The 40,635-nt window shown below is 58.1% G+C and carries 39 protein-coding genes and 2 tRNA genes (1 of these 41 only partly in view); 19 read left to right on the top strand and 22 right to left on the bottom strand.

What is annotated here, in order from left to right; genetic code table 11:
* Positions 1 to 5,800 (top strand): type I secretion C-terminal target domain-containing protein (locus G5168_RS04705; protein WP_421251894.1); only part of this gene is annotated, 5,800 nt, incomplete at its 5' end.
* Between the two features lie 70 nt (positions 5,801 to 5,870).
* Here G5168_RS04705 and G5168_RS04700 read toward each other — a convergent pair.
* Positions 5,871 to 6,365, bottom strand: coding sequence for a hypothetical protein (locus tag G5168_RS04700; RefSeq protein ID WP_216952967.1), 495 nt, complete (start codon positions 6,363 to 6,365; stop codon positions 5,871 to 5,873).
* Positions 6,366 to 6,550: 185 nt separating this feature from the next.
* On the opposite strand from G5168_RS04700, the gene G5168_RS04695 reads away from it, so the two are divergent.
* Positions 6,551 to 8,503 carry a sensor domain-containing protein gene (locus G5168_RS04695; protein WP_410489652.1) on the top strand — a complete coding sequence of 651 codons (1,953 nt, stop codon included), beginning with the start codon at positions 6,551 to 6,553 and terminating at the stop codon, positions 8,501 to 8,503.
* 56 nt (positions 8,504 to 8,559) lie between these two features.
* Here the strand turns inward: G5168_RS04695 and rraB are convergent, their stop codons facing one another.
* On the bottom strand, positions 8,560 to 8,895 hold the full coding sequence (gene rraB, locus G5168_RS04690; RefSeq protein WP_216954308.1) for a ribonuclease E inhibitor RraB: 336 nt from the start codon (positions 8,893 to 8,895) through the stop codon (positions 8,560 to 8,562).
* A gap of 265 nt (positions 8,896 to 9,160) precedes the next feature.
* Here rraB and G5168_RS04685 point away from each other — a divergent pair.
* From G5168_RS04685 to G5168_RS04670, 4 genes are all read left to right on the top strand, one after another.
* Positions 9,161 to 9,236, top strand: a tRNA-Phe gene (locus tag G5168_RS04685).
* 4 nt (positions 9,237 to 9,240) lie between these two features.
* A tRNA-Asn gene (locus G5168_RS04680) sits at positions 9,241 to 9,316 on the top strand.
* 426 nt (positions 9,317 to 9,742) lie between these two features.
* A complete protein-coding gene (locus G5168_RS04675; RefSeq protein ID WP_421251893.1) occupies positions 9,743 to 11,017 on the top strand; it encodes an alpha/beta hydrolase in 1,275 nt (424 codons plus the stop codon).
* A 350-nt stretch (positions 11,018 to 11,367) separates the two neighbouring features.
* Positions 11,368 to 12,093 carry a carbonic anhydrase gene (locus G5168_RS04670; protein ID WP_421208853.1) on the top strand — a complete coding sequence of 242 codons (726 nt, stop codon included), beginning with the start codon at positions 11,368 to 11,370 and terminating at the stop codon, positions 12,091 to 12,093.
* A gap of 86 nt (positions 12,094 to 12,179) precedes the next feature.
* On the opposite strand, the gene G5168_RS04665 is transcribed toward G5168_RS04670, so the two are convergent.
* Together G5168_RS04665 and G5168_RS04660 are read right to left on the bottom strand one after the other, a co-directional pair.
* On the bottom strand, positions 12,180 to 13,088 hold the full coding sequence (locus G5168_RS04665; RefSeq protein ID WP_421208849.1) for a pseudouridine-5'-phosphate glycosidase: 909 nt from the start codon (positions 13,086 to 13,088) through the stop codon (positions 12,180 to 12,182).
* Positions 13,082 to 14,173: a PfkB family carbohydrate kinase gene (locus tag G5168_RS04660; RefSeq protein WP_421208848.1), complete on the bottom strand. Its 1,092-nt coding sequence runs from the start codon at positions 14,171 to 14,173 to the stop codon at positions 13,082 to 13,084. Before G5168_RS04660 ends, G5168_RS04665 begins: the two co-directional genes overlap by 7 nt.
* A gap of 204 nt (positions 14,174 to 14,377) precedes the next feature.
* On the opposite strand from G5168_RS04660, the gene G5168_RS04655 reads away from it, so the two are divergent.
* On the top strand, positions 14,378 to 14,830 hold the full coding sequence (locus G5168_RS04655) for an RNA methyltransferase (RefSeq protein ID WP_216954310.1): 453 nt from the start codon (positions 14,378 to 14,380) through the stop codon (positions 14,828 to 14,830).
* Between the two features lie 18 nt (positions 14,831 to 14,848).
* On the opposite strand, the gene G5168_RS04650 is transcribed toward G5168_RS04655, so the two are convergent.
* The gene (locus tag G5168_RS04650) at positions 14,849 to 15,598 is read right to left on the bottom strand and encodes a substrate-binding periplasmic protein (protein WP_216961110.1); all 750 of its coding nucleotides are present in this window, start codon (positions 15,596 to 15,598) and stop codon (positions 14,849 to 14,851) included.
* Between the two features lie 193 nt (positions 15,599 to 15,791).
* On the opposite strand from G5168_RS04650, the gene G5168_RS04645 reads away from it, so the two are divergent.
* Positions 15,792 to 16,223, top strand: coding sequence for a universal stress protein (locus tag G5168_RS04645; RefSeq protein ID WP_216952973.1), 432 nt, complete (start codon positions 15,792 to 15,794; stop codon positions 16,221 to 16,223).
* Between the two features lie 76 nt (positions 16,224 to 16,299).
* Here the strand turns inward: G5168_RS04645 and G5168_RS04640 are convergent, their stop codons facing one another.
* The 4 genes from G5168_RS04640 to crp form a co-directional block, all read right to left on the bottom strand.
* Positions 16,300 to 16,929, bottom strand: a complete 630-nt coding sequence (locus G5168_RS04640) for a murein L,D-transpeptidase catalytic domain family protein (protein WP_216952974.1) — start codon at positions 16,927 to 16,929, stop codon at positions 16,300 to 16,302.
* A gap of 176 nt (positions 16,930 to 17,105) precedes the next feature.
* The gene (locus G5168_RS04635; protein ID WP_227342031.1) at positions 17,106 to 18,212 is read right to left on the bottom strand and encodes a porin; all 1,107 of its coding nucleotides are present in this window, start codon (positions 18,210 to 18,212) and stop codon (positions 17,106 to 17,108) included.
* A 343-nt stretch (positions 18,213 to 18,555) separates the two neighbouring features.
* Positions 18,556 to 19,356, bottom strand: a complete 801-nt coding sequence (locus tag G5168_RS04630; RefSeq protein ID WP_421230649.1) for a putative RNA methyltransferase — start codon at positions 19,354 to 19,356, stop codon at positions 18,556 to 18,558.
* 125 nt (positions 19,357 to 19,481) lie between these two features.
* A complete protein-coding gene (gene crp / locus G5168_RS04625; protein ID WP_005335304.1) occupies positions 19,482 to 20,120 on the bottom strand; it encodes a cAMP-activated global transcriptional regulator CRP in 639 nt (212 codons plus the stop codon).
* A gap of 300 nt (positions 20,121 to 20,420) precedes the next feature.
* Here crp and G5168_RS04620 point away from each other — a divergent pair, with 300 nt between their 5' ends.
* Both G5168_RS04620 and G5168_RS04615 read left to right on the top strand, forming a co-directional pair.
* A complete protein-coding gene (locus tag G5168_RS04620) occupies positions 20,421 to 20,825 on the top strand; it encodes an OsmC family protein (protein WP_421230648.1) in 405 nt (134 codons plus the stop codon).
* Positions 20,826 to 20,918: 93 nt separating this feature from the next.
* Positions 20,919 to 21,215: an MliC family protein gene (locus G5168_RS04615; protein WP_040067985.1), complete on the top strand. Its 297-nt coding sequence runs from the start codon at positions 20,919 to 20,921 to the stop codon at positions 21,213 to 21,215.
* Between the two features lie 141 nt (positions 21,216 to 21,356).
* Here G5168_RS04615 and G5168_RS04610 read toward each other — a convergent pair whose 3' ends face one another.
* From G5168_RS04610 to G5168_RS04600, 3 genes are read right to left on the bottom strand one after another with little or no spacing between them, the layout of a single operon-like run.
* Complete coding sequence (locus G5168_RS04610; protein WP_421172146.1) at positions 21,357 to 21,890, bottom strand: DUF4136 domain-containing protein; 534 nt, start codon at positions 21,888 to 21,890, stop codon at positions 21,357 to 21,359.
* 15 nt (positions 21,891 to 21,905) lie between these two features.
* On the bottom strand, positions 21,906 to 22,775 hold the full coding sequence (locus G5168_RS04605) for a phosphoribulokinase (protein ID WP_157162054.1): 870 nt from the start codon (positions 22,773 to 22,775) through the stop codon (positions 21,906 to 21,908).
* A 52-nt stretch (positions 22,776 to 22,827) separates the two neighbouring features.
* Positions 22,828 to 23,052, bottom strand: a complete 225-nt coding sequence (locus G5168_RS04600) for a YheU family protein (protein WP_216952980.1) — start codon at positions 23,050 to 23,052, stop codon at positions 22,828 to 22,830.
* A gap of 145 nt (positions 23,053 to 23,197) precedes the next feature.
* On the opposite strand from G5168_RS04600, the gene G5168_RS04595 reads away from it, so the two are divergent.
* Positions 23,198 to 24,301 carry a membrane-associated sensor domain-containing protein gene (locus G5168_RS04595; RefSeq protein ID WP_421230647.1) on the top strand — a complete coding sequence of 368 codons (1,104 nt, stop codon included), beginning with the start codon at positions 23,198 to 23,200 and terminating at the stop codon, positions 24,299 to 24,301.
* Here the strand turns inward: G5168_RS04595 and G5168_RS04590 are convergent.
* From G5168_RS04590 to G5168_RS04580, 3 genes are all read right to left on the bottom strand, one after another.
* Positions 24,280 to 25,266 carry a hydrolase gene (locus G5168_RS04590; RefSeq protein WP_421230646.1) on the bottom strand — a complete coding sequence of 329 codons (987 nt, stop codon included), beginning with the start codon at positions 25,264 to 25,266 and terminating at the stop codon, positions 24,280 to 24,282. The genes G5168_RS04595 and G5168_RS04590 overlap by 22 nt on opposite strands.
* Before the next feature lie 64 nt (positions 25,267 to 25,330).
* Entirely contained in the window at positions 25,331 to 26,230 is a 900-nt protein-coding gene (locus G5168_RS04585) for a chemotaxis protein (RefSeq protein ID WP_216952983.1), read from the bottom strand.
* A gap of 153 nt (positions 26,231 to 26,383) precedes the next feature.
* Complete coding sequence (locus G5168_RS04580; RefSeq protein WP_421251892.1) at positions 26,384 to 27,043, bottom strand: hypothetical protein; 660 nt, start codon at positions 27,041 to 27,043, stop codon at positions 26,384 to 26,386.
* 39 nt (positions 27,044 to 27,082) lie between these two features.
* Here G5168_RS04580 and G5168_RS04575 point away from each other — a divergent pair, with 39 nt between their 5' ends.
* Together G5168_RS04575 and slyD are read left to right on the top strand one after the other, a co-directional pair.
* Entirely contained in the window at positions 27,083 to 27,286 is a 204-nt protein-coding gene (locus G5168_RS04575) for a YheV family putative zinc ribbon protein (protein WP_005335287.1), read from the top strand.
* 143 nt (positions 27,287 to 27,429) lie between these two features.
* Complete coding sequence (gene slyD, locus G5168_RS04570) at positions 27,430 to 28,101, top strand: peptidylprolyl isomerase (RefSeq protein WP_421251891.1); 672 nt, start codon at positions 27,430 to 27,432, stop codon at positions 28,099 to 28,101.
* 100 nt (positions 28,102 to 28,201) lie between these two features.
* On the opposite strand, the gene G5168_RS04565 is transcribed toward slyD, so the two are convergent.
* Together G5168_RS04565 and G5168_RS04560 are read right to left on the bottom strand one after the other, a co-directional pair.
* Complete coding sequence (locus G5168_RS04565) at positions 28,202 to 28,417, bottom strand: SlyX family protein (protein ID WP_005335285.1); 216 nt, start codon at positions 28,415 to 28,417, stop codon at positions 28,202 to 28,204.
* A gap of 14 nt (positions 28,418 to 28,431) precedes the next feature.
* Positions 28,432 to 29,400, bottom strand: a complete 969-nt coding sequence (locus G5168_RS04560) for a hypothetical protein (RefSeq protein WP_421251890.1) — start codon at positions 29,398 to 29,400, stop codon at positions 28,432 to 28,434.
* A 118-nt stretch (positions 29,401 to 29,518) separates the two neighbouring features.
* Between G5168_RS04560 and fkpA the strand changes: the two genes are divergently transcribed.
* A complete protein-coding gene (gene fkpA / locus G5168_RS04555) occupies positions 29,519 to 30,322 on the top strand; it encodes an FKBP-type peptidyl-prolyl cis-trans isomerase (protein WP_005335283.1) in 804 nt (267 codons plus the stop codon).
* 151 nt (positions 30,323 to 30,473) lie between these two features.
* Positions 30,474 to 31,880, top strand: a complete 1,407-nt coding sequence (locus G5168_RS04550; protein ID WP_005348258.1) for a sigma-54-dependent transcriptional regulator — start codon at positions 30,474 to 30,476, stop codon at positions 31,878 to 31,880.
* Between the two features lie 55 nt (positions 31,881 to 31,935).
* Here the strand turns inward: G5168_RS04550 and G5168_RS04545 are convergent, their stop codons facing one another.
* The 3 genes from G5168_RS04545 to G5168_RS04535 form a co-directional block, all read right to left on the bottom strand.
* Positions 31,936 to 32,805: a hypothetical protein gene (locus G5168_RS04545; protein WP_421251889.1), complete on the bottom strand. Its 870-nt coding sequence runs from the start codon at positions 32,803 to 32,805 to the stop codon at positions 31,936 to 31,938.
* Positions 32,806 to 32,916: 111 nt separating this feature from the next.
* The gene (locus G5168_RS04540; RefSeq protein ID WP_107684268.1) at positions 32,917 to 33,252 is read right to left on the bottom strand and encodes a hypothetical protein; all 336 of its coding nucleotides are present in this window, start codon (positions 33,250 to 33,252) and stop codon (positions 32,917 to 32,919) included.
* 143 nt (positions 33,253 to 33,395) lie between these two features.
* The gene (locus G5168_RS04535) at positions 33,396 to 33,740 is read right to left on the bottom strand and encodes a DUF2956 domain-containing protein (protein WP_206877835.1); all 345 of its coding nucleotides are present in this window, start codon (positions 33,738 to 33,740) and stop codon (positions 33,396 to 33,398) included.
* Between the two features lie 268 nt (positions 33,741 to 34,008).
* Between G5168_RS04535 and ushA the strand changes: the two genes are divergently transcribed.
* Positions 34,009 to 35,733 (top strand): bifunctional UDP-sugar hydrolase/5'-nucleotidase UshA, encoded by a 1,725-nt coding sequence (gene ushA, locus G5168_RS04530; protein WP_421172143.1) that lies wholly within the window; start codon positions 34,009 to 34,011, stop codon positions 35,731 to 35,733.
* A gap of 214 nt (positions 35,734 to 35,947) precedes the next feature.
* On the opposite strand, the gene G5168_RS04525 is transcribed toward ushA, so the two are convergent.
* The gene (locus G5168_RS04525; protein WP_005335275.1) at positions 35,948 to 36,808 is read right to left on the bottom strand and encodes a Tim44 domain-containing protein; all 861 of its coding nucleotides are present in this window, start codon (positions 36,806 to 36,808) and stop codon (positions 35,948 to 35,950) included.
* Positions 36,809 to 37,171: 363 nt separating this feature from the next.
* Here G5168_RS04525 and dnaB point away from each other — a divergent pair, with 363 nt between their 5' ends.
* The 3 genes from dnaB (at position 37,172) to G5168_RS04510 (ending at position 40,258) form a co-directional block, all read left to right on the top strand.
* The gene (dnaB, locus tag G5168_RS04520; RefSeq protein WP_026035132.1) at positions 37,172 to 38,566 is read left to right on the top strand and encodes a replicative DNA helicase; all 1,395 of its coding nucleotides are present in this window, start codon (positions 37,172 to 37,174) and stop codon (positions 38,564 to 38,566) included.
* A 199-nt stretch (positions 38,567 to 38,765) separates the two neighbouring features.
* Positions 38,766 to 39,839, top strand: coding sequence for an alanine racemase (gene alr, locus G5168_RS04515; RefSeq protein ID WP_421251888.1), 1,074 nt, complete (start codon positions 38,766 to 38,768; stop codon positions 39,837 to 39,839).
* Positions 39,839 to 40,258: a secondary thiamine-phosphate synthase enzyme YjbQ gene (locus G5168_RS04510; protein WP_042052785.1), complete on the top strand. Its 420-nt coding sequence runs from the start codon at positions 39,839 to 39,841 to the stop codon at positions 40,256 to 40,258. Before alr ends, G5168_RS04510 begins: the two co-directional genes overlap by 1 nt.
* A 119-nt stretch (positions 40,259 to 40,377) precedes the next feature.
* On the opposite strand, the gene pepE is transcribed toward G5168_RS04510, so the two are convergent.
* Positions 40,378 to 40,635: the 3' end of a dipeptidase PepE gene (gene pepE, locus G5168_RS04505; protein WP_421208842.1), read on the bottom strand. 480 nt of this gene lie beyond the right edge of the window; 258 of the gene's 738 nt are visible here — the last part of the coding sequence; its start codon lies off the right edge, out of view — the gene reads right to left on this strand; its stop codon occupies positions 40,378 to 40,380.

Here is a 40,635-nt window from a genome sequence, read left to right as displayed (position 1 = left end):
TGCGATCCTGGACAGCGACAACGCTGACCTGCCGAGCATCGACCTGGCGGCGATTGGCGATGGCAACCTGTCGGTGGATGAAGCCAAGGCGGTCGAGCTCAAGGGCACGACCAGCAACGTGGAAGATGGCCAGAAGGTCACCCTGACCGTGACCGACGTGAACGGCAAGTCGGTGACCTTCGAGGCGACCGTGAGCGGCGGCAAGTTCAGCACCACCGTAGACCTGGGCGCCAGTGGCCTGGCGGATGGCAAGTTCACCGTGAAGGCGGACGTGACCGACCAGGCGGGCAACCCGGCGAGCGACAAGGAAGAGGCGATCCTGGACAGCGTAGCTTCCTCAGCACCGACCGTGACCATCGTTGATGACACCAATAATGACCAAATGCTGACCAAGGCCGAGATTGGCAATGATCAGATCCAGGTACGTGCCGGGATCAATCACGCAGACCTGGTTGCGGGCGGCAAGGTGACGCTGACTATCAACAATGGCGGGGTGAACAGCACTGTCCAATTGACGCTCAAGGCCGATGGCACCCTGCTGGCAAGCAATGGCAAGAGCTACGGCTATCAGAACGGCACCATCAGCTGGACGGAAACGACCCCGGCCAACGGCAAGTCGCTGACGGTGACGGCGACCCAGACCGACAAGGCGGGCAACGTCTCACAGCCGGGCAGCGACAACGCGCAGATCCTGAATGAAGCGCCGGAGACGGCGAACAAGCAGGCAAACGGCCAGGAAGATGCAGCCAGCATCGCCATTCCGACCCTCAGTGGCAGCGACATTGATGGCAACGTGGTGAGTTTCACCATCAAGAGCCTGCCTGCCAACGGCATCCTCTATCTGAACGGGGTTGCGGTGACAGTGGATCAGAGCATTGCGGTAGCGGACGCCGGCAACCTCACCTTCACACCGAATACGAACTGGAACGGCAACACCAGCTTCAACTATGCGGCGGTAGACAACGACGGCGCCGTGGATGCGAGTCCCGCAACCGTGACCATCAAGGTGGATGCGGTCAACGATCTGCCGACGCTGACCATCTCCAACGGGGTTGTCGTCTCTGAAGAGGGGTTGGCAAACGGCATTGCCGACACGGTCGGCAATCCGGATACCACCAATGCCATCAAGGCGTCCGGTACCCTCTCGGTGGGCGACATCGACAGCAGCACACTCAACATTTCCTTGAATGGACCGGCCGGGCTGACGTCCGGTGGGGCAAAGGTCCAGTGGAGCTGGGATGCGGGCAGCAAGACGCTGGTTGGCTACACAGGGGTGATTGGCGGCGCCGATTACAAGGCTGTGGTCGAGGTCAAGCTGACGGCACCCAATGCCAGTGGAAAGGGTGAGTGGACCTATGACGTGACCCTCAAAGGTCCCCTCGACCACGGGGATACGACCTCGGAAGACAAGTTGTCGTTCCAGCTGGATGTGGAGGTCTCCGATGGCAGCGGCGTCACCAAGGACAAGCTGGATGTCAGTGTTGAGGACGACTCCCCCATTGCTGACAACAGCGATGCCGTTTCCGTGGTGAAGACCGATATTCCGAACGTGCTGACCGGGCTCTTTGACCTGACCAAGTACAGTGGCAACCAGAGCACTCTGAACATGGCGGGCTTTACTATCAGCGCCCTGGGCTTCAAGTCGGCAACAGACTCCTCACTGGTAACGGCGGTGGTCAACGGTTCCAGCTCGGGGCTGGGGGTGGCCAGCGGAGCTGCGCCTTACCACAACCTCGCCAACGAGATTGACTTCCGTCACTTTGCCGACGGATCGTCCGCCTCCGAGCAGCTGATCGTCAGGCTGGATGCGGGCAAGGTTGCCTACGGCGCCAACATCAAGTTCAGCAAGATGTTTGGCGGCGAGCTGGAGAGCGGGGTCGTGGAGTTCTATCGCGGTGGTGTACTGATCAGTACCCTGGTATTCAACTCCAACGCATCGGGTGGGGAGTTCAACCAGAACTTCCAGGTGCAGCAGGGTGGCTTTGATACCATGGTGATCAAGGCGACCAACAACGGCAGCACCAATACCTCCGACAACAGCGACTTCACCGTACAGAGCATCGAGTTCCTCGGTTCCAACACGGCGCAGGCAATTGCCTATGGTTCTGGCACCGTGACCCCGCAGTGGGGGGCGGATGGCAAGGGCTCCATCGGGCTGGTAATGGACCCGGCAACCTTCGAAAATGGTCTGCGAACGGCTTCCGGTTCTGCCATCGCCATCACCGCCAGCGGCGCTAATACCCTGGTCGGGAAGGATGCGGACGGCAACCTCATCTTCAAGCTGGAGTTTACGCCGGCCACAGGCAAGTGGGAGTTCTTCCAGTATCAGCGCATGTCCAAACCTCTGGGTGATGGCGACATCGACTTCCAGGTCCGGGTGGTGGATGGTGACGGCGACGCCAGCATTGGCTCCTTTGCAACCAAGCCTCTCTTCACGCCGCTGGTTCAGGGAGTCTCCAGCGAGAGCGTAACCGAAGGGGGCAATCTGCTGCACAAAGTCACCCTGTCAGATGCGACCCAGGAAGCGACTGAATACGATTTCGCCATTCGTGGTTCGGGTAACAACTCCGCCTCCAACCAGGATTGGGGCAATGCCCAGTTCAGCAATGGTGTGACCTATAACAGCACTACCGGCAAGATCACGGTACCAGCCGGCGTGTCGGACTTCACTGTGACCATCCCGACGGTGAACGATCGCTTGGTCGAAACGAACGAGACCCTCTCGGTGACCATCGGTGGGCAGAGCGGGACCGGCACCATAGTGGACAACGATCGGGCGCCGGTGACCACGGGTGGCTACAGTGCCGGCAAGGAGGACGCGCCACTGGTGCTGAAGTGGGCCCAGTTTGGTGCCAGCGATGATCAGGCCGCTTCTGACCTGAGCGTGCAGATCAACACCCTGCCGCTGAGCGGCAAGCTGGAATACCTGAACGCTGCTGGCCAGTGGATTGCAGTGAAGGTGGGGGATCTTGTCTCCTACGCCGATATCGACAGCGGCCATCTGCGCTTTGTGCCTAGTCTCAATGAATCCAGCAGCAATGCCCTCAATGGTGGCGGTACGACGACGGGCAACCAGCAAGGGGACTACGCCACTCTGGGTTACCAGATCAGCGATGGTGCCAACCTGAGTAACTCAGGCAAGCTGGTGATCGATATCACGGCGGTCGCGGACAAGCCGGTGGTCGACATCAGCCTGACCGGCAACGGCGTCCCGCTTTATACCCAGTACCCGTCGTCCGGCATCTCCACCGGGGCGTTCCAGAGCGGCAACTTCAACAAGGGCAACTTTGGCATCACCAATAGTCTGACCGACAGCACCACCAGTCAGGATCAAGTGGTGGGCGGCAACGGCAATGACTATATCGTCAGCGTGAAGGGCGGCGGCGATTACTTCGTCGGCGGTGCTGGCAATGACGTGCTGGTCGGTGGCAACTCCACCTCAGGTGACACCCTCGACGGCGGTACCGGCAACGATATCCTGGTGGCCGGATTGGGTGGCGACACCCTGTTTGGCGGCGCCGGTACCGACCTGGCCGTACTGATGGGTTCGCGTGCCAACTATGTCATCGAGCGCAGAAGTGACGGCGGTTTCAACTTCCTGGTGAAGGAGAACGGCGTCACCATCAGTAAGTCGCTCTACGACATCGAGTTGGTGCAGTTTGATGACGGCATTTACCAGTTCAACCAGACCGACGGCACCCTGACGGCGGTACAGCCGAGTGTGGTGGATTACCCGCTCGAGATCACTGCTTCCCTGACCGACCGTGATGGTAGCGAGCAGTTCGACAGCCTGGTGCTGACCGGCATGCCGATGGGGTCGACCCTCTATCAGGGCTCCACCGTGCTAGGTACCGTGGGGGCCGATGGCACGCTGACGCTGACCGGTCTGTGGAACCAGAGCGCGTTGGACGTCAAACTGACCGGTCTGACCCTGCGGGTGCCGGGCAGCAGTGCCGGCCAGTTCGACCTCAAGGTAGAAGCCATTGCCAAGGAAGTGGCGACCGATCAGACCAGCAGTGCATCGGATCAGGATTCGATCCGCATGAGCTACTTCCTTTCCACCGAAGGGGAGCCGGGCGATCAGAACCGCACCTATGGCAACGAGCACAATATCGTGGTCGGGGATCTGGATGGCAGCGTGGTACTGCCGGGCCAGAACTACAACATCGCCTTTATGGTCGACAGCTCGGGCAGTATCGGCACCAGCGCCATGAACACCATCAAGAGCCAGTTGGCACAGATCTTCGCCAGCCTCAAAGCGAGCGCAGGTAGCGAAGGGGCTGGTACAGTCAACATCATGCTGGTTGACTTTGATGCTCTGTCGAATGCCAGTATTAGTGTGAACCTGAAAGACAGCAATGCCTTGAATCAGCTGCAGGCTGTAATCGATTCCATGAGTAGCGGAGGGGGGACCAACTATGAAGATGTGTTCAAGACGGTTGCCAACTGGTTCAGTAGTTCTACGGCTCAAAGTAACAGTAATGCCAAGAATCTGTCCTATTTCATTACCGATGGTCAGCCAACTTATTACCTCGGTAACGAAGGCTCCAACCCGAGGGTATTGAATTTCTCAGGTAGCAGCTATGACGTCTATCTCAACAGTCTGCTTGGTGGCACCTATATTCCGGGTCGGGTATATAGCTCCAATGGCTACACCATCATCGACAGCGCTGGCCGAGTGTATGCCGATGGTAGATACAGCAACCCGATCGGTTTTATGCGTCCGGATGGTAGGGGGGGATATACCTACTCAACACTGGATGGTGATGGCGGCACTACCTCCAGCTCAACTATCAATAACTCGGTAGCAGGTTTTGGGCTGCTTACTGGGATGGGGGTTACGGTAGAAGCGATCGGACTGGGGGCCAACATCTCCTACAACGATCTCAAGTCCTATGACTCTGACGGCGTCATCATGACCGGCGTCAACGCCAGCGATTTGGCCAACGCCATCTTGGGCACCTCGGTGAATAACCTGCCGGGCAGTGACCGGATCGACGGCGGTGCTGGCGACGACATCCTGTTCGGGGATGCCATCCACTTCGCCGGTATCAATGGTGAAGGCTACGCGGCCATCAAGCAGTATGTGGCCGGCAAGCTGGGCGCAGGCTCGGTGACCGATGCCCAGGTCCATGACTACATCACGGACCATGCCAGCGAGTTCGATCAGTCCTCCAGCAATGACAAGGCGGACGTGCTGATTGGCGGGGATGGCAACGACATCCTGTTCGGTCAGGGTGGCGATGACTTCCTGTTCGGTGGTGCCGGCAACGACATCCTGTTCGGTGGTGCCGGCAACGACACCCTGTATGGCGAGAGCGGCAACGATACCCTGTACGGTGGCAGCGGCAACGATACCCTGTTTGGTGGTATTGGCGACGATAACCTGATCGGTGGTCTGGGCAATGACATCCTGGTTGGTGGGCTTGGCAATGACATTCTCAAGGGGGATAGCGGTGCCGATACCTTCACCTGGCTGCAGGGCGATACCGCCGCAGGCAGCGTTGCCAAGGATTACGTGGTCGACTTCTCCAAGGCGGAAGGTGACAAGCTGGATCTGAGCGACCTGTTGGATCACGACGGTTCTCGTAACCAGAACGATCTGAAGAGCCTGCTGTCGGTGTTCCAGGACAATGAAGGGGTACATCTACAGGTCAAGGAGAGCAGTACTGCGTCGGTGACTCAGGAAATAGTGCTGATGAACCATACTTTCGATAGTCTGACGGGGGGGGCAGGTACTACTGCCAACCAAGTGATCGATTACATGTTGACCAACAACATGCTCGATATCGACAAGTAAGCCCAACTCGGGACAGTAAAAAAGCGGCAGAGCAATCTGCCGCTTTTTTTATCTTGGCAGGGAGGCGAAATTAGTTGCCGAGTGTGGCAAACAGGCTCTGCTCAAGGGTGCCGCGGGAGACGCAGACCGGCTTGATGGACGGGGCTGATACGCGCTCGCCTGAGGATTCCACAAAGAACAGCTCGGTGTTGCCTTTGACGTTGACGGTGGCCACGCTGCTGTTGCCGCTCTGGGTGATGATCAGGTTGATCTGCAGGTCAGGGTTGCCCAGTGCTACTTTGGAACCCATGGTGCCGCAGTCCAGCCACTCAAGTCCGTCGGCCGACTGGTTGACATTGGCGGTCATCAGGCCGGCACCGCGCTGACTGTTTTCGATGGTGAGGCCGTGGTCGGTGAACCACTTTTCGGCGCGAGCCCACACCAGATCCACCGGGATCGCCATCTCCTGGGTATTGTTGGTCGCCTTGGCGACCGGCGGGTTGTAGCGATATTCCTCACCACCGTTATTGTCGCCAGCACAACCTGCCAGCAGCAGCGCCAATGCGCACCCCATCATCTTTTTCATCTTGCTTCTCTCGTCCATTTATCAGGCCATTGGCCAACCGGTGCCTATTATCACCTGAGCGACAACCTCTGTCAGCATGCGTGCTGCATCGGTGTAAACGGAGGGGTTACCGGGGGTGCTTTACAAAATTGGTTTGCTATCATAGATTTGCTCGAAATTCCTCCATAAGCGCCCCTGTGACCAACATGCTTACCCCGGATCTGCTTCAGCAGATCATCGACCAGTTGCCAATGAGTATCTTCTGTCGTGATAGGCATGGTCGCTACCTGTTTGCCAATCGTGAATTTGCCATTGAGGCCAAGCTGGGTTCACCCGCCGAGGTGGTCGGCAAGAGTGATGCAGAGATGCCATGGGGCGATGTATTTCGTACCGAGGACGCGCAGTTGCTGACGGGGGGCGTTCCCTTGCTTCATCAACAGTTGCACTGTAATCGGGGCGGTGAGACCTGCTGGATGGAGGTGCACAAGATCCCGCTTTACACGGCTCAGGGTGAGCCATATGCCGTATTCGGAATGGTCAACGAGATTGCCCAGCGCAAGCACCTGGAACAGACGGTCAAAAAACAGCAGGTGTTGCAGCGTTTTCTGCTCGATGCCATCCCTGACCTGATCCGTTTCGATGATCACAACGGTGTGTTGCTGGAGTGCAACCAGGCGTTTCTCGACTTTATTGGTCAGGGGGCGGATGAGGTGCTGGGTCAGCAGCTGCCGTTCCGGCTGGCGGCACCCCAAGGGATGGGCCACGGCGAATGTTGTCTGCTGGATGCCAGAGGGCAGGGACGGCATATGGAGATCACCCGGGTCGATGTCCCCGATGGGGATGGTCACTCCCTCGGGATCCTGACGCTGGGGCGCGATATCACTGGCTTGCGCACCACTCAGGCACAGTTGCAGCAGGAGCAGCACTACGACAGCCTCACCGGGCTGCTCAAACTCTCCCGTTTCTTGCAGACCAGCCGCCATTTGGGGGGCCGCAGCGCCACACTGGTGCTGGTCGATCTGCACCACTTTCGTGAGGTTAACGATCGCTTCGGGATCCGGATTGCTGATCGCCTGCTGAGCCAGGTGGCCAAGCGACTACAGCAATTGGTTCCGCCGCGAACCTTGCTCTGCCGGGTGGCTGCCGATGACTTCTGTCTGTTACTCCCCGATTTCAACGAGCCGTTGCAGGAGTGGAACCAGCATCTGCAGCAGCAGTTGATGGAGTACTATCAGGTGGAAGAGCATCGTATCCAGATCCCGGTGTTTCTGGGGCTGGCTCAGGGGCGGGCAAGCGATGCCGAGCGGTTGCTCAGCCATGCTGAAGCGGCGCTGGCGCAGGGCAAGCGGCAGCAGCAGTACTGCACTCTGTTTGATCCGGCGCTGCACGCCCGGCTCAAGCGGCGTCAACTGATCGCCGCCCAGTTACCGCTCGCCATCAAGTCATCCCAGCTGGTTGCCGTCTACCAACCCATTATCAGCAGCACAACCCATCAGCTTTGTGGTGCAGAATTGCTTTGCCGCTGGCCGCATCCTGAACTTGGCATGATCTCGCCGGAAGAATTTATTCCACTGGCCGAAGAGATGGGGATCATCGGCCAACTTGGTCAACTGATGCTGGAGTTGGGGTGTGCTCAGTTGGCCCAGTGGCAAACCGATCAGCCGGATATGGTACTCTCCATCAACCTTTCGCCGTTGCAGTTTCGTGATCCGGCGCTCTGCAAGCAGGTGCAGGGCTGCATTGCCCGTCATGGTCTGAATGCAGGCCAGCTGGAGCTGGAGATCACTGAAGGAGTCTTGATGGAGAATGCCGATGAGATCGAGACCAACCTGGATAACCTGATCGCCGCCGGTTTTCAACTGGCCATCGATGATTTCGGTACTGGGTATTGCTCGCTGGCCTATCTGCCAAGGCTCAAGGTCGCCACGCTCAAGCTGGATCGCAGCTTCACCCAGGGGTTGGTCAGCAACAGTGCCACCACCGCCATCGTGAGATCGGTCATCGGACTTGGCCATGAGCTGGGGATCTGCATTACTGCAGAAGGGGTGGAAACCGTCGAGCAACAGTTGTGGCTGACCCAGGCGGGGTGTGATCGGCTACAGGGTTATCTGTTCAGCCCCCCGTTGCCGCCCGAGCAGTTTGCCGCCAGTTATTTGTGACAGTCTGCAATAACAGAGAGGCCACCCGCAGGTGGCCTCTCTGTTTGTGGCAGGGATCAATCCTGAAAGTAGGTGCCCCAGCCATCGTAGTCCACCCCGTATTTTTCCAGGATGGGCAGCATCTTTTCGATATCGGCAACGATGGCTTCGACATCCAGCTTGCACTCGATGGTGGCATCGAAGCAGAAGATGGTGGCGCCGTCATCCAGTTCCATCTCTTCGGCATCGGTCACTTCAAAACCGGCCTTGAACAGGTCAACCGCTGCTTTTTCCAGACGGTCGAAATCCTGGCAGGCGAAGTGGTGCTCGATGTCGTAATCCGCATCGGGATTGCTGCCATCGGCCAGCAGTTCGTTGACGATCTCGGTGGTCTCTTCACGCCACTCTTGCATATTCAGACTCATGTTGCCTCCAGGCGGTATCATTGCGGCAAAGCATACTCGCAGAGTGGATTCGGCTCAATGTGGCAAAGCTATAGAGGCCGTGATTTCCCGCGGTTTGGTGATCATTCATATATGAGGCGGGTCACGGTTAGGCAGATTTCTGCTCCGAAACGGCTAATAACCGTTCATTGCGTTCAGTTGTTGAGCGAACGTGCTTTTTATCGTGCCATCATGGTTGACACTCTGCGCTGGAAAGGGTTTAATGCGCGCCGTTGCCCAGATAGCTCAGTCGGTAGAGCAGGGGATTGAAAATCCCCGTGTCGGCGGTTCGATTCCGTCTCTGGGCACCACAATTCCTCCTTAGTTCAGTCGGTAGAACGGCGGACTGTTAATCCGTATGTCACTGGTTCAAGTCCAGTAGGAGGAGCCAAATTCGAAAAGCCCGCTCAATCGAGCGGGCTTTTTCATTTCTAGTTGCTGTTGCATGCTGCCAAAAAGAGCGTCGCGCCACAGGTGGCACTGAACAGCAGCATTCCGGTCTGCAACATGCTGCCAGGGCATGGCTTCTTCTCTCTTTTTCTGGCCCTGATCCACTTCGGTTTCATCACATTCCCTTATCCATTTTGTCGGCCTGAATGGCTGCACTCCTGTGCAGGCGAGCCATCTTTGTTGAATGGCGCCATGGCGTCAATCTCCCCCGCAAAACAATTAATTCAGCACCGTTGAAGAGCGGCTTGTCTGGTGATGTTTCGACCTTTAAGCCATTGTTAACATTTTGGAAAACCGGAGTGACCCTGTGGCTGGGCGAGGATATGATGGGGTCAATGATGTTCCCATCCTGACGGAGAGACCCCAGATGAACAGCCCCTTGAGCTATGTACTGGACGGCATTCATTGCGAGCCGCACTTTTTTACCGTTCCCCTCGATCATGATGAGCCGGATGGTGACAGCATTACCCTGTTTGCCCGCACCCTCTGCTGCAAAGACAAACTCGATGACAAGCTCCCTTGGCTGCTGTTTCTGCAAGGGGGGCCGGGATTCGGGGCGCCGCGCCCGACGGCTAACAGTGGTTGGCTCAAGCGGGCGTTGCAGGAGTTCAGAGTGCTGCTGCTGGATCAGCGTGGCACCGGGATGTCGAGCCCCATCCATGGGCATATTCTGGCCAAAATGACACCGACCGAGCAGGCGGAGTATCTCAGCCATTTTCGCGCCGACAGCATAGTGCAAGATGCTGAGTTCATCCGGCAGGAGCTCAGCCCCAAGCATCGCTGGAGCCTGCTGGGGCAAAGTTTTGGCGGTTTTTGCTGCCTGACCTATCTCTCGCTCTTCCCCGATAGCCTGCGGGAGGTCTATATCACCGGCGGTATCGCGCCGATCAGCCGCAGTGCCGAGGAGGTTTACCGTGCCACCTACCAGAGGGTGGCTGACAAGAACCGTGCCTTCTTCGCCCGCTTCCCCCACGCTCAGGGGATTGCCAACCGGCTGGCCAACCATCTGCACCATCACGATGTGCGGCTGCCCAACGGCCAGCGCCTGACGGTGGAGCAGTTCCAGCAGCAAGGGCTGGATCTCGGCGCTACGGGTGCTTTCGAGGAGCTTTATTACCTGCTGGAGGAGGCCTTTATCGGTGACAAGCTGAGCCCGGCCTTTCTCTATCAGGTGCAGAGCATGCAGCCATTCAATACCAACCCGCTGTTTGCCATTCTGCACGAGGCTATCTACGCCGAAGGGGAGGCGACTCGCTGGGCGGCGGATCGGGTCAGAGGGGAGTTTCCTGCGGTGAACTGGGCGCCTGGCAAGGATTTCGCCTTCACCGGCGAGATGGTTTACCCCTGGTTGTTCGAGCAGTTCCGCGAGTTGCTGCCCCTGAAAGAGGCGGCCCATCTGCTGGCCAACAAGGCGGACTGGGGGGCGCTCTATAATCCGGCCCAACTGGCCCGCAACCAGGTGCCGGTAGCATGCGCCGTTTATGCCGAGGATATGTATGTGGAGTTTGATTACAGTCGTGAGACCCTGCGTGGGCTTGGCAACAGTCGCGCCTGGATCACCAATGAGTATGAGCACAACGGTTTGCGTGCCGATGGTGAAGCGATTCTTGATCGTCTGATCGCCCTGAATCGCGACCGTTAATTGCCGTTATCGGCAACCATCGCGGGAGCCCGTACTCCCGCGATGGTTGTGATGGATGGTTGTTATGAAAGCGTGACACCCTGAACCTTGTCCCGCACCTGCCAGTGGAGGAGTGGATAGCCGACTGATTAATTTCCCCCTCTTTCACTGTCTCTGCCGATCCCTCACCATATACTTGCCAAACGACTCTGTATTGAGCCGCGGTCAAACCGATTGACCAGCCCGTGCTCATTACCATTAGAAAGTCGCTCCGATGCTCTGTATCCCGCGTATCAGATATGCCATCTCTGCATGCCCCGCTATCCGGGGGAGGGGATGGTCGTGCTTTTCAATCAAGATAAGGATGTATGATGAGAAAGTCTCTGTTGGCCTGCTCCCTGTTGCTGTGCCCTGTCGTGTTTGCTGCCACCCCCCATTGGGAATATAGCGGTGAGGTGGGGCCTGCCCACTGGGCCAAGCTGACCCCTGAGTTTGGCCAGTGTGCGGGTAGCAATCAGTCGCCGGTTGACCTGAACGGATTGGTCGAGGCCAAACTGGCCCCGCTGGTACTCCACTATCAGGCGGGTGGCAACACAGTGGTCAACAATGGTCATACCGTGCAGGTCGGTTATGCCCCGGGCAGCATTTTGCAACTCGATGGCACCAGGTTTGAGCTCAAGCAGTTCCACTTCCACGCCCCGAGTGAAAACCTCATCGAGGGCAAATCCTATCCGCTGGAAGGGCATCTGGTGCACGTCAGTGACAAGGAAGAGATCGCCGTGGTGGCGGTGATGTTCGAGGCTGGCAAGGCCAATCCTGCGCTGGCGGCAGCTTGGAGTGCATTACCTGCCAAGGTGGGGGAGATCCAGGCCCTCAAGGCGCCGCTCTCTGCTGAGCAACTGCTGCCGGAAAGCCATGACTACTATCGCTTCAGCGGTTCCCTTACTACGCCCCCCTGCTCGGAAGGAGTGCGCTGGCTGGTGATGAAGCAGCCGGTTGAGGTCAGTCAGACCCAGATCGACGCATTCAAGGCGGTGATGCACCACCCCAACAACCGGCCGGTGCAGCCACTCAATGGGCGCGTGGTACTGCAATAACACAGCGTTGCAATAGCGCTGCAGATAGCAAAAACAACAAGAGGGCCGCGAGGCCCTCTTTTACATGGCGAGGTATCGGCGTGCGATCACAGGCTGGCAGCGATCCGGGCACCGAGGGCAGCGTTGTTCAGTACCAGCTGGATGTTGGCCGCCAGCGAGTTGCCGCCAGTCAGCTCGCAGACGCGAGCCAGCAGGAAGGGGGTTGAGGCCTTGCCCTTGATCCCCTGCTCATCGGCTTCACGCAGCGCTTGGGCAATGGCTGCGTCGATATCGGCTTTTGGCATGGCGTGTGCGCTCGGGATGGGGTTGGCCACCACGGCGCCGCCCGCCAGTCCCAGCTCCCACTTGAGGCGCAACGCCTCGGCGATGGCTGCCGGGGTATCGAGGCGATAATCGACCTTGAAGCCGCTCTCGCGGGTGTAGAAGGCGGGCAGCTCCTCGGTTTGATAGCCGATCACCGGTACCCCCTGGGTCTCCAGATACTCCAGGGTCAGCCCGATATCGAGGATCGACTTGGCACCGGCACAGACTACGGCTACCGGCGTTTGTGCCAGCTCCTGCAGATCGGCCGAGATATCGAAGGTCTCCTGCGCGCCGCGATGTACCCCGCCGATCCCGCCGGTGGCAAAGACCCGGATCCCCGCCATGGCGGCGATGATCATGGTCGAGGCGACCGTGGTGGCCCCCATCCCCTTGCGTGCCAGCACGAACGGAATGTCGCGGCGGCTGCACTTGGTAACCGCATGGCCAGCCCGACCGAGGGCCTCCAGCGCACCGGCATCCAGTCCCACCTTGAGGCGGCCATCGAGGATGGCGATGGTGGCTGGAATGGATCCGTTATCGCGCACCACCTGCTCCACCTGACGGGCCGTCTCCACGTTCTGCGGATAGGGCATGCCGTGGGAGATGATGGTGGATTCGAGGGCAACCACCGGTTTGCCAGCAGCTAGCGCGGCAGCCACTTCCGGTTGGATATCGAGGTAAGCGTTCAGCATGAGTACTCCTCCAGTATGCGGTCAACGGCGGTCTTGCTCAGACCGGAAAAAACGGTATCGGAACAATTGACGGTGAGGGCGGCGCAGCCCAAGGCAAAGCGGGTGGTTTGGGCAATGTCGAGCTCTTGCAGCCAGGCGTGGGCGAGGCCAGCCATAAAGGCATCCCCGCCGCCGGTGACGTTGAGCACCGGACTACCCAGCACAGGCAGGTGGCCCTGTTGCTCGCCATCGCTGTAAAAGATCCCCTGTTCACCCAGACTGAGGAACAGTCGCTTGACCCCGGCGAGGTGGAACCAGGCGGCCACCATGGGCCAGGTTTCGGGCCCGGCGATGGTCATGCCGCACAACTGCTCGGCTTCACTGCGATTGGGTTTGAGGGTGTGGATCTTGCCGAGCCAGGGGCGGATCTTCTCCACCTTGGCCACCGAAACGGTATCGACAAAGATGGCGTGCTCTCCCTGCCGCTCGAACAGCCAGTCGAGGGTGTGGATGGCCAGATTGGTGTCGAGCACCCAAAGCCGGGCACCGCCGAGAAAGCCACCGAGCGGGGTCAGGCGGGCAGGGGTGAGCTGCTCTATGATGGCCATGTCGTTGATGGCGCAGCTCATTTCGCCGCTGCCATCATGCAGGCTGAGGTAGCAAGAGGTAGTGTGGCCATCGAGCACCAGGGTCTGGCGTACATCGACGCCGGCTCGTTGACTCACCTCTAGCAGATGGTGACCATACTGGTCGTTGCCGACGGCAGTCAGCAACCGGGTATCGCTCCCTAATCGCGCCAGATTCTCGGCGATATTGCGGCCGACACCACCGGCTGAAGTGCGCACTTTGCCCGGGTTGGAGTCACCGAGCAGCAGGTTGTCGTGGCTGGTGCCACAAATATCCATATTGGCACCGCCGATCACCACTACGTAGGGGCCTTCTCGCAGTACATAACCTCTGCCTTGCACATATCCCTGCCGGATCAGGCTGGAGATGTGGCTGGCCAGCGCGGAGCGGCTGATGCCGAGGCGATCGGCCAGATCCTGCTGGGCAATCATGGGATCCTGACGCAGCAGGGCTAGGATCTCTTGTTCACGCTCAGTCATAGACAAACATCCATTTACAAACGTTTGTCCATTATTGCTGGGAAACGTTTGCTGGCTATCGGCTTGTACAAAATTTGTCGGCTTGCGCACAAAAAATCGACATTCAAAGCTGGGTTGGCAAGCGGTTTAGCTGGGGAGGGGACTTTTAACGGGTCGGTGGCCCTGCAACGGCTTATAATGGCCGTCGCAAGATGAGGAGAGATGATGGAAAAGAGTGCATTCTGCTGCGTGGGGTTGGTCAATCCCAAGTCCCCGGAAAATGTCGGTTCCGTGATGCGGGCTGCGGGTTGTTACGGGGTGGACGAGGTCTACTACACCGGCAACCGCTTCGAGCTGGCGCGCCGCTTTGCCACTGATACCAAGCAGATGGTGGAGAAGATCCCGCTGCTCGGGGTGGATGATCTGATGGCGTTTATCCCGCAGGGATGCGTGCCCGTGGTGGTCGATCTGATCGACGGCGCTACACCGCTCCCCGACTATGTCCATCCGGAACGCGCTTTTTATATCTTCGGGCCGGAGGATGGTACGCTCGATCCTGCCCTCTATGGCGCGGTGAAAGATGTGGTTTATGTGCCGACCAGTGGCTGTATGAATCTGGCGGCCTCGGTCAATGTGATCCTCTACGACCGCTTGGCCAAGGGAATGAGGGGAGAGTAATTAGCGCAACGTTATCATTCAGTCTGCAGGACTGGCAGCCACTTTCTGTTCCAGTTCTTCGATAAAACCCTGATAGTAGTCATAGAGCTGATAGTGCTTATAGATCTCTGCCAGACCCCCGCTGCGGATCAACTCAACCATTCCCTTATCCCAGAGCTGTAACATCCGGTTGCCTTGCTGGGTATCGGCAAAAATGGGATAGGTCGGGATCCAGCGCAGGAAGACGCGATGCAGCTCGGGAGGGATAGCCTCATCCACATAGAGCACGCCGGCAGTGAGGTAAAAGCGATATCGCTCTTTACCAAGCAGTTGCAGGGCCAGCTCATCGCTGTCAATTTCATGCCACTGCATGGTGACCGCAATGTACTTGTCGAATGCCCAGCCCCGCCGCCATATCACGGTTTGCCCTTCCAGACTTTTCTCCCCTTGCCACTGGGGTTGCCATTTCTTGAGCATGAACACGGTCAGGTCATCCGCTGATGCCGGATAGCGAGATTGCTGGACGCCGGATACTTCATCGCGATATACCCCCATGGCGATATCTCCCCCTTTTTTTGCAATGACAGCGAGAGCGCGCTTATAGGGCACAATATGGGGGGTTACCTGATAGCCGTGAGGCTGGTAGATGGCTCGCACCAGATCTAGATAGAGGCCTTTGCCATCCTTTTGACAAAAACCGGGCCAATCATCGCAATAAACGTCAATAGACTCTGCCCGGCAATTCGCCGCAGTGAACAGACAACAGAGCAACAGACAGATGCGTAGCATGGTCAGAGCTGGCCTCGCTGGGGCAGAGGAAAAAACACTGATACCCTACTTTATACCATGGCATTGATGGCGACGGCGTACAGAAAAAATCCCTGATGTTCATTTTGCGACAGGGTCGAGAGTTATTTTCAATCTGATGGTTATGATGAACTCAAGATTCAATAGTACCCCAATCAGTAGAGGAGACTGCATTATGCCATCGATCAAAACTCTGCTTTGTCCTGTCGATTTTTCCCAAATGTCCCGGGCGGTACTCGACTATGCCGTATTCATGGCGCAGAGCCATGAGGCCCAGCTCAAGCTGATCCATGTCGTAGACCAACTGCACGGCTTTGACAGTTACAAAATTCTTCATATGACAGCCGTTGAGATCACTCACGAAATGGAGCGTCAGGCCAGAGCCCAACTCAAAGAGCTGATTGCCACCCTGCCTATTCCGGCAACGTTTGATATTCGCTTTGGCAGGGCAGCGGATGAAATCATTATCCAGGCCAAGGAAGACGAGGTTGAACTGATCGTTATGGGGAGTCACGGCCGCTCCGGCATCAGCCATCTGCTGGTAGGCAGCGTTGCCGAATCCGTGGTGCGTCATGCTCCGTGCCCGGTCCTGGTGGTGCGCCAATAACTCGTCCCGTTTAGTGTGAGAGCGTGACAAACAAGGCCAGCGATTGCTGGCCTTGTGTTTTATGGTGTTGTGCCCGTTAGCCGTGGGCGTAGATGACACTGCCCCCTTTTATGGTATCTATGATGGCCCTGGCTTGTTCCTTTGGCAGGGCGGGACAGCCCCAGCTGCGGCCCAGTTTGTCATATTTGCGCAGATGGTTTGGGCTGGCATAGGCGGCGCCATGCACCACGATGGCACGTTTGCGGGCATTGCAGTTTTTGCCGGGGCTGAGCCCATCCAGCCGCAGGGAGTAGCCATGCTTGCCCAAGTAGGTTTCTGCGGTACGATAGACGCCGAGGGAGCTTTGTCGGGAGTTGAGCTGGTTGGAAAAGCGCTCTGCGGCTAGTTCACCTGAGTTGCGGCCATGGCTTACCCAGGTGTGATAAAGCAGTTTGTGACGTTTCATGTCGATGACGAACAGCCTGCGCTGAGTCGAAGGCTTGCTGTAATCAATGATGGTCAGGATGGATTTTTGCTTGCTGCGTACGCTTTGATAGCTGACAAGGGCTTTTTGAAAGGTTTGTCTGTCGAGTTTGCCGGCCAGCCCAAGCTGCTGATAGAGGTTGCGCTCACTACTGGCGGCGCTATTCCCGCTCCAGCCGATGCTCACCAGCAACAGTAACACTGGCCACAGTGGCCCCCACCGTTTTCCGAGTAACTCTGTCATCCCTGCTCCCCTCTTTGCGCATCCTTGCTTGTCCAACGGGCTGAAATTACAGCTATCCGCTCGATAGTTATATGCAAGGTGCTGAAAACGCGCAATAAAAAACCGGCCGCAGAGCGGCCGGAAGAAATTCAAACAGTAGACATTGGTTTCACAGGGTATAACCGACAGTCAACCTTTTAGAAGTTGTACTGCAGGGCGACAGCAACAACGTCGTCGGTGTTCTTGCCCAGAGAGTTGGTGGACTTGCCATCAACAGAGTCAAGCAGGTTCAGCTTGTAGTCAACGTAGGCGTTGAAGTTCTCGGTAAAGTTGTACCAGGCACCGATGGATACGTACTCGGTGTAGGTGTCGTCAATGCCGTGGGCAGTATCTTTGACGTCAGTGCGCAGGTAAGCCAGAGAAGGCTTGAATTTGCCGATGGTGTACTGGGCAACGGCTTCGTAACCATCCATCTTCTCGGCGTAGCCGTTGTTGACGAACAGGTGGTTCTCACCGTGGGAATAGGTTGCCGCCAGATAGAGGTCGCCTGCAGCATATTTGGCACCGAAGCCCATCAGCTTGGCATCTTTCTCGCCGCCAAAGGCTGCGTAGCGGGCCTGTTCGGCAGTTTTGCCAGCCTGGTTGTATGCAGCGCCTAGGCTCAGACCCATATCGAAGTCATAGTTGGCAGAGAAGGCAAAGCCCTCTTTGGAACCAGTGCTGTTCCAGCTCTCACCGTTGTAGAGGTTACCGTTGAAGGACTCGGCAATGGCGCTGCGGCCAGCATTTTGCGGGGTATTGTTACCAGTGAACTGGGCACCCAGAGTCAGACCTTCGTAGTTGAAGATGTACTGAGCCAGACCGTTGGTACGGCCGGTACCGAATACTTCGGTATCTTTGCCCAGGCCATCACCACCCCATTCGGGCAGTACGTCGGTATAGTTGTTTACGGCCTTGGTGAACAGACCATCCTGACGGCCATAACTGAAGGCACCGAAGCGATCGTGCTGGATGCCGGCATAGGCGTAACGCAGTTCATCGTTGTCAGAACCGGAGGTCGGCAGGTTGTATTCGGCAAAGCCGAATGCCTTCATCTCGGGAGCGATCTTGGTCTCGCCAGCAACGTGCAGACGGAAGTAGCTCTGATCTCCTTCGGCGCTGTTGTTGTCAGTGCCGTAGTAGGCACCCTGGGCACGGCCACCGATATCCAGCTTGGTGTCGTTCTGGTTGTAAACGGTAGCAGCGTGGGCGCCACTGGCCAGCAGCAAGCTGGAGATGGCCATAGTCAGTGCAGACTTTTTCATATCCTTATTTCCTCTGATGTAAACACTTCCGAACCTGTGGTCGGTTCTATGGAAATCGGAAAGGGTCCGATAGCCACACGGTAGGCGCTTGAACCTTGACTGGGCCTGAATCTGTCGTTGTTTAATTTGGTGCTGAAGGGCGCTGTTGATACTGGATATGACGTTTTTTGACAGGTTAAAAAGAGATTAAATTCAATGAATTATTCTCTATTGGCTGTTTTGACATTAAAACTGGCCTGACCAATAAGGTCGATGACTCAAGTTGTGAGGCGTATCACGAAGGGGGAGAAGAGTGGCGGGAGGAAAATGGGACAGGAGCACTTGCCGTGCTCCTGTCTGGCGGTCAGCTTGCTTTTTGCCACAGTGTCATCAGCAAATCCTGTTCCAGCTGTGCCGGGCCTTGCTGGATAAAGGCATGGCGCTGTTCGCCGTTGGCGCGCCAGCCGAGACGGCTTGTCTCCAGAATAAAGGCGCGCATGGTCTGATCCATAGAGATAGGGAACTGGCAGCGCTCCTGGCTTACCAGTCGGAGACCGGCAAGCGAGGGCCAGCTTAAAGGGTGTTCCATACTCACCGGATTGAGGCTGACCCGCAGTTGCCACTGATGACGCGGGCCTGGCTGCAGATAGAGCAGATAGCCACCGGGGGCCAGCCAGCTGACCAGCTGTTCGGTCTTGACCTTGAGATCGTTGACCAGCAGCACCTGAGCAGAGCCCGGTTGCAACGGCGCGCGAGCGGGATCGGCAATGACAAACTGGCCGTCCGGCTGCGCTTTTTTGGCGGCAAAAATGGTGTTCTTGGCGATATCAACCCCAGCAAACTGCCAGCCGGGCAGGCGCTCTGCCAGCGCGCGGCAGTAGTAGCCTTCACCACATCCCAGATGAACCAGCTCTTGCGGGGCAAGGGGAGAGAGCAGGGCGGCCATGGCCTCGACCAGCGGCAGTTGGTTGCCGGCTTCCAGGAAATGGTGCTTGGCGCGCATCAGGGCGCGGCTGTCGCTGTCTTTGGGGTTTTTCTTGCCGGGGATGAGGTCCAGATAACCTTCCGGTGCCGGATCGAAGTGATGCTTGTTGTCGCAATAGCGCCCCTGGGAGGCTTCATGAAGATGGAGCGGACTGCGGCAGCGGGGACATTGAAGATGCATAGTAACTCTCTGGGCGAATGCCGGAACAGTGAAGGGCGTTCGGGATTATAGGGGAGAGGATCGAAAAAGGCTGCCGTAGCAGCCTTTTTTATCCCAAGGCCTCAGTTAGGCCTGTTGATGGGGCATCAGCGAGTACCAAATACCACAATGGTCTTGCCGTGAGCGGAGATGAGCTCCTGCTCTTCCAGCATCTTGAGGATGCGGCCCACGGTTTCACGGGAACAGCCGACGATCTGGCCGATCTCCTGACGGGTTATCTTGATCTGCATGCCATCCGGGTGGGTCATGGCATCTGGCTGCTTGGCCAGGTTGAGCAGAGTCTGGGCGATCCGGCCGGTCACATCCAGGAAGGCGAGGTTACCCACTTTCTGGCTGGTGTGCTGCAGGCGCTTGGCCATCTGGCCAGAGAGACGCATCAGAATGTCCGGGTTGACCTGGATCAGCTGGCGGAACTTCTTGTAAGAGATCTCTGCCACTTCGCAAGAGCCTTTGGCGCGAACCCAGGCGGAACGCTCGGGATTCTCGTTCTCCTCGAACATCCCCATCTCGCCCAGGAAGTCACCCTGGTTCAGATAGGAGAGGATCATCTCTTTGCCCTCATCGTCCTTGATCAAGACGGCCACAGTGCCCTTGACGATGTAGTAGAGGGTCTCCGCTTTTTCACCCGCATGGATCAGGGTGCTCTTCGCGGGATACTTATGAATGTGGCAGTGCGACAAGAACCATTCCAGGGTGGGATCGCTTTGCGGTTTGCCAATAACCATGAGAATTCCTCTGTAGTGTCTTTTTATGGACTTGTGCGTCCGGGCAAGCTGCCAATCTTGCCATTCCTTGTATTAGTCGCAGTAGGATAAGAGCCTTTGTCTGTGCTGACAAGGCTTTGCGCCCTTTTGCAAGAGCCCTTTGGGTAATGCCTGCTGCGCTGCTTCGGCCATTCTAGGGAAGATAGAGGTCGGAGATGTTGATTTTGATCTATTTCCATCCCAACTCCCCCTGTTCGGCAGAGATAAGCGACTGGGTTATGCTAGGGATCCATCATCACGATTAACAGGAGAGAGTGCGAGATGAAAGCCAAGGTCAGCTGGGTGGAAGGGATGAAGTTTGTGGGTGAGAGTGAATCCGGTCACAAGGTGATCCTGGATGGAGCCAACCCCGGTGAGGGGGCCAGCCCGATGGAGATGATCCTGCTGGCGGTCGGTGGCTGCAGCTCTATTGATGTGGTCTCCATCCTAGAAAAAGCGCGCCAGTCGGTGACCGCTTGTCATGTCGAGGTCAGTGGCGAACGGGTTGATAGCGTGCCCCGGGTTTTCGAGAAGATTAATCTGCACTTCGTGGTGACAGGCAAGGGATTGGCGGAGAAGCAGGTGGCCAGAGCGGTCGAGCTGTCGATGGAAAAATATTGTTCTGTTTCCCTGATGTTGGAAAAAGCGGTACAAATTACCCATAGTTATCAAATTGTTGAAGCTTGATAACGATAGTTTCGTTGGTACCCTGGCATAAGGCCGTTACGTAAGGCCACTGCACAAGGCCATGACATAAAGCCATTACATAAGGAAAGTGCAATGAAAAAATTGATCGCTCTGCTTCCCCTTTTGGGCCTGGCGGCGTGCAGCAGCCCGCAACCTACTCAGTATCAATACAGCCAATACCAGTGTGGTGAAGAGATGCTGGCCGTTACCTATGATGCCCAGGCTGACATGGTGCAGTTCCCCTATGCCGGGGTTTACCACAAGCTGGCGCGCGTTGAGTCTGAATCTGGCGCCAAATATTCCGACAGCGTCACCACTTTCTGGAATCAGGACAAACAAGCCCTCCTCACCCAGAAAGGGGTCACACTGCTGACCTGTACGCTTAAATAAGTGACCACAGATAGCTGAAGGTGTGCAGCTTTGTGCCCCGGTCTGGCCTAGGCCGGATTGGGTCAAGAGGTTGAGACCACAAAAAACGGCTTGCCGGGAGGCAAGCCGTTTTTCTATCCATCTGTTATCACTAAACAAGCACTAGTTGGTGGGGACGCGATTGAGCAGCTCGGCCGCGAGCTGCTGGCTAAGCGCCTGACGCTGGTTGTCTGCAATGCTCACGTCGCTGGTCAGCTGGATGATGCTGCTCCAGACCGCTTTCTGGGTTTTGCGATCGAGCAGCACTATGGCCAGCGACCCTTTGCGCTGGTTGGCCGAGGCATATACCCCGGGGGTCATGCCAAGACGTGCGAAAATCTCGCCGTCACTCATATCCTTGCCGCCCGCGACGCCGATGGCGACCCACAGATCCGCCTCGTCGAGCGGCGCACTCTGCCACCCCTTGCCATTGAGCTCCCGGCTTACCGCCTGCTGCATCGGCTCCAGCCACCCTTCCGCCAGCTCACCGGCGAATTGATACTGCTCGGCCAGGGCGTAGCGCGGGGTTGCGCCATAGGTCCAGTTGCCAATCGGACGAACCAGCATGGTGCCGGACTCCAGCGTGGGGGCCGTCGGCCCGCTGCTGCAGCCGCCAAGCAGGGCGGCCAATACCACAGAGATAAACGCTAACCGCATTGTGAACTCCTTGGCTTAAGTGATCTTGCCGGTTTCAAGTAGTTGCTGGATGAGTGGCTTAAGGATCAACTCCATGGCAAACCCCATCTTGCCACCCGGCACGACGATGGTATTCATTCGTGACATGAATGAGCCGTCGATCATCGACAACAGATAGGGAAAATCGACCTGTTTTATGCCGCGAAACCGGATCACCAGCATACTCTCGTCCAGACTCGGGATCACCTTGGCACTGAAGGGATTGGAGGTGTCCACTGTCGGCACCCGTTGGAAGTTGATATGGGTGCGCGAGAACTGCGGGGTGATGAAGTTGATGTAATCATCCATGGAGCGGACTATGGAGTCGGTTACGGCCTCACGGGAGTGGCCGCGCTCCGAGGTATCGCGGATCAGCTTCTGGATCCACTCCAGGTTGACGATGGGCACCACGCCGATGAGAAAGTCCACGTGGCGGGCTACGTTGTGATCCTCAGTGACCACACCACCGTGCAGCCCTTCATAAAACAGCAGGTCAGTGTCGCTCGGCAGATGCTGCCAGGGGGTGAAGGTGCCGGGCATCTGGTTGAAGGGGACCGCCTCGTCAAAGCTGTGCAGATAGCGGCGATACTGGCCGGTGCCATCCTGGCCATAGCCCTGAAAAAAGCTCTCCAGCAAGCCGAAGTCATTGGCCTCGGGGCCAAAATAGCTGATGTGGCGTCCTTGTTCACGCGCCTTGCGGATTGCCACATCCATCTCGGGGCGGGTGTAGCGGTGAAAACTGTCACCTTCCACCACGGCTGCCTGATAACCCAATTGGTGGAACATGGATCGAAAGGCGATGGTGGAGGTAGAGGTACCGGCACCGGACGATCCGGTGACGGCGATAATGGGATGCTTGGCCGACATAGAATGCTCTCTTCCTTGGGAGTTTCGTTATACGGGCGTGAACCCGAGATGGTCAAGACGGCTCGTTGAAACGATCGCGTGGCACAATATTGACCGATTCATGCAACTCGCTATAGACGATCACGGCGATGCCTTGCTGTAATTGAGTCCTTACCATAGCGACTTTGGCTTCAAGCGAAACATCATGTTCGCCATATTCGGTGCCTTCTTGCAGCACAAACTGTTCGATCAGGTTGGTCAGGGTATCGGCATCCAACGCTTGCCAGGGGATTATCATGAAGGGATCTCGATGCAAAAGGGTATAACCGTCAGCTATTGTTGTGCGCAATAAAATGAGTGCAACCTCTTTTTACGCGTTTCGTGGAGTGTGAGACATGTTGTCTGAAGAGCAACGCCGGGCCCCCTCAACGATATCGGCTCACATGGATCTTGCTCGTCGCCAGGCCATCAGTCGCGGCATGGTCTGGTTCTGGTTGCTGAACTGGCTGGTTGTGCTGTTTCTGGCGATACGCTACCAGGTCTACAGCCAGGCAGGCCTGGCCAGTGACGGTACTCTGCCATGGCGCTTTCAGAGTGAGCTGGGCTTTGTCATGGTCGTGCTGCTGCTGCTGCCGGTTGCAGCCCTGCTCTGCAATCATCTGCAGGATCGAGTCTGGCTATGGTGCGCATTGGTCGTAATGCTGGTCTGGGGGGTCGTCTGGACGCTGCATATCTTCACCATTGGTGAAGTTGAGCTGCGAGGAGGGGCAAGTTATGCCAACGGGATCATGCGCCTCAATTTACTGGCTGCGCTGATCGCGTTTTATCCCGACCGACGCGTGTTGTATGCCTATCTCAGTGTACCGTTGCTATTTGGCGTTGCGCGTTTGTGGTGGCTGGAGGTGGATTTTCCGCAGCTTTATCTGCTTGAGGTGGTATGTACCATAATGGCGCTGGAGGTTGGTCGCCGGATGCTGCATCGCTGGTTTGAATTGGCCGTGATGCGTGAGCATGACAATCTGGCCCTGTTGCGGCGCCTCGATGCACTGGCCAAGCAGGATCCACTGACTGGTCTTGCCAATCGGCGCCACTTCAGTCAGGAGCTCGAACGCTGCAAAGCCCATAGTCAGTCGAGCGGCGCCCCGCTTGCCCTTATCCTCATCGATGTGGACTACTTCAAACGCTTTAACGATCACTATGGCCATCAGGCGGGAGATGTCTGCCTGCGGGAAGTGGCGCAGTTGATGATGCGTGTGGTGCGCAGTGAGGCGGAGCTGGCTGCCCGTTACGGCGGTGAGGAGTTTGTGTTGCTGCTACCCGATGCCGATAGTCAGGGCGCAGCTAAGGTAGCGCAGCGGTTGCAGGATGGGCTGGCCGAATTGCAGCTTGAGCATCTGGCATCCGATGTTGCCAGTCGGGTGACCATCAGTCAGGGGATCGCGACACTGGAAGGCGGGGAGAGTGGTGAGCAGCTACTGGCGCGGGCCGACCAGGCCCTCTACATGGCCAAGGCTGGGGGTCGCAATCAGTTCTGCACCGCACCCTGAGTCTGTTCGGCAATCCAGCGACTGATCCGTTCATCCAGCCAAAACCGTGGCCGCCAGGGCGTGCCGTGCAGAAAGCCGACATGGCCGCCACGCTGGCTCAGCTCATAGCGCACCGTGGGCGAGAGTTGCTCCGGCCGGGGAATGACCGAGTGTGACATAAAGGGATCGTCGGCGGCGTGCAGGATCAGGGTAGGGATGGGGATTTGAGCCAGCAGCGTTAGTCCCGAGCAGCTCTGGTAGTAGTGGGTTGCGCTGTGAAAGCCGTGCAGCGGCGCGGTAACCAGCTCGTCAAAATCGCGCAGGGTGGCAATCTGCTCCACTTGTCGAGGTTGCCAGCGTTCACTCGCTTTCTGCTGCTGGCTGATCTTGTTGAGCAGGTTGCGGCGCATGGTGCGCAGCAGATAGTTCTGATAGACCTTCGAGAAGCCCTGATTGACCCGCTCGGCGCAACTCTCCAGCTGCAGCGGGGCCGAGACCACCACCGCCGCTTTCAATGCCGCAGGACAACCCCGCGCCAGCAGATTGACCAGCATATTGCCACCCAGTGAAAAGCCGATGGCGATCAGCGGTTTGCCCGGGAAGCGCTGGCTCAGCTCGGCAATCAGCTCCTGCGCATCACCGATGGCGCCGGAGTGATAGGCCTGCAGGTGGCGATTTGGCTCGCCACTGCAACCGCGAAAGTGCATCAGCACAGCCTCTCTGCCTTCTTGCTGCAGGTGGGCGAACAATCCCTTGGCATAGTGGGAGTGAATGCTCCCCTCCAGCCCGTGAAAGACCACCACCAGTGGTCGCGAATCTGTCGTGATCTCGCCGCTCCAGGCGAGATCGACAAAATCCCCGTCAGTCAGTTCGAAGCGCTCGGCCACAAATCGGGCCGGAGTCCGGCGCAGCCATTTGGGCAATATGGTCTGCAGATGAGGATTGCGGGCCCACCAGGGGGCGTGGAAGTGGCTTTCGGTCAGCATGGCGTCGTCGGTCTGGGTCGAAGATAGAGGGGCGAGAGGTGTTCAGCTCCCGCCAGTCATTGGCTTATTTCAGCAGGCGATCGTGATGTTCGGCACCGCGCAACATGGCCTGGATCAGCTCGTTGGCCTCGAACTTGGTCAGCGCCTCATGGGCGCCCACCTGATGGGCCCGCTCCACACTGATCTCGCTGGAGAGGGAGGTGTGCAGGATGATGTAGGCCCCCGCCAGTTTGCTGTCGCTCTGTACCTCGAAGGCCAGCTCGTAGCCATCGAGCCCAGGCATCTCGATATCGCTCACCAGAATATCGATGGGGGTCTGCTGGCTGGCACGTTGTTGCATCAGGGTCAGTGCGTCCTTGCCATTGGTACAGACCTCATAAGGGATATTGATGTAATCGAGGGCTGCCATCAGCTGGCGACGGGCGACCGAGGAGTCATCAACCAGCAGGATCCGCATCGGCTTGATCCGCTCCCGCTGCACATCGGTCAGCACCGGATAGAGGTGGCTCGGATCGTCCGGATAGACCCGGGAGAGGATCAGCTCCACATCCAGCAGCTGGATCAGCTGGTCATTGACCCGGGTGACACCAGTCACAAACACATTGTGGCCGAGGGCGGCGGGAGGTGACTCGATATCGCGCCAGTTGCACTCGGTGATCTTGTCGATGCCTCGCACCAGAAAGCCCACCAGGGTGCGGCGGCAATCGGTGATGATGATAAAGCAGTGGGGCATCTCCTCCTTGCTGATGGGGCGATAGCCCACCGCCATCGCCATGTCGATCACCGGAATGGTGGAGCCGCGCATATTGGCGGCCCCCAACACGGTCGGGTGCGAGTGGGGCATTGCCGTCAGCTGGGTGTAGGGCACTATCTCCTTCACCTTGAGGGTACCGATGGCAAAGGATTGTTTGGCTGAAAGGTGAAACAGCAACATGCCCTGGGATTGATTGGCTTTGCTCGTCATGGCAGATGTCCTGTTGGTCGAAACGTTGGCAGTCACTTCAGGCCTCTAGCATAAAGGATTACGGGGGGAATGGCCCTTCCTTGTTAACGACCATCTGGCAAAAAACTGGACTCATTCAGCCAATTTAGTTCGCGCATTCACACCTGCGTCCGGTTATTGATCGCCATCCTCGCCAACGCCCCACTGCTGGCAGGCCGCTTGCAATGCGGTCTCATCGGCATAACCCAGCTTGCTGGCCACCTGCGCGGGTTTGCTGCCGCCCTTGAGCAATCTGAGCGCCTGCAGCAGTTGCCACTGTTGTTGCAATTCACTCCCTTCCACCGGCGCATCGGCTTGTTGTGCCCACTGTTGCAGAGACTCAGGCTGGCCATTGGCCAGCGCTTGCCAGCAGGCTTGCAGCTCACCGTGACCCTGCTGGCTGATGGCGCACTGTTGCAGCTCATCCAGGATCACCTGCAGTCGCTGACCGTAGGCGCCTTGCCACTCTTTCGGACGTTGCCACCGGGCCAGCGAGTCGAGCAGGGCATCGAGCTGCGGGGTGGTCTGCAGCCAGCCTGCCTGCTGCGGCTGAGCCACGCGCAAAGAGACGCTCAGCTGATCGTACTCGCAACCGCTGAGGGGGCTGAAGGCCGCGAGAGCATCGGCGCAGAGCCAGAAGCTGCTGCCTGCCGGCAGCAACAGCTCATGTTGGCCCAGTCTCAGCAGCGCGGCGCCCCGGGTGATCCGCAACAGCTGCCCGACCGGAGTTCGTTTGCGGTTGCCGGCGTGCAGGCCCTGGCAGGAAAAATGGTGATACTCGATGGCGTGATGCATGTAAAAACCCTGATATGATGCTGCCTGGAGGTAACAAATATGGAAACCAGACGTAAAAAACGCTTCATTGCCGGTGCGGTCTGCCCGGCGTGCGGCAAGTTGGACAACATGATGCTGTATCTGGAGCATGGAGTCGAGAAGGTGACCTGCGTCGCCTGTGGCGATACCCAGGTACAAACGCCTGCCGAGGTCGACAAGCAGACTCGCGAGGCGGAAGAGGTGATCGGGGTGTTTCGCCCCTGATAAGGGAACGGCGGCTGGAATGAGGGTCTCCTCGCTAACGCTGTTGCCGTTTTTTTCGTCACTCAGTGGCGCCGCACGGCATATGCGCGGCCCGCTTTTTAGGGTATTCTGAGCCCGTTTTTTTCTATCCGCAGGATCCTGACATGAAAGTAGCTCCTCTGAGCGTGGTTACGCTGGAATACACAGTCACCGACGAGCACGGTGAAGTCATCGACAGCACTGTCGGCAAAGAGCCGCTGGTCTATCTGCACGGCACCCGTTATCTGGTCTCTGGCTTGGAAGCCGAGCTGGAAGGTCGCGCGGTAGGTGAAGCCTTCGAAGTGACCCTGACCCCGAGCCAGGCCTACGGCGAATATGACGAGACACTGGTACAAGAAGTACCGGGCGAGCTGTTCGACGGCATGGAAGTCTCCGAAGGGGATACTTTTGTGGCTGAAACCGACGATGGTCACCGTCCGGTGACCGTGGTTGAAGTGTCCGAAGAGTTCGTCAAGGTGGATGGCAACCATCCGCTGGCTGGCGTGACTCTGGGCTTCAAGGTCGAGATCAAGGACGTGCGTGCCGCTACTGCCGAAGAGCTGGCCCACGGCCACGTTCACGGTGCCGGTGGTTGCGGTCACGATCACGGTCATGACCATGATCACGGCGGCTGCTGTGGCGGTCATGGTCACGACCATGATGAGGATCACGGCCAGGGCGGTTGCTGCGGTGGCGCTGGCCACGGTCACGATCATGGCCACGACCACGGTGACGACCATGGTCACGGCGGCTGCTGCGGTGGCGGCGGTTGTGGTGGCAAGGGCCATCACCACTGATCACGGCCACGCCGATGATAAAAAACCCGCGATAATCGCGGGTTTTTTATTGGCTGACAGTGATGCCGAACCATGTTGCCTGACCAGAGATGGCGCCGGATCAGTAGTGCGGCGGCGGGGTCTCTTCAGCCATGCTGGCAATCTGGCTGGGCTGTACGCTTTGCAGTTTGTCGATCAGCAGCTGGATCTGGTATTTGAGCCGATCGAGTTCACGGCCCTGGGTGGTTACCTCGTCGTTGAGCTGCTCTATGGTGTACTCCGCATAGGCGAGACGGGTTTCCAGGGTTTCGATGCGATCGTTAAGTTGCTGACTCATGGGCCTTCGGGTCCTTACTTGATTGTCCAGATTTCGGCCAGACCACTGGAGCTGGCACTGACAAGGTGGCTATTGTCGCGCAAAGCGACGCCGTAGACCACTGCGCTGGGCGGTTTCACCTTGGGTTGCGGCGAGACGCGCCAGCTCTGCAGCAGGGCACCATCGCTCACTTGCCACAGGGAGAGCTGACGGGAAGGGGCGCCGGTGATGAGCCACTTGCCATCGTTGGCAAAGCGGGCGCTGGTGTAGACCTCGAAGCGGTGATCATATTGCAGCTGACTCACCTCCTTGCCGGTTTTCAGATCCCAGATGCTGGCCCGGCTGCTGTCGGCGGTGAAGGCGTAGCGGCCGCTCGGCTCCAGTCTGGCCATGATCACCCGGCCACCATGGTTGAAGCGCCAAATTACCTGCCCGCTACGGGTATCCCACAGATAGGCGCTGTAGTCGTTGCCACCGGTCAGGGCGTAGCGACCGTTGGCGGAGAGATCCACCGTATTGACCTGTTCGGTGTGCCCTAGAAACTGCAGGCGACGACCGCTTCGGGTATCGAGCCACTCGGCCTTGCCATCTTCTCGCCCGATCAGCACATAACGACCGTCGGCAGAGAGCGCGATGTCCCTCAGCCTGGATTCAGGAAGTGAGTAGTAGCCTTGTGATTGCCCGTCGTTCAGCCGCCAGGTAGCAAAGGTGTCTGGGGTGGCGGTGACGGCATGGCTGTTGCCTTCGGAAAAGCGGGTAATGAATACCAGCTCTTCCGCCGAGTCGGATTGCTTCCAGCGCCAGCGTTGACGGTTCTGTTCCAGATCCCAGACGATGATGCCCTGGCTGATGCTGGAGACGATGGCCTGCTTGCCATCACTGGAGAGATCTGCGGTCAGCAGACCCGTGCTGGCGAGGGTCATTTGCTGGTTGGGTTGGGAGCTTTGCTCGCAACCGGTGAGCATTAAACAGAGGCTCACCAGATAAATGGCACTTTTTATCATTTTTGCGGTCTCACGCTTTTGTTACCTGCGATCACGGCGTTAGTATAAGGCGCTTATCACGATAAACCTCTCATTTCACGATGGAACCGAGAGCGGTATTTGGAGTTTGGAGAAACTGATGAACAAATTTCTGAAGGTGTCCCTGTTGGCGGCGGCCGTTGCCGTCGGTCTGACTGCTTGCCAAAAAGACGAGAAGCCTGCTGCGGCCAATACCGCCGAAGTGAAGGCAGAAGCCAGCAAGCCGGCAGAGGCGACCAAGGCCGAAGCCAAGAGCTTTGAAGAGCAATCTGGCTACGCAATTGGCCTCTCCATGGGTCGTTACATCGCAAATACCCTGGAGCGTCAGCAGGAACTGGGCATCAAACTGGACAACGCCGTGATCCTGAAAGGGGTGACTGACGGTCTGGGCAAAGAAGCCAAGATGACTGATGAAGAGATCCAGAAGGTACTGCAGGATTACGACGCCAAGATCAACGAGCTGACCAAGGCCAAGGCCGAGAAAGACGCCGTTGAGAATCTGAAGAAGGGCGAAGAGTTCCTGGCTGCCAACGCCAAGAAAGAGGGTGTGAAGAGTACTGAATCCGGCCTGCAATACGTGGTCGAGAAGATGGGCACTGGCGCCAAGCCGAAATCTACCGATATCGTCAAGGTTCACTACACCGGTACCCTGACCGACGGCACCAAGTTCGACAGCTCCGTCGATCGCGGCGAGCCGGCTACCTTCCCGCTCAATCAGGTTATCCCGGGTTGGACCGAAGGTGTTCAGCTGATGCCTGTCGGCTCCAAGTTCAAGTTCTTCCTGCCGTCCAAGCTGGCCTATGGCGAGCACGGTGCAGGCTCCATCCCGGCGAATGCCGTGCTGGTGTTTGACGTTGAGCTGCTGGCTATCGAGAAGCCTACTGCTGACGACGCCAAGAAGTAATCCCTTCTTGTAGTTAAAAACGGCTCCTTAAGGAGCCGTTTTTACTTGTGTATTCCCTGCAATCGCGGGATAACAGAGCTGTCTTGGCGTTGGGTTTGCGCGCGAAAATAAGGCAAAATAGATCGCAGAATCAAATACAAGGATGAGTCCAGTGGCTGAAAATAAATCGCGTGTCCTGCTGGTGGAAGATACCCGTAGTCTGGCGGTGGTCTATGAACAGTACCTGCGCCAGGAGGGGTACGAGGTGGTGCTGGCCGACTGTGGTCAGCAGGCGTTGGCACAGTTGCTGGCAAGTCCTCCCCCCGTGGTGCTGCTGGATCTGGAGCTGCCGGATATGTCCGGTATGGATATTCTGCAGATGATCACCGAACAGCAGTTGCCTTGCTCGGTGGTGGTGATCACCGCCCACGGCTCGGTGGATGTGGCGGTGGAGGCGATGCGCCTCGGAGCCTTCGATTTTCTGACCAAGCCGTTTGACAGCAAGCGGCTCTGCGCGACTGTTCGCAATGCCTTGAAACACCAGCAGTTGAGCTCGCTGGTTGCCCACTATCGGGAGAATTTCGAGCGCAGCTCCTTCTTCGGTTTTATCGGTGCCTCCATGTCGATGCAGGCGGTCTATCGCATCATCGAGAGCGCGGCGCCCAGCAAGGCGACCGTCTTTATCACTGGCGAGAGCGGCACCGGCAAAGAGGTGTGTGCCGAGGCGATTCACCAGTGCAGTCCCCGCAGCGAACAGCCCTTTATTGCCCTCAACTGCGCCGCCATTCCCCACGATTTGATGGAGAGCGAGATCTTTGGTCATGTGAAGGGCTCTTTTACCGGTGCCCAGGGGGATCGCAAAGGGGCGGCCAGCCTGGCTGATGGTGGCACCCTGTTTCTCGACGAGATCTGCGAGATGGACCTGGATCTGCAGAGCAAGTTGCTGCGCTTTATTCAGACCGGCACAGTGCAGCGGGTCGGCAGCGGCAAGCTCGAGACGGTGGATGTGCGCTTTATCTGCGCCACCAACCGGGATCCGCTGGTGGAGGTGAAAGCAGGCCGTTTTCGCGAGGATCTCTACTATCGGCTCCACGTCATTCCCCTCACCCTGCCGCCGCTGCGGGAGCGGGGCGAGGATATCCTGCTGCTGGCGCGTACCCTGTTGCAGAGCTACGCCAAGGAGGAGAACAAACGCTTCAAGGATTTTGACGTTGAGGCGGCGCGAGTGCTGCTCGACTACCCCTGGCCTGGCAACGTACGCGAGCTGCAGAACGTGGTGCGCAATATCGTGGTGCTCAACGACAAGGAGCTGGTGAGCCCGGATATTCTGCCGCCACCGCTCAATGGGGTTCGTCCCCAGTTGCCGGCTGCGATTGCGGCAGCGGTGGCATCGGCTCCGGCCGCCACCGGGGTGGCTAACGGGCCAATTCGTCCGCTCTGGCTGGTGGAAAAAGAGGTGATCGAACAGGCCATCGCCAGCTGTGACGGCAATATTCCCAAGGCGGCGGCCCTGCTCGAGATCAGTCCCTCCACCATTTACCGTAAAAAGCAGGGGTGGGAGGAGTCCAATCGGGCCTGAACCATCTTGCCAGCAGAAAGGGCGGCTAGCGTGCCGCCCTTGCTATTTTGGGGGATCAGAGTTTGGCGAGGCGCTTGAGGCGGGCCAGTCGCTCCCCCTCGTTGGTGCTGAACCAGCGGTCCTGTGACAGCAGAAACCAGGCGCGGGAGAAGTATTCCGCGGCCAGCGGATCGTCCAGCACCAAGGCATTCTCCCCCAGCTCCTCGAACAGATAACCATCCTCTGGTTCGCCAGCCTCGGCCATATCGGTCTTGAGCTGGTGCAGCTCTGCCAGCGCCTGCTGGTGCTGACCCTGGGCCCGAGTCAGGCGAGCCAGACTCCAGCGAGCGATAAACGCCTTGGCCGGCTGGTTATGTTGCAGATGCCAGACCAGACACTTCTGCTGCTGGATTTTCGCCTCATCAAAGCGGCCCAATTCGAACAGGGTCCAGCCCTGATTGTTGTAAAGGGGGGCCAGCCAGCCGCGCACCTTCTCGTCACTGCTGCGTTCCGCCAGCTCCATCGCCAGTTGATGCCAGCGGCTCTGCTCTTCCAATGGTGCGGCGATGGCGATCATGTGAGCGGCGTCGATGGCGAGATAGGTCTCCTTCTCCTTGAGCCCCCACTGCCAGGCTTGTTCAAACAGCGGTTTGGCACTGGCTTTGTCGCCCGCCGAGTTAAAGGTGCGGCCTCGTTCCAGCAGAGTCCGGATCCGCGCTCTGGGGGTTGTGTCGGTGAGGCGAGGCGCTATCTCGTCGAGCAGCTGGTGGGCTTCGGCAAACTGGCGCAGCAGCGAATGGGTACGGGCAATTTGGGTCAGCAACTCCAGTTCGAGTTGCAGGTCGGCGGCGGCGCGCGCTTCGGGAAGAAGGGTGTGAAAACGAAGGGCGCTGGCGGCGGGATCCTGATAATCCCACAGCGCCATGAAATCGGGCGGATTGTCCATTTGGCCTCCTTGCTGGTTATCCTGTCACCAAGATGCCTGCAGGCCATTGTTTGTACAAGGGCGCCCGTCACAGAGCGCCCCTTGAGCCATGCTAACGGTTGTGCCAGCCGATCAGTAGACCATGGCCAGGCTCATCAGCATCAGGCCGAGGGCGGCAAAGGCCCCCTCCTTGATGGCGAGCCGTGGCACCAGCGCCTTGGGCAGGGCCGGAAACAGGCTCAGGGCAAAGCCAAGCCCCGGCATCAACCAGTGGAATGCCGGATCGCGCAGGGCGGGATTGGCGGCTCCATTGATGATGATCAGCAAAATAAACAGGGTGAAGGCGGGGAGGATAAACCAGCGTACCCCGCCGGCGGCGACCGCCCGCAGCGGCGAAATGCGATAGAGCAGCATGGTCACAAGGAACAGAACAAAAGGGGCCAGCAGATAGAGCGGAGCGGGGTTCATAACATCTTTCCTGAAAACTGATCGTCAAAAAACAGGGAGTCCGGTGCAAGAGGCGCGGGATTTAACCACTCTTCGCAGGTAATCACCAGCAGCCCGGGCCCGGGCTGTGAAGAGGATCCCGGACAAAGGTTTGCTAGCGCGTCTTAGTGCGACCAGAACCAAGCTGCTGCAAATCCCAGCCAGCTCAACACTAGCAAGATCCAGGGCAGGGGATGCTGATGGCTTACTTCAACCAGCTCCAGCTGATCGTCTTGTTCTTCGGTTTGTGGCGCGCCCTGTGGCTGCCTGGCTTTGGCCTGCATTTTTTTCTGGCGGCTCGCTTCGCGGGCCCGCGCCTTCATCTGTTTCTTGTATTCGTCGATGCCTTTCTGGATCCCTTGCGCGATAAGCTGGGTCTGTTCCTTGGTCTGCCCCGGCTTCTGGTTGGCACGGGCAATCTTCATCGCCTCCTGCTGGGTCTCGGGGGAAATCTTGTCGTACTTGGCCATCAAATCATCTCCTCGGGCATGGCTGGCTGGGGAGTATGCCATAAAGGCGCGTCCGGGTGGCGTCTCCTTGGTGCGGGAGGGGATCAAGTGAGTGACAGCTCAACAAAAAACCTGACAAATCAGCAGGAAGCCGGATGTTGGGCCGAAGATCACAATTAGCAGAATTTGTGAGTCATCGATGAAAAACGGTCATCTGTTGTTTGTTATATTGGCGCCCGACCCGCTGGACAGGGTTGATAAATAACAAAACAATCAAGGTGATATGGAAATGAATAATAACTTTATCAAAGGCGGCGTGGCACTGGCCGTGCTTGCTGCACTGACTGGCTGTAATACCTCGAGCAATGACACCGTTGCACCCTGCACCGAAAATGTCTGCAAACTGACCATCCTGCACACCAACGATACCCACGGCCGTTTCTGGCACAACGCTGAAAATGAGTATGGTATGGCTGCCCAGAAGACTCTGGTCGAGCAGCTGCGTAGCGAGGCCAAGGCTGCTGGCAGCGAGGTGTTGGTGCTATCTGGTGGTGACGTGAATACCGGGGTGCCGGAGTCCGATCTGCAGGATGCCGAGCCTGACTTCATGGCGATGAACAACATTCGCTACGATGCCATGGCAGTGGGCAACCATGAATTCGACAACCCCCTCAGCGTACTGGAGAAGCAGCGCAAGTGGGCCCAGTTCCCCATGCTCTCGGCCAACATCTATGACAAGGCGAGTGGCAAACACTACTTTGACCCCTACAAGGTGTTCAAGCTGGAGAGCGGTCTCAAGGTCGCCGTACTGGGCCTGACTACCGAAGATACCGCCCAGCTGGTTGACCCCAACAACGTGCAGACCTTGGAGTTCCGCGATCCGACTACGGAAGCGGCCAAACTGGGCCAGCAGATCCGCAGCAACAAGGAGGCCAATCTGGTCTTCGCCATCACCCACATGGGCCATTACGAGAATGGTCAGCACGGCAGCAATGCGCCGGGCGATGTAGAGATGGCTCGTGCACTGCCGGCAGGGACTCTGGATGCCATCATTGGTGGCCACTCCCAGAATCCGGTCTGTATGGAACCGGGCACCACCAACAAGTACGCCAATTTCAAACCGGGTGATAACTGCCAACCGGACCAGCAAAACGGCACCTGGATCATGCAGGCTCACGAGTGGGGCAAGTATGTGGGCCGTGCCCAGTTTGAGTATCAGAATGGCAAGTTGACCCTGACCAGCTATGAGCTGATCCCGGTCAACCTGATCAAGCGCAACGCCAAGGGCGAGGCGATCGATGCTAACGGCGTCGTAACCAAGGACCCGACCAAGATGCAGTTCGTACAGGACGAGATCACCAAGGATCCCGAGCTGTATAACACCCTGCTGGGTTATCAGGAGAAAGGTCAGCAAGAGCTGAATGTCGTCATTGGCTCGGCAGATGGCTTGCTGGTTGGTGATCGCAACTCGGTTCGCAACAAGCAGACCAACCTGGGTCGTCTCATCACCACGGCGACCAGCATCAAGCTGGGGGTCGACTTTGGTATCGTCAATTCAGGTGGTGTGCGTGACAGCATCCCGGCCGGTGATATCACCTACCGCAGCGTGCTGCTGGTGCACCCGTTTGGCAACACGGTCAACAAGGCGGCCATGAAGGGAAGCGATCTGGCGACCTATCTGGGTCAGGTGGCAACCAAGACCCGCAATACCGGTGGTTATGCCCAGTTTGGCGGTATCGATATGGCGGTGGATTGCCAGGCCAAGAGCGTCAATATCACCAGCATCGGTGGCAAGGCGTTTGATCCGTCAGCAACCTACAGCTTCGCGATCCCGAGCTTCAGCGCCTCCGGTGGTGACGGCTATCCGAAGATCGATACCATCAATGCCGGCTTGGTGGATGCAGCCGTGCTGAAGGAGTACATCGAGATCAAGAAGGTGATCAACGTGGCCGATTATCAACCGTCCAATGAGGTGACCTATCTGAACTCAACATCTGCCGAAGGGTGCAACTGATTCGTCAGCGGGGCGCATAGCTCCAGATGTGATGCGAAAGGGCAGCCGGTGGCTGCCCTTTGTCGTTATGTGCGTGGTGACATGTCATCTTGGGATTGGTCACAACTCTTCAATTATCAATGACGATAGCCATCGCCTGTATGAGGTCAGGTGAGGGTATGAAATGAAAAGAGGCAGCCCATGGGCCGCCTCCTGCGTAGTGACAATCTAAACCTTACAGCTGCTCGATACCGACGATATGCCAAGGGGCATTGTTCTTGGCCAGATCGCGTTCGAGGTGCCACACCTCTTTGATGTCTTCTTCGACCTGCTCCTGACGGTCCATGTAGCGGCCGCTGAAGCGCACGCTCACCTGAGCCCAGTCGCTGCCGTAGTCGGCGCGTACCAGCTGGGTATCGACGTACATCACTTCGGTATGCTGGTCGCCAGTCAGTTCGGCGCGCTCGGCTTTGAGCTGCTCAAACAGCTCGGGGCTGACGTACTCGCGCACTTTTTCCAGATCGTTCTTGTTCCACGCCTCTTGCAGGGTGCGATAGTGATCGCGGGCACCGGCTAGGAAGCTGTTCATGTCAAAGCCCGGCGGCAGGCGGAACGGCACGTCGCTGTCGGCAAAGCCGGTGGCTTGCGGTGCGCTGTTGCTCTGCTCAAACTGCTGCGGGGCCGCGGATTGCGGTGGCTGATAGCCCGCATAGGCCGCCTGTTGTGGCTGTGGCGTCGCGACCTTGCCCTTGCGCAGGGTACGGATCAGGAAGACGGCACCCAGCGCCAGCAGGGCGATCAGCAGGAAGTCCATTCCTTGCAGACCTTCAAAGGCACCGCTGCCCAGCAGGTAGGCAAACAGGCCGCCAGCCAGCAGGCCGCCCAGCAGGCCACCCATCATGCCGCTCTTTTTCGGCGGAGTCTGGGCATTCAGTGTCGGATTCTTGTTGTCGACCGGTTTGGCCGCAGGCTGGGCCGGCGCAGTTTTGTAACTTTTACCAAAGGATTTGCCGCCGCCAAACTTCTTGGCTTCGGCGTGAGGTGCCCCCAGGCCAATGGCCAGGATCACGGCAAACAGGGTCAGCATCTTTTTCATTTTGACTCTTTTCACTCTCGTCTGTGGGTGGGGCATGCTCCGCTTTGGCAAGCTCAGCAAGGCGCATGGCAGGCTGCCTGTCCCTAATTGTGTCGCAGCTTGTATTCATCAATATCACCTCTGGCATGAATTATTCATGAACGAGGTAGCCGCGATGCGGCGTCAAACAAGAGGAGTAAACCGGATGAAAAGCAGAAGATTGAGTCGCAAGGAGCGCAAAATGCGAAGCAAAATCAAAATGGTCAAGGTAGAGCAGACTCTGGTTTGGCCCTTTATGATGGTATGAGCCGCCAGATAGGGCTCGCCGTAGTTGGCTTTCTTTTGTAAAATTCCCGTCCCCTTCCCGCTGCGGTTTTTATGTGTATGGCAGAGCAAGTGACGGCGAAAAAAGACGCCAAGACACAACAGCTGAAAGTTCCTCCCCACTCTTTTGAGGCCGAACAGTCCGTACTGGGCGGCCTGATGCTGGATAACGATGCCTGGGATCGGGTTGCCGAACGGGTGATCGATCAGGATTTCTACAGCCGTCCGCACCGGTTGATCTTCCAGGCCATGACCCGCCTCTCCAACGCGGGCAACCCCATCGACCTCATCACCCTGCAGGAGGAGCTGGAGCGCTCCGAACAGCTGGAAGAGGCGGGCGGCTTCGCCTATCTGGTGGAGATCGCCAAGAACACCCCGAGTGCCGCCAACATCAACGCCTACGCCGAAATCGTGCGCGAGCGGGCGGTGGTGCGGGAGATGATCTCGGTCGCCAACGAGATAGTCGAAGCAGGCTACGAGCCACAGGGCCGCACCTCCGGCGATCTGCTGGATCTTGCCGAGAGCAAGGTATTCAAGATTGCCGAGCAGCGCACCAGCGCCAACGAGGGGCCCCAGCCCCTGAAGCTCATCCTCGAGCAGACCGTCGACAAGATTGAAGAGTTGTTCAAGACCCCCCACAACGGGGTGACCGGGGTATCGAGCGGTTACAACGATCTGGACAAGATGACCGCCGGTTTGCAGCGTTCGGACTTGATCATCGTGGCGGCCCGTCCTTCCATGGGCAAGACCACCTTTGCCATGAACCTCTGCGAGCACGCGGCCCTCACCGCCGACAAGCCGGTGCTTATCTTCTCGCTGGAGATGCCCTCCGAGCAGATCATCATGCGTATGCTCGCCTCGGTCGGTCGCATCGACCAGACCAAGGTGCGTACCGGTCAGCTCGATGACGAGGATTGGGCGCGCCTCTCCTCCACCATGGGATTGCTGCTGGAGAAGGGCAAGATGTATATCGATGACGCCTCCGGCCTCACTCCGACCGATGTACGTTCCCGTGCCCGTCGGGTGGCACGCGAGCACGGTGGCCTATCCATGATCATGGTGGACTACCTGCAGCTGATGCGGGTGCCGGCGCTCTCTGACAACCGTACCCTGGAGATCGGCGAGATCTCCCGCTCCCTCAAGGCCTTGGCGAAAGAGCTGCAGTGCCCGGTGGTGGCGCTCTCCCAGTTGAACCGAAGCCTGGAACAGCGGGCCGACAAGCGCCCGGTCAACTCGGACCTTCGTGAATCGGGTTCCATCGAGCAGGATGCGGATTTGATCATGTTTATCTATCGTGATGAGGTTTATCACGATGACAGCCCGGACAAGGGGATTGCCGAGATCATTATCGGCAAGCAGCGTAACGGCCCCATCGGCCGGGTGCGCCTCACCTTCCAGGGTCAGTTCTCCCGGTTCGACAACTACGCCGGTCCGGCGTTTGACGACGATTATTGATAAGTAACAATCATGGCAATCCTGTGGTCAGGATTGCCACCACCGCTCTGACCCGCTTGCCATTCACTGCAAGGCAGCCCGTCAGAGCCTGTTTTCCCGGTTCGACAATTATGCCGGTCCGGCCTTCGACGACGATAAGTGAGTGGCGGTCTTCTGCCCGATGAGGGGGAGACCATTTGTGCCCTCGTAAGGGAAAACCATGAAAGCGGCTACTGCCCAAATCAACACTGCGGCCTTGCGCCACAACCTCGCCGTGGTCAAGCGCCACGCTCCCGCTTGCAAGATCATTGCTGTGGTCAAGGCCAACGCCTATGGCCATGGACTGCTGCCGGTCGCCCGCACCCTGGTGGATGCGGATGCCTATGCGGTGGCCCGTATCGAAGAGGCGCTGATGCTGCGCTCCTGCGCCGTGGTCAAACCCATCGTGCTGCTGGAGGGATTCTTCTCTGCCGACGATCTGCCGGTGCTGGCGGCCAACAATCTGCAGACGGCGGTTCACACCTGGGAGCAGCTCGAAGCGCTGGAGCAGGTTGAGCTGCCAGCGCCCGTGGTGGCCTGGCTCAAGCTCGACACCGGCATGCATCGCCTCGGGGTACGTGCCGACGAGATGCCCACCTTTATCGAACGACTCGGCAAGTGCAAGAACGTGGTGCAGCCGTTCAACATCATGACCCACTTCAGCCGCTCCGATGAGCTGGAGCAGCCTACTACCCGCGAGCAGATCGACTTGTTCAGCAAGTTGACCGCACCGCTGGCGGGCGAGCGGGCCATGGCCAACTCGGCGGGCATTCTGGCCTGGCCAGACTCCCACTGCGACTGGGTTCGCCCCGGCGTCATCCTCTATGGCGTGTCGCCTTTCCCCAACACGGTGGCGGCCGATTACGACCTGCAGCCGGTGATGACCTTGAAGACCCAGCTGATTGCGGTGCGGGATCACAAGGCGGGCGAGCCGGTGGGCTATGGCGCCAACTGGGTGTCGGATCGCGATACCCGGCTCGGGGTGATCGCCATCGGCTACGGTGACGGTTATCCGCGCATGGCGCCCAATGGCACTTCCGTGCTGATCAACGGCCGCATCGTGCCGCTGGTGGGGCGTGTCTCCATGGATATGAGCACGGTAGATCTTGGGCCCGGCGCAACCGACAAGGCCGGTGACGAGGCGGTGCTGTGGGGCGAGGGGTTGCCGGTGGAGCGGGTGGCCGACGAGATTGGCACCATCCCCTACGAGCTCATCACCAAACTCACCTCCCGCGTCTTTATGGAGTACGTCTGATGTGGCAGCAGTGCCTGCTGACTCTTAAGCCCCGTTCGCGGGGCTTTCATCTGGTGACGGACGAGCTGGTGGCCAAGCTGCCGATGCTGGCGGATTACCGGATTGGCATGGCGCACCTGCTGCTGCAACACACCTCCGCCTCGCTCACCCTCAACGAGAATTGCGACCCCAGCGTGCGCAGCGATATGGAGGCTCATCTGCACCGGCTGGCGCCGGAGGATGCCCCCTACTATCGCCACACCTATGAGGGGCCGGATGACATGCCCGCCCACATCAAATCCTCCCTGCTCGGGGTGAGCCTGCAACTGCCGATCCGCGATGGTCAGTTGGCGCTCGGCACCTGGCAGGGGATCTGGCTTGGCGAGCATCGCATCGATGGCGGTGCCCGCAAGGTGTTGGTGACCCTGCAGGGTGAGTAATCAGGCTGCAACCAGCCGAAAGATGACGATAAAAAGAGGGATGGCATTGAGCCATCCCTCTTTTGTTTTAACGGTTTCGCGAGCTATCCGCCTGCCAGTGGCGCGGTGCTCTGCGTGGCTCAGCCGACCTTGAAGGGGGTCAGTTCGGCCAGCGGGGCGGCGTCCATAAAGGCTTGCGGCTCCTGACCCTGTTTGAAGATCTTGAAGTCCTGCTCACGGGCGCTCCAGTACTCCAGACGCTCGCTGCCGTTTGCTCCGGTGATTTGCAGCAGGCTCGCTTCGCGCAGAGCCACCACATATTCGCTCGGGTTGATGGCGCAGAATTCGGCCAGACGCTCGTCGCGGGTCTCGCCCATGTGGCCGCTGATGCTGGCGTC

The organism is Aeromonas sp. 600724 (genome assembly GCF_049175135.1).
Classification (GTDB): Bacteria; Pseudomonadota; Gammaproteobacteria; order Enterobacterales; family Aeromonadaceae; genus Aeromonas; species Aeromonas veronii_A.
The sequence above is the reverse complement of the archived record's forward strand: the minus strand, read 5'-3'. Positions and strand labels throughout refer to the sequence as shown.

Bases quoted from the DNA above. Each gene is read 5' to 3' on its own strand.
- G5168_RS04510 (WP_042052785.1), top strand. From the start codon at position 39,839: ATGTGGCAGCAGTGCCTGCTGACTCTTAAGCCCCGTTCGCGGGGCTTT.
- G5168_RS04615 (WP_040067985.1), top strand. From the start codon at position 20,919: ATGAAAAAATTGATCGCTCTGCTTCCCCTTTTGGGCCTGGCGGCGTGC.
- alr (WP_421251888.1), top strand. From the start codon at position 38,766: ATGAAAGCGGCTACTGCCCAAATCAACACTGCGGCCTTGCGCCACAAC.
- G5168_RS04575 (WP_005335287.1), top strand. From the start codon at position 27,083: ATGGAAACCAGACGTAAAAAACGCTTCATTGCCGGTGCGGTCTGCCCG.
- G5168_RS04610 (WP_421172146.1), bottom strand. From the start codon at position 21,890: ATGCGGTTAGCGTTTATCTCTGTGGTATTGGCCGCCCTGCTTGGCGGC.
- G5168_RS04660 (WP_421208848.1), bottom strand. From the start codon at position 14,173: ATGACTGAGCGTGAACAAGAGATCCTAGCCCTGCTGCGTCAGGATCCC.
- G5168_RS04585 (WP_216952983.1), bottom strand. From the start codon at position 26,230: ATGACGAGCAAAGCCAATCAATCCCAGGGCATGTTGCTGTTTCACCTT.
- G5168_RS04695 (WP_410489652.1), top strand. From the start codon at position 6,551: ATGCTTACCCCGGATCTGCTTCAGCAGATCATCGACCAGTTGCCAATG.
- G5168_RS04670 (WP_421208853.1), top strand. From the start codon at position 11,368: ATGAGAAAGTCTCTGTTGGCCTGCTCCCTGTTGCTGTGCCCTGTCGTG.
- G5168_RS04525 (WP_005335275.1), bottom strand. From the start codon at position 36,808: ATGAAAAAGATGCTGACCCTGTTTGCCGTGATCCTGGCCATTGGCCTG.
- ushA (WP_421172143.1), top strand. From the start codon at position 34,009: ATGAATAATAACTTTATCAAAGGCGGCGTGGCACTGGCCGTGCTTGCT.
- G5168_RS04600 (WP_216952980.1), bottom strand. From the start codon at position 23,052: ATGATAATCCCCTGGCAAGCGTTGGATGCCGATACCCTGACCAACCTG.
- G5168_RS04620 (WP_421230648.1), top strand. From the start codon at position 20,421: ATGAAAGCCAAGGTCAGCTGGGTGGAAGGGATGAAGTTTGTGGGTGAG.
- G5168_RS04700 (WP_216952967.1), bottom strand. From the start codon at position 6,365: ATGAAAAAGATGATGGGGTGCGCATTGGCGCTGCTGCTGGCAGGTTGT.
- G5168_RS04645 (WP_216952973.1), top strand. From the start codon at position 15,792: ATGCCATCGATCAAAACTCTGCTTTGTCCTGTCGATTTTTCCCAAATG.
- G5168_RS04565 (WP_005335285.1), bottom strand. From the start codon at position 28,417: ATGAGTCAGCAACTTAACGATCGCATCGAAACCCTGGAAACCCGTCTC.
- G5168_RS04590 (WP_421230646.1), bottom strand. From the start codon at position 25,266: ATGCTGACCGAAAGCCACTTCCACGCCCCCTGGTGGGCCCGCAATCCT.
- G5168_RS04540 (WP_107684268.1), bottom strand. From the start codon at position 33,252: ATGAACCCCGCTCCGCTCTATCTGCTGGCCCCTTTTGTTCTGTTCCTT.
- G5168_RS04595 (WP_421230647.1), top strand. From the start codon at position 23,198: ATGGATCTTGCTCGTCGCCAGGCCATCAGTCGCGGCATGGTCTGGTTC.
- G5168_RS04665 (WP_421208849.1), bottom strand. From the start codon at position 13,088: ATGCTGAACGCTTACCTCGATATCCAACCGGAAGTGGCTGCCGCGCTA.
- fkpA (WP_005335283.1), top strand. From the start codon at position 29,519: ATGAACAAATTTCTGAAGGTGTCCCTGTTGGCGGCGGCCGTTGCCGTC.
- crp (WP_005335304.1), bottom strand. From the start codon at position 20,120: ATGGTTATTGGCAAACCGCAAAGCGATCCCACCCTGGAATGGTTCTTG.
- G5168_RS04630 (WP_421230649.1), bottom strand. From the start codon at position 19,356: ATGCATCTTCAATGTCCCCGCTGCCGCAGTCCGCTCCATCTTCATGAA.
- G5168_RS04560 (WP_421251890.1), bottom strand. From the start codon at position 29,400: ATGATAAAAAGTGCCATTTATCTGGTGAGCCTCTGTTTAATGCTCACC.
- G5168_RS04675 (WP_421251893.1), top strand. From the start codon at position 9,743: ATGAACAGCCCCTTGAGCTATGTACTGGACGGCATTCATTGCGAGCCG.
- rraB (WP_216954308.1), bottom strand. From the start codon at position 8,895: ATGCAAGAGTGGCGTGAAGAGACCACCGAGATCGTCAACGAACTGCTG.
- G5168_RS04580 (WP_421251892.1), bottom strand. From the start codon at position 27,043: ATGCATCACGCCATCGAGTATCACCATTTTTCCTGCCAGGGCCTGCAC.
- G5168_RS04535 (WP_206877835.1), bottom strand. From the start codon at position 33,740: ATGGCCAAGTACGACAAGATTTCCCCCGAGACCCAGCAGGAGGCGATG.
- G5168_RS04655 (WP_216954310.1), top strand. From the start codon at position 14,378: ATGGAAAAGAGTGCATTCTGCTGCGTGGGGTTGGTCAATCCCAAGTCC.
- slyD (WP_421251891.1), top strand. From the start codon at position 27,430: ATGAAAGTAGCTCCTCTGAGCGTGGTTACGCTGGAATACACAGTCACC.
- G5168_RS04635 (WP_227342031.1), bottom strand. From the start codon at position 18,212: ATGAAAAAGTCTGCACTGACTATGGCCATCTCCAGCTTGCTGCTGGCC.
- G5168_RS04605 (WP_157162054.1), bottom strand. From the start codon at position 22,775: ATGTCGGCCAAGCATCCCATTATCGCCGTCACCGGATCGTCCGGTGCC.
- G5168_RS04545 (WP_421251889.1), bottom strand. From the start codon at position 32,805: ATGGACAATCCGCCCGATTTCATGGCGCTGTGGGATTATCAGGATCCC.
- dnaB (WP_026035132.1), top strand. From the start codon at position 37,172: ATGGCAGAGCAAGTGACGGCGAAAAAAGACGCCAAGACACAACAGCTG.
- G5168_RS04650 (WP_216961110.1), bottom strand. From the start codon at position 15,598: ATGCTACGCATCTGTCTGTTGCTCTGTTGTCTGTTCACTGCGGCGAAT.
- G5168_RS04640 (WP_216952974.1), bottom strand. From the start codon at position 16,929: ATGACAGAGTTACTCGGAAAACGGTGGGGGCCACTGTGGCCAGTGTTA.